The sequence below is a fragment of the Shewanella morhuae genome (assembly GCF_003028295.1).
GTDB lineage: Bacteria > Pseudomonadota > Gammaproteobacteria > Enterobacterales > Shewanellaceae > Shewanella > Shewanella morhuae.
The window spans coordinates 230686-288356 of sequence record NZ_PYSG01000003.1; the positions used below are offsets into that span (position 1 = coordinate 230686).

Sequence of the window (57671 nt, forward strand, 5' to 3'; positions counted from 1 at the left end):
TTCTTTAATCTTAGCGTCCACTCTCACCATATTGCCTTCGTCCAACTGTAAAGTGCCAACGATACCGAGTTGATTCTTAGCTTCATCGGTCGCCAATTGCGCTTTGCCATCGATACAACTTAAACCGAGTTCAATATTACCGAGCGGATAATTGCCAAACTGGTTTTTAACATTGGTTTGATTCAAGAATAGTTTACCAGATAGCTGTTCGCACCAAGGTTTACCTTGCTCTAACGTCTCAACTAATAGACTGACTTCACCAGATATTTCAGTTCTAAAGGGTAGTTTTGCATTACCCAGCAAAAAGCTATCTGGCGCTTCAAAACGTAATCCCTGCGCACTCAAGCCACCCAAAGACCAAGACACTAATCCCTTTGCACTAACAGGGGTTGCGCGGCTACCAACTTGGAAATCAATTTTCACTTTACCTAAAAATAATGCCCAAGGACTCAGTTCCCAACGAATTTGCTCTAACTGGCGCTGCGGCATACTTAAGGTTTCTATGCTGCCAGACCAAATACTGCCATTCACCCCTGAAACACTGGTGTTACTCGGTAAAGGGGCTAATGCTATCGCAATCTTAGCGGGAAATAACACCACTAAAAATACTAAATAAATCAGTACACCTATAATGATTTTTTTTATCAAACTCACTGCTACACCTTAACCTATTGCGCTAATTGAATACGTCTTACTTTGACATAGCCAGGCGCATCGGCCTCTGCTAAATCAACACTTTCAAGTGATAAACCTTTTTTCTGCACTAACTCACCCAAATAACCTAACAAGGCATCAAAAGGCACATCGTCCATCCATACTTGGATTTTATCGCCTTGGGGCTGCATACGCGTGATCACTAGCCCATAGTCACCTGCGGTTTGGTTAACCACAGAGCTTAAACTGCCTGATACTGTCGGTTTTGCGCCGCTCTGCTTGAGGCTAGCGATTTTATTCGCTGCTTGTTTTACATAACTTAAGGTTTGTTGTTGGGCATTGAGGTTACGTAGTGCATCGGCTTCAGCATTAGCAATGGGTGTCCAAATACCCCAATAAAAAATACCAATAACTAAAAATACTGAACCAAAACCCACTAACTGCTGCTCGCGCGATGCGAGCCCTTGCCACCAAGTTCGCAAATTATCCATTTATTTGCTCCTCAAGGTTAAGGTGCTGGTGACTTGATTTTCGCCGCTATTCATAGTGCCACCTTCCATTTGAAAACGACGGCCGACGATGTCTTTAAACTTCTCAATTTGAGCGTAGTCCTTAGCCGTCACTTGCATGCGGATCTCGTTACGCGCGCTTTCAAATCTTAAGCTATTGGGTTTAAGTTCAGGCACTTGCTTAAAGGCATCCTGTAAACCCTCGAGCATAGTAAAAAACTCGGCACCGCTACCTTGGCCTTGCAATGCACGTAACTGACTGTCCATTTGTGAGCGAAGATTAACAATCCGCGAATTTCCCGGCACTACTTGTTGATAAATGGATTCGCTCTGCGCTTTAAGTTCAGCAACTTGTGCATTTATTTGGTGAATATTTAAACCTTTATTCACTAGCGCCAGTACACAGGCAATGGCGATGACGATGGCGGCACTTTTCCACATCACCAGCTGTTTACTATATTCACGCTTAGGTGTGTAAATGCCATTCAACAAGTTAATCGGCGCATGTAGAATACCGCGAGCGAGCACTAACATAGGTAGCTCAAGTGGCTGCGGCTTAAGCTCGACACCCTCGAGTTGCATGTCGGTATAACTGGCGGCAGAGACTTCGCCCTGTACTGGTTTTAGCTGTTGCAGCGCTATCGGTAACCAAGGTAGCGGTAAACTTTGCCCCGTGGCTAATCCGGTACGTAGTAATAACTCATTGCCCATTCTCATTGCTGCCCATTGGCATTCTTGCAATGGTAAGGCTAAGCAATCGGGTACGATACGTTTTACTTTTAAACCGGCTTCAGTTAAACAACTTAGCCAGATTTGCATTTGCTCATGGGCCACAGCAACCACACTTAAAGCATCACCATCACGCGGGCCGACGGTAAAATGCATCGCATCAACATCTTCGGCTAAGGCTTCTTCGAGCATAAAGGGTAAGGCTTTTAAGGCTTGGCGTTGGCCTTTTTCGGGCAAATGCACACTCGTGAGCGTCATTGCCGCAGCGGGCACTAACACATCGACTGGGCGATTACCCGCGCGCTCAGTTAAGGTCGATAAACCTTGGGCATTGGCAAGTTCGCCAGAGGCAATAATTTCTTGTTCTTGCTCAGACCAAACTAGCCAAGAGCACGCTTGCTCTGCTGTTCTGCCTAAGCGAATAAATAGCCGTTCACTCACAGTTTTTCTCCACCAGTCCCAGTCAAGAAAGCGTGACTGAGCTCGTTGCTATTATTTTTGTCCACCAGATTCTGCCGGGTGAGCACTTCCATTATTGTTGACCACCAACATCAACCCCTGACGGGTGAGCACCGCCATTATTTTTGCCCACCAACATCAAACCCTGCCGGGTGAGCGCTTCCATTATTTTTGCCCACCAACATCAAACCCTGCCGGGTGAGCACTGCCATTATTTTTGGCCACCAAACTGACGGGTGAGCACTTCCATTTTATTGCCGCCGCTCTTTTTGAGCACGCTTTCCATTCTAAATACGGCGTTATCAACTTTCGCCCCCGAGGCCAACAGAAAATATTGGCTATCGATGACAAAGCTCGATTTCATGGCGCCTTCCCATTTGATCGATCCCATAGATGAGCTTTCATAAAAATCCTCTATCTTGGCAAAGCCATCACCGGGACGCTGGTTGATAATACTTTCTGCTTCGCCGACTGAAATCTGATTATCGAGCATGCCAGCGAGCAGTGCCGCTTGTTCAACTTCCAAAGTGTTGACGTTAAGTAATTGCCTGTCGTTGCCTGGGATCACACAAACATAGGGCAGTAATTTCACATAAACACTTTGGGTGTACCCCATAACGGCTCGTAATTCACTACGATGGTTCATCAGTGTATTAGCCGCTCTATAAGGTACATTACGCGCTTCGTATTCTGCATCTTCGGCGCCGTAAGGACTGGCCGTGGTATCGTCGTCGATATAGTCTTTCAAAGTTTGCGTCAGGCGCTCTGCGCTAAAGTCATCTACCCCTAAACTCACTAACAAGGCCTTATATTGTTTTGCGGCCAGCGGGAGTTTAGGTTGGCCATTTTCAACCTCTTTGGTGGTAGCGGATAAAGCGTTCAAGTTAAAACAAGCGCGCATATCGGTGATCTTACCAGCGATTTCACCGTATTCTGCCGGAAACACCACATCGGCCATCGCCCAATATTGTTGCCTATGGACTCGGCCTTCTGAATCTTCTAAATCTTGTTTTAAAGTTTTTTTCGCCAATTCTTCAGCAGAAATCGCATACCAATAGGCTTGATCGTATTGAGCCAAATTCAAGGTTCGGCGCATCGATAACTGATTACGGCCAGTAATGTTAGTTGCGATAATGACCACCATAGCCACAATCAACAACACTACGATTAGTGCAACGCCGCGTTGCTTAGAACGAGGCTGAATGCCGGTTATCATTCGCGGCCCTCATCTTCAGGATTACCGTCACCGGGTTCGCCAGTATCGTTCCCAGAACCATCATCGGCATCTTTATCTTTGTCGCTATTATCCTGATGATCATCTTTATTATCGTCATCTTTAGACTTTTCAGGTGCTACAGCACCTAACGGTAATAAAAACTTACGTTGGATTTTACCTAAGCCTTCAATCTCAATCTCAATAGCGATAGCCTTAGGCAACTTAGTCGCCTCTACTTTGCGCTCCCACTTGTCATCCATGAAGAAGGAATACTCCACCGACAACACTTTATCTATCACTACCGTCTTAATCGGTTCGGCGCCAAATTCAGGCTCAGGATAAGGAAAATACCAACGCTCTAACCGCCCTTCGCGCACCACATACGCCACAGACTGTAAGCTGCCTCGCGGCAATAACCCGTCGGGATTTAACCAACCTAAACGGTAAAACACTAAGGCTTCTGATTCTGACTCTAAGATATCATTGCCCGTTTGGAAGACGGTCGAACCACGGCCACCTTCGAGTAATCTGGGTGCGCGCGCCACCATTTGTGCGAGATCACGCTCAATCGCGCCAAAACCTTGTTGCAATGCTTTAAGCCGAGTCGAGAAAGTACGCGTCACTTCGTCATTAGTCAGCACAGTGCTGAGCACGGCATTAGAAGCCAAGCCTATCATGGCAAAAATCGCGATGGCGATCAGCATTTCTAACAGGGTAAACCCGCGCTGCACACTAATCCGTTTTAAGGACATAACTGCTCACTTGTGCTGCAATACGCTGATATCGCTCGTCTTCACTTACGCTAATACGGATCATACGAAAATTATCGTCGGTGGTTTTCACCACTTCTTTACGCCAGTACCAATCTTTTCCTGCCAGCTCAACTTGGCCTTCTTTTTTACCGACGTCAGGAAACTGCGGCTCAAGTCTGGCATCAACCATCTGATTATCAGCTACCCATTGGGCCAAAGTGCGTGACTCCAGAATCGGCATATTAGCCATCTGCTCGCCTAAACTTTTAGTGATCGACACAGCCGCAATCGAAAATACGGCAAGGGCCACAATCACTTCGAGCAACGTCATGCCCTTAGCGCGTTTCATCGGGACGCCCTAGGGTTAATCTGCCCAATGCATCGCCAGCCACTAGCGCTTCGGCCTGTTGACGCTTGTCAGTTTTAGCGATAAATGTCAGTTCAAAAGCGCTCATTTCACCACTTGGGAATAACATGATCTGTGGTTCAGGATGTTTTTTCTTATCGTCAGATGAAGGTTCTATCAATGGTTCTTCGAACCAAGAATCGTCTTCTTCATCCTCTTGTACTAAAGGCAAGCCATCGAGCACTAAATTCATCACCACGCCTTGCTCCATTTCCTTTTCAGACAAGAGCCGGTCTTCATCCAAAGGTAGCCACTTACCGTCTTTATAAAAAACAAACTGATAACTGGTTTTTTCAATCACAATGCCCATAAATTGACCACTTAAAACGGTCTCATCGAGCACCATTTCAGTGGCTGCGATAAACTGCTGCGCTGTTCTATCTAGGGACTGTTGTGGCCCCGAATTGCCGATAGACATAGTCACTGCCGCGGCTGTGAGCCCCATTAGCAAAATCACTAGCATCACCTCCATTAAGGTGAAACCAGCGTGGCGCAGCTTTAACATCTTATTGGAAATTCTGTAAATTCCAGTTACCGATGTCATCTTCGGTACCTGGTTGACTATCTTGGCCTGCACTGAATATATCTAGCTTGCCGTTTTCGCCAGGGCTTAACAGCAAGTACTTATTGCGCCATGGATCTTCCGGCAGACGTTTTACATAACCATCTTCACGGTAGTTACGTGGTTCAGGCGAGATCGTTGGCTTTTGCACTAAGGCTTCTAAACCTTGTTCAGTCGTTGGGTAGATGCCGTTATCTAACTTGTACATGTCTAAGGCATTTTCGAGCGCGACTATGTCGGATACCGCTTTTTGTTGATCAGCTTTATCTTTGTTACCCATTAAATTAGGTACGACCATCGAGGCTAGAATGCCTAAAATCACGATAACTACCATCACTTCGAGTAAGGTAAAACCTTGATGTTTTTTGTTCATTTGCATTGACTACTTCTCCTAAAAAATCCTATGCCAATCGACTTGGTCATAATCCATAAATTCAAAAATTAACCGCTAATCAAGTTATTCAAAGCTAAGATGGGCTGCAAAATCGCCATCACGATAAATAGCACCACACACGCCATGCTGACCACCAGCATAGGCTCAAATACACCGAGTGCTATATTGACGTTACCTTCAAATTCACGGTCTTGGTTATCGGCGGCACGCTCTAACATTTGCTCAAGCTGACCGCTCTTTTCACCCGAGGCAATCATGTATAACATCATTGCCGGAAACAACTTAGTATTAGTCAACGCCGTGCCTAGGCTAGTTCCTTCACGTACGCGCGCAGTTGCATCATCCACCGCCGCTCGCACTCGCATATTCTGCAATACTTCACTGGCGATACGCATACCGTCGAGCAAAGGCACTGAACTGGCGGACAAAATGCTTAAGGTTCTGGCAAAACGCGCTGTATTTAAGCCTTTGCTTACGCGGCCAACCACTGGCATGTTCAATAAAAAATTATCGTACTTCATCCGAAACGCTGGCGACTTTAGCATGCGCCGAAAGAGTGTAAACAGCAGCACTAAGGCAATCACCACAAACACACCATAGTTTTGCACAAAGTCAGAGGCCGAAATCAAAAATCGTGTTGAGGCAGGAAGCTCGGCGCCCATATGTTCAAACTGCCCAACCACTTTTGGCACCACCGCCGCTAAGAGGATGGAGATAACGCCTATCGCGACTGTGGTCAAAACCGCAGGATAAATCATCGCTTGCGTCAGTTTAGATTTAAGCTGCTGGCGCCTCTCGGTGTAATCGGCCAGTCGATTAAGCACCACTTCTAAGTGACCGGATTTTTCACCCGAGGCCACCATTGCGCGGTATAAATCATCAAAAATATGCGGAAACTCAGCCAAGGAATCGGCCAAACTGTAACCTTCAACCACCCGCGAGCGCACCGCCATTATCATACTTGCAAGGCGATCTTTCTCGCATTGCTGACCAACAGCCTTAAGGGATTCTTCAATCGGCAAACCCGCCGCCACTAACGTCGCAATTTGACGGGTGATCAAGGCTAATTCAGCGACCGAGATACCGCGTTTAAAAAACGAGAAACTACCGCTCTTGGCTTTGGCTTCTTTTTCAGAAACGGGCAGAATCTCTAGCGGCATCATACGTTGGTCGCGCAGCTGGCTACGGGCATGTCTGGCGGTATCCGCCTCAATTACGCCCTTAAGCTGTTTTCCCTTGGTATCGAGCGCCTTATATTCAAATGCTGGCATAAATTACTCCTCGCGAGTCACACGCAATACTTCTTCGAGTGTGGTGATGCCCGCGAGCACTTTGCTCATGCCGTCGTGACGGATGCTGGGTATGGATTGACGAATATACTTTTCGATGGCTAATTCGCCGCGACCGCCGTGGATTAATTCACGCACGCTATCATCAACTTGTAATAACTCATGGATACCTGTTCGGCCACGATAGCCATTATTACCACAGGATTTACAGCCATTGGCACGGAAAATATGTCTATCATCACTGGCGACTATGCCCAGTAACTCACGTTCACGTGCATCAGGCACGTGTTCGATTTTACATTTTGGGCAAAGAGTACGGATCAAGCGTTGGGCTAATACACCGAGCAAACTCGATGATACCAAAAACGGCTCAACGCCCATGTCTTGCAAACGCGTTATCGCGCCTGACGCTGTGTTGGTATGCAATGTTGAAATCACCATGTGGCCTGTGAGTGACGCTTGCACCGCAATTTGCGCGGTTTCTAAGTCACGAATTTCACCAATCATCACCACATCAGGGTCTTGACGCAAAATCGCCCGTAGACCACGGGCGAAGGTCATATCCGCCTTAACATTAACTTGGGTTTGACCAATACCATCTAACTCGTACTCGATGGGATCTTCGACTGTCAGTATGTTGGTATCTTTTGAGTTAATCTCGGTCAGGCCCGCATACAAGGTGGTACTTTTACCCGAACCCGTCGGGCCAGTCACTAGAATAATACCGTGGGGGCGACGGATAAGATCTTCAAACTTAACTCGAATACTGTCGGTCATGCCCAATTGTTCTAAATCAAGGTTACCAGTATTTTTATCCAGCAAACGCAGCACCACACGCTCGCCATGGCTCGATGGCATGGTTGATACCCGCACATCTACCGCACGGCCGGCGATACGCAGCGAAATGCGGCCATCCTGTGGCACGCGTTTTTCAGCGATATCCAGACGCGCCATCACCTTAATCCGCGACACTAACAGCGACGACAGCTTACGGTTTGGCTTGAGGACCTCCTTGAGCACACCATCGATGCGGAAACGCACCACCAGCTGTTTCTCATAGGTTTCGATGTGGATATCTGAGGCTTCTTCTTTAATGGCTTCAGATAATAGGGCATTGATGAGCTTAATGATCGGCGCATCATCATCACCTTCGAGCAAGTCTTCGGTTTGTGGCAGCTCTTCGGCAAGGGTGAATAAATCCATCTCGTTGCCAATATCTTCCATCAACTGCTGCGCTTCAGACGAGTTAGCCTGATACGCTTGAGTAAGTTTGGCCTCAAACTTCGCCACTTCGAGCTTAACCAAAGGCAAATCGACACCCGAATAACGCCGCGCTTCAAGCATGGCCGTTAACGGTGTTTTACTGGTGTAAAACAAGCTCAATTCACCCGTGTCACCCAGCGAGAGCACCACGTCGTGGCGATGCGCAAAGGCAAAAGGTAAACGCTCTTTACTGCTTGAACGAAATACCTCATCACCTTCGGTTTCAAGACCTAGCTCATTAGAAATTTGGCTGAGATCGTCGACTGGGGATAATAGTATTTCACTCATTAGGTTTATCTTTATTTTCGTCCAGCGTTTTAAGGGTTGAGTCAGTTTTGCGCATTTGAGTATCTAAACCTTTACCTTCTTTGTAACGCTCTAAAATGTCGTTAACTTCTGGCGGTAAATACTCTGATTGATTCCACTCATCTAACACGGGCACCTGAGTATTCGGCATTAAGTTCACGCCGCGCTCTTGTTGCTCAAGCTGTAATGCTCTGAAATAGTTATATTTACGCCCAGCAATACCTTCCATTGTAATGCCATCACGAATAATGGTCGGTTTGATAAAAATCATTAGGTTTTTCTTCGTCTTTTTACTTGAGGAAGATTTAAACAAATGACCTATCACGGGGATATCACCCAAGAAAGGCACTTTCTGTACGCTTTCCTGCACTTCTTCATTAATCAAACCACCAAGCACAATGATTTGACCTGAGTCGGCCATCACTGTAGTCGTCAAGCGACGAGTGGCAAAAGAAATATCCACACCTGTATTACCGTTAACGCCAGACACTTCTTGCTCAATCGTTAGCTTAACTGAGTGACCTTCGTTGATCTGCGGCACGACTTTTAGTTTAACCCCAACCTCTTTACGTTCAACGGTTTGAAAAGGATTACTGTTATTAGAACTGGCAGTAGAACCCGTCAGAATAGGGACTTCGTCACCCACAATAAACGAGGCTTCTTGGTTATCTAAGGTGGTAATTGACGGTGTTGCCAACACGTTAGAATTGGTGTCACTCGATACGGCTTGAATAAGTGCACCAAAGTCACCCATGGCCACACCCCAAGCCATACCATTTACTTTACCTAGCGCTTGAGCCAATAGCGTTACGTCACCTTTAGTATCTGGGTTTTTACCAATTACTTCACCGGTACTCGGGTTAGTGATGTAAGTGCCTTCTTTATCTTGCGCCTGCCATACACCGGCACCAATCTCACCGATAGTTGGGCCCAAGTTATTAAACTGTGTACCACCACCCGCTTTAGCCGCCCATTGCACGCCAAAGCCGACACTATCACCCTCAGCAACTTCGACGATAATGGCTTCAACTAATACTTGCGCACGGCGAATATCAAGCTGGTTAATCACGCTCTCAATAGTTCGCATTTGGTCTGGTTCGGCACTGATAACTAAAGCGTTAGTCTCTGCATGGGCCATGATATTGATTTCGTTGCGGCGTTTGCCACCAGCAGCCTGAGCACTTGGATCTTTATCACCCTCTAACTTTTGAGCAAAACCTGTCAGTACTTCAACTAAATCTTCGGCCTTGGCATAACGTAAGTAACGCACCTTAGTGTTGCCTGTGCTGGCTTGTTCGGCGTCAAGACGGTGAATTAACTCGATTACCCGTTGACGGCTTTTCTCATCACCACTCACCACTACGGCATTGATACGTTCATCTGCGACCACTTTAGGCGCTTGACCCGGAAGTTGTGATTGGTTGGCGGTGGCACGATAAAGCGTATCGATAATTCGCACCATTTCACCGGCGGAGGCAAATTCTAACGGTACAACCTGTACAGAGGTATCACCTTGCTTATCTACGCGGCGAACAATTTCAACTAGCTTATTCACCACCGCTGCACGGCCCGACAACATTAATACGTTAGAAGGGTCGTAGTTAACTACGTTGCCGCCGCCCGCGTTATCATTAAGCTGGCGTAATAGTGGGGCTAATTGCTTGGCCTCAGTGTTATACAAGGCCACAATACGCGTGACCATTTCATCACCCATACCAGGATCAGTATCATTAGCGACACGAATGGCAGCAGTTTTAGCGTCTTTGTCTTTAATGACTTTAATAACGTTATTTTCCATCTCGACAATGGCATAACCGTAAACTTGTAAGACGTTGAGGAAGAACTGATAATATTGTTCATCGTTCAGTAAATCATAACTGCGCACGTTGATTTTGCCGCGAATCGTTGGGTCAACTATGATGGTCTTATTCAAGTTTTTACCAACTATATTGATAAACTCTTGAATATCCGTGCCTTTAAAGTTAGCCGCATACTGTTCTGACCATGCAAATTGCGATGAGAACATAGCTGCACCCGCAACAATCCCAGCAATAAGCTTGCGTCGAATCCTTTTGTTTTTCATTCTTTTTCTTTCCTCTAACGCGTGTTATTGCGGCAAACTAAACATGATTTCAACCAATTGTCCTTCCCGCTCAACCATAATAGACACTTCGGTTAACTCGGAAAGTTGGCTCATCATTTCTAACGCCTGACTCATAACGGTCAAGTCGTATCCATTAATCGATTTAGCTAAATCATTGGCTTTAAAACCCGCCTGTTTAAACAAATTGGCGTCTTTACCCGGATTCAAACGATAGCCCGCCACAGCGTCACCCTGTCTCACGGGAGAGATAGCAATGTAATCGGTGATCTTACTGGGGTCGGCTAACAATTCAGTGCGAGATTCAGCGAGCTCTTGGGAAACTTCGGCGTTTTTCCGTTGGTCGATACGGTTAACCGTTGTATTACTCTTGGCCTGTTGTAGCTGCTGGTTGGCAGGGCTTTGGCTAGTGTAAACAAGGCCATCAAGCATTAGCGTCTCGTAACGGCCCGCATTAGTGATGATAATACGGTCAGCGTAGACTTCTTTAAGTGATGCTGATGTGCCTTTGATTTTATCGCCTAGGCTGTAGGTTTCTTGGCTACCATTTGACTCAATAACGGCTAAGCCCTTCTGCTCTGCGGTCGATGCGACAACCCCAGTCAGTTGAATAGAAAGTGAAGTTTTAGGTGCATCAGTTATCGTTTCGACCGCAGCGACTTTAGGTCTATCAGATTGAGTATCTGCCTTACCAAAAAGTCCAAGCTGCTGCAAACTGGCAAGATCAACCTGCCCAGCACTTTTGCCGCTAGCATTAACGGGCGTGGGTGACCAAGCACTGACAGATGCAGTCGTTGGCACTAATTTCCAAGTAATTTGTGCGGCCAATAGCATGATAACAATAAACCCTAACCAGAAAACAATCCGACTGAGGGGTTTATGGGGCATACCAATAGCTTTGGCGATAATTTTATCTAATAAATCCATATTTTATGTGGACCCTCGATACAGGTCTCTGTTCTGATTATAATAATTAGGTAATAAGCGCTTAATGCTAACCTAGGCGGCATTTGGCAACAACCCCATAACAGTATTCAAATTGGCGAAAATAGGCCATTTATGCTAACTTTGCCCACCTTTAAAGGGTGTGAAGCATGCCACCCTTTAACATAATAGAAATACGCATCTGACACTTTATTGCTCGGCATGTGAACTCATCGATCTTTTAGCTGGAGACACTATGACTCAAGGTCAAAGCGAAAAAACAGACATTCGACTCGATAAGTGGCTTTGGGCCGCACGTTTCTATAAAACTCGTGCCATTGCCAAAGACATGATCAACGGCGGCAAAGTACATTACAACGGTCAGCGTGCCAAATCCAGTAGGAATGCTGAGATAGGCGCCGTCCTTAAGATACGCCAGGGATATGACGATAAAGAGATCGTCATAAAAAAATTATCACAAATACGTCAATCGGGTGCGATTGCACAAGAATTGTACGATGAAACTGAAACAAGTCTGATTAAACGGGCGGTTAATGCTGAGCAAAGACGCCTCAACATGCTTAACAACCCCATACCAGATCAGAAACCAGACAAAAAGCAACGACGCCAGCTCATGCGCTTTAAAGACCTTTAATAGTGAGAGACACCATGACTCAAGATATTTTACACCGCTATTTGTTTGACAATGCCGATGTCCGTGGCGAAATGGTACAACTACAAGACAGCTACCAACAAGTGATCAGCGCCCAAGAGTACCCTCCCGTTTTACAAACTCTGCTGGGTGAACTCATGGCAGCCACATCACTGCTAACCGCAACGTTAAAATTTAGCGGCGATATCAGCGTGCAGTTACAGGGTAATGGCCCGGTTTCTTTAGCAGTGATCAACGGTAACAATCGACAAGAATTACGCGGTGTAGCACGTTGGAATAACGAACTGGCTGACGATGCTAGCTTGGCTGATTTATTCGGTCAGGGTTATATGGTCATCACCTTAACCCCAGAAGAAGGGGAACGCTACCAAGGCGTAGTTGCACTAGACAAGCCAACCTTAGCGGCATGTGTTGAAGAATACTTTAATCAATCCGAACAGTTACCAACTGGCATTTGGTTATTTGCCGATGGCAAACAAGCGGCAGGCATGTTTTTACAAATTCTACCTAGCCAAAAAGAAGATAACATCGAGTTTGAGCACTTAAGCCAGTTAACCTCAACCGTTAAGGCTGAGGAGCTATTCACTCTGGATGCAGAAAGCGTATTACACCGCCTTTATCATCAAGAAGAAGTGCACCTATTCGAGCCTATCAATGTCAGCTTTAAGTGCACCTGTTCTTTGGAGCGCAGTGCGGGCGCGATTAAGACGTTAGCTCAAGCAGAAATCGAAGCCATACTCGCCGAAGACGGCAAGATAGAAATGGGCTGTGAATATTGCCACGCTAAATACACCTTTGATGCCATAGATATCGCCACCTTATTTGCTAACGGTCAAACGTCAACCACACAGCAATAACCTGACTACTGTAGAGATAATGGGCACCTTTTCGGTGCCCATTTTTTATCCTGCCTATAATCCCTCACACATTACACTGGGCTTAAGCTACAATCGGCTCACTTTATCCTCTGGCTCAACGCGGTTGATAAATAAAACTAAATCGGCAGACGATCGATAATAAAAATAACCTTACAAACCAATGGAGACCTCATTATGGCGGATGGATTAAACCGCGTTTACTTTAACCCCACAACAGCACAACTTGTCGAACTTGCCCTGCTACGCGGCGAAGGCGAATTGACAGCTAATGGCGCATTAGTCGCTAAAACAGGCGCTCGCAGTGGTCGCTCACCTGGCGATCGTTTCATCGTTAGAGAACCTAGCTCAGAAGCCGATATCGAATGGGGCCCTGTTAACCAAGCTTTTGAACCCGGTGCTTTTGAAAGTCTATGGGCGCGGGTTGAAGCTTACCTCGCCGATAAAGAACTGTTTGTCTCTGATCTTGAAGTCGGTGCCGATAGCGAACATTACCAACCCGTACGAGTGACCACTCAATACGCTTGGCATCAACTATTTGCCCGTAATCTGTTTATCATCCCTGAAGCATTTAACCGTAAAGACAAACCCGTGTGGCAAATTATTAATGCCCCAGACTTTGTTTGCGATCCCGCGCGCGATGGCACTAACTCTGATGCAGCAGTCATTTTAAACTTTGCTGAGCGTAAAGTGCTGCTCGCTGGCCTTAAATACGCCGGCGAAATGAAGAAATCGATGTTCTCAGTGCAAAATTTCTTACTGCCAGCCAAAGGCGTGCTACCAATGCATTGCTCGGCCAACGTCGGTAAAGATGGCGACACTACGCTATTTTTCGGTTTATCTGGCACAGGTAAAACGACGCTATCGGCTGATCCAAAACGCTTCCTTATTGGTGACGATGAACACGGCTGGGCACCGGGCGGCGTATTTAACATTGAAGGCGGTTGCTACGCTAAATGTATCGATTTGAGCCAAAAGAATGAGCCTGTTATTTGGGATGCGATCCGTTTTGGTACTGTGCTCGAAAACGTGGTGATGGACGAGCGCCGTGTGCCCGATTACACAGACAGTAGCCTAACCGAAAACACCCGTGCAGCTTATCCGCTAGAACATATTGCCCAACGTAAAGAAGACAACTGCGGCGCCGAACCACGAGCGGTAGTATTTTTAACCTGTGACGTATCTGGCGTATTACCACCAGTTTCGATTCTGACCAAAGAACAAGCTGCATATCACTTCTTATCGGGTTATACAGCTAAAGTGGGTTCGACTGAAATAGGCTCAACCTCAGCGATTCAATCTACTTTCTCAACTTGCTTTGGCGCACCTTTCTTCCCTCGCCCTGCGGGCGTGTATGCTGAACTATTAATGAAGCGCATTGAGTCATTTGGTAGCCAAGTATATTTAGTGAACACCGGCTGGACTGGTGGCCCACATGGTGTAGGTAAGCGTTTTGACATCCCAACCACGCGCGCTATTGTCGATGCGATTGTGAGCGGTGAGTTGAAAGACGTTGAAACCGTCCACTTAGACACACTGAATCTCGCCGTTCCCGTGGCGGTAACAGGCGTAGACCGCAATTTACTCAACCCAGTCAATACTTGGGGCGATAAAGCACTATACGCTGAATATGCCCAGAAACTGGCCGAAGCCTTTACTAAAAACTTCGCTAAATACCAAGTGTCAGACGCGATCCGTAAAGCAGGCCCAAAGGCATAAGCGTTTAATTTTATTTATTAAGCTCGAATGTTACCTGTGAAAAAAGCGCCGATTCTGCAATGAATCGGCACTTTTTTTGGTTATTTTTTTATGCTTAACTTTCAAACTTAACGCCTAGCATAGTGAATTATCGCAAATGAGAGCGTGGCGAGAGTAGCTCAATGCAGAAAACGATCAACATAACCACTCAACCACGCTACTTATCCCCAAAATTACTGATTTAACTGCCATCGCATTGTGATTTACCCGCTTGATAACAGCTTGGTTGGCGCGGACATACGGCGCCGCGGGAGCATATTAAGCGGGCATCATTTTTAATTCCACGCTCTACCCAGTTGATATTGAGGATTTTAGCAACACTCACCAGATCGCTTTTAATGTGCTTAGGGATCGTCACTGAGCCGCCACCAGCAACACAGGCCTCTTTTAAATCCTGGGCAATAGACAAGGCATCTTTACCTTGCGCTTCAATCGCCGGATTTAAATCAATGCCAGCACAGAGCACATGGGGATTACCCGCCGAATCTTCGACTTTAATCGATTCACAGCAGTAAATTCGGGGTTCGTTACCGACATTTAAAATTGAAATTTGTGCCGACGTGCCCACTGTTGGCTCGCTGATCATCCTGAATACGGCCCAGTGCTGACAAGGATCTTCCACTAACCGCATATTACCCCAAGGTAGTGGAATCCCGTTGCCGCGATAAACCGCTTTAAGTTTACCCGGTGCGTAAGCATCAAAATAATGCCAGTGGGGATACGGCGATACCACAGTCATACGCCGCATGGCTACCGACGCTGATACTTGCAGTTGTTTATGCACTGCAATCTCGTAGCCATGACGATCGAGTAATTGCCGATACGGTACTTTAGGGCATAACAAGGCGCCAGCAAAAAAGCTCGACTCAAAGTCACGCCATGCGTGCAAAATATCCTGTGCGTTTAATGTGTTAGATTGCAGCGTAACTTCTTCGTCCATCTCCAACTTTCGGCCTGAAATCATTACACTCTTCAAACCGTCTTTGTTGTGCAGAACACAATGCCCTATGTGTGCGGCTAAATCGTACTTCAATCTACTCGGACGATTTTTAAGCATTTTATTCATATAAATAGTATTGGGTGGCTCAAAAAAAGACGTCACCAGTTGACGAGAGCTACCGCCCATTTCATCGATAACTTCCTGCGGTGTGTTATCTACCCATTTGATTTTAAGCCCTATTCCCTTGGCAATATCCAGTATATCTTCGAGGGATAATGGCATACGTTTAAGGCCAACCTCTTCGGCAGCACGCTCAAGATCGGGAAAGTGGTTTTGGTGATGCTCTTGATGGGCGCGGATCAGTAAATGGGCAAACTGCCTGCCAGAAATTCCAGTCTGCGATAACATTTCAGGTATCGCTATTTGTAAAATGTCATTAGAAAACAAAAAGCTGGGTTCGAGCGCCATGCCGCTAATACCACCACGGCGACCCTTGTCCGGTGTAATAGCACTTTCTTCAGGGATATCGTCCAAGAACCAATCGATATCTTTTTGAAAAACCGTCGCGATCACCGCCAGCATAGCCGCACTCGGCACACGCTTTCCATGTTCAATCATCGACAAATATGACACAGAGGGCGCACTTCCTGAATCGACGCGAATACAACGCGCCGACAAATCTTCCATCGTTAAATTATTACGTTTCCGTAGGTTACGTATTTTTGTCCCTAGGAAGTGTGATTTTCTCATCAAGCTCTGGTCATTACGCATTTTGTAAAATTCACAGTGTAAAATTTCTATTGTGAAATTGTAAACAAAAAAAGACTAGACTACAAATCAAGCAATCGAGAAGCGATTCAAGCAAACAACTTGAGTCAGCCAAATTCAAGAAATGCTTAAGTATGAATATTGAAAGCACTTAAAACGAAAGCACTTAAAACGGACACGCCAAGTTGGAAAAAACTGTGAAACTCCACCCGTTAAATCGAAACCCTGAACCGTATTTTTTAAATTGAAAGAGTAGAGGAACGAGCGATGACTATGTCAATAATCAGCAATAACCAGATCCAAACAAATTTAAACAGCCTCATCGCAGAAGAAGTGCTAGCCGTAGTCCATGTTGGGATTGCCGAGCACGAAAAAATCGCCAAGGCGAAACTTTTCATCGACCGACTCTTTCCACTTAGCTCTGGTTCACATCAAGATGTGAGCAGCTACGTCGTTTACTACCAGCATTTGTTAGCCTTTTTTGCCGACGGTAGTCACAGCGGTTTACGCCAACCAAAACAGTTTGTGGCCTTTAATGGCACCAAAGATGCTCCTAGCGCTATCGTGTTACAAGATAAGGACTATCACGTTGAGTTGAGCTTCGACCGTTGCGGCATGATAGGGGCTAAAGACGTGGCAAATTTGGAAGATATCCAAATCGAAGCGTCTTCAAGCATGTTAATGGATACCACCGAGGTGCACTCAGCAGCCTCACGCCATTGGCTTAGCCTGCTACATGTCGGTATGCCTAGCGCTAACGATACTCAAGATAAGTTATTTACAGCGAAAGATGGCAGTGATTACGATTTGAAAAGCATCGTAAATTTATAAATTCTCATGGGGAGATTAACTGCGCCGCAGTTGATCTCCAACGCTTTACCGTTGTACAAATGTATCCCGCCAAACAATAAATAAAATTGATGATAAAAATAAGTTTAATTGATTTTATTGAAGCTAACACTCACAGCTATAATGTCCCTAGCATCGTTTTCCAATATCAGTCCTTATTGATGGCCATTTTTCATTAGCGGTATTTAATGTAAATAATGGCATTGGAGCGATAATATTTAATCGCTAGTGCATAGGTAGATATGAAACTTTCATCAAAATTACAAGACGTCAGCAAACGTCAGCGCATTATTTTTATCTGTGCGGGTTTATTATGCCTCACACCTTTTATCTCATCTCCTATGGCGTTAGTGCTAGGTTTTACCTTGGCAAGCTTAGGTTGGGTACCGGTGGACTGGAATATCACTGCACTGACAAAAAAACTCCTATCCTATTCAATCATTGGTTTAGGCTTTGGCATTAATGTCACCACCGCCATAGAGGCCAGCACTCACAACTTTGGTTTGATTGTAGGGTCAATTTTTTTCACTCTTGGCCTTGGTTTTGTACTCACCCGCGCCCTCAAGTTTGATCACGTGACAGGCCATTTAATAGCCTCTGGCACTGCTATTTGTGGTGGTAGCGCTATCGCCGCTGTCGCCCCTGCGATTAATGCCAAAAATGATCAAACAGCTACGGCATTAGCTTGTGTGTTTGTGCTCAATTCAGTTGCACTATTTTTATTTCCCGCAGTTGGCCATTTACTCAATATGAGCCAATACGATTTTGGTGTGTGGAGTGCCATTGCAATCCACGACACCTCATCGGTTGTCGGTGCAGCATCAGCCTATGGTGACGAAGCCTTAAAAATCGCCACAACCATAAAACTCGCTCGTGCACTGTGGATTATCCCTATCGCCCTAGTCAGCGCTATGGTATTTGGTGGCGATAAACGCAAAATTAATCTGCCATATTTTATTGGTTTTTATTGCTTAGCGATTGCTATCGCACATTGGTTACCACAATTTAATACCGTTTATGACACCCTGTTTATGCTCTCAAAACGCGCACTCGTAGTGTGTTTATTTTTGATTGGTGCAGGAATTACTGTGCAGAAAATGCGCGCGAGTGGCCCAAAACCTTTACTACTTGGGGTAATGTTATGGGCAGCAATTGGTGTGACGTCTTTAGTATATATTCTTTATTTTCAGTAGTTAATATTTATGATGGCAGAGCTTTACTCTGCCATCGACTTCATTCGCCAAGCCAAACAAAGTACGCCTAAAAAAGCGAATAATTCAATCAATGAGCGTATTAGCCCAAAGGTTTGCGTTGAAGCGATTAAGGCTATCAGGCAAAACACGAGTATCAGCCAGTTTTTCAATTGCATCTTCCTGCAAACATAGGGGATGCTTATTATTGTTTAGAACTTAAAACCTCACAAATATCATTTATTAATAACAAATAGCTATAACAGCTAAGTCAAACCTGCGCTTATTGTGCAGCCTTATCGTGTGATGCCGTTTTGTTAGCGGCACTAACTTGATAATCTTAAGTACAGCCCTGCATCAAGCACATACACAAAACTAGCATTAATATCACTACAAAATTGGCGTTGGGCGAGGCACCAAATAACCACTTAGAATCGATAAAATGCAGTAAGCGGTAAAGAAGTAAAAACCGTTTTCAAATAGCGCCTGGGTTTTCAGCATTTCCCCCATACCGCCTGAGGCGTTTCCCGCCATAAAGGTGATAATCAACGCCACCACAAACACATCTGCCATCGACCACTTAGCAAGCGCGTTGACCAAGACGTTAATCCTAAATTTTAGGCCAATTGAGCTAACACATTGCTGTACTAACATTAAGCTCAATTTTAAGGCGGGAACAACCACACTGAATAACATAACTAAGCCCGCAACGAGTCCATTACCAGAGTGATAAAGCTCGGTTACTGTCCCCCAAATACTGCGAGTTTTCTGCAGTACTTCGACTTCGCCCTTAAGGCTATTGAGCCCAAGCAAACCACTGACCATACCTAGCATGCCGCGAGCACGATCGCGCTCCGAGTCTGCATCAAAGCTTTGGGCAACTTGCGCTATACCTTGTTCAGCAAGCTGAGCCTTATCGATACTGCCGCTAATACTCATAATAGGCTGAGTCACTCCGGGGATTAATAATGCTAAGGATAAAAGAATGATAAATATAGAAAATGATGATTTCATAGTACGGTTCATTACGCAGCCCATTACATTGTTTGAACAGATAAATTCATTTTATAGTTTTTAGCACAGGCGCTGCAATCGTTCACACCAGCCACTCACATCACCGGCGCGAAGAATAGAATATGAAAATCAGTAGAAAGGTGTTGGGTCAATATCAAGTGAACTCGGCGATACGCCACGCTCAACATAAAGTTCAGATTGTAATAGGTCTACCATAGTGACCTCTGTATAACGCTTAAATTTTATAGAGTAAAAACACTTCACTACCGGATGTAATGCATCTCTATCCTTTGAGGTCCAAACAATCCCAATCTGACCATCGGATAACTCCACCAGAGAGCCTACTGGGTAAATACCGACACAACGAATAAAGTCATAGACCAACTCTTGGTCTAAATGGAATGGCGTTAAACTGAGCAGAATTTTAAACGCCGCTGCAGGGCTCATGGCTTCTTTATAACAGCGCGTTGCTGTTAATGCATCAAAGATATCGACGATACAGCTCATGCGACCATGAAGAGGGATTTCATCACCTTTTAAACCCCTTGGGTAACCACGCCCATCGAGTTTTTCATGATGCATCAAACAGATATCTTTACTTAGTTGCGATAATCCTTTCGCTTCGTTCATGATCGCTAACGCATACACTTGATGCAACTTCATATGCTCAAATTCTTCAGGCGTCAGTTTTCCCGGTTTATGCAGCACTTTATTGTCGACTTTAATCTTACCGATATCATGTAAAATCCCGCCGACGGCCATCTCCCGCAACTTATCACGATCAAATTGTAAATACTTGCCAAAGGTTACCAATAAAAAAGCCACATTTACTGAATGTTCAAGTAGATAAGCATCTTTTGAGCGCAGCGCTGACATACATTTAAGCGCATCAGCATCTAACATAACAGACTCTATCATGTTGTCTGCTAAAGCCTCGAATGGTCCAACCTCGATTGCCTTGCCCTCAAAGGTCTCGGATAATACTTTACGAATGAGATCTTTAGCCTCAATCAGCATCACCTTTGCTTGATCTTGTTGCTTTTCACGACTGATGGGTACTTTTTGACTTTCTGTTTCACTCGCAATAGGAGTTACAGGGACTACATGAGGATGGGGATGAGTAATCGTTTCCTTACTTAAACCGCAATGTTCAGCAGAGCGCTGCGCATCAACCCAAACAAACTTAATACCATTTTTTGTTAGCTGAGCAATGGTATCTTTATGCTTAATTTGTCCAGCATTAGTAATGGCAAGCTGGCCCTTATCCGGTTTGTCGATCGCACAGACAAACATACCTAATGTCAATTGCGACACAGGTAATTTGATTAGGTCAACTAATCCTGCTGACTCATTCATATCTACAACCCCAAGGATGATTGCCTGCATAATATATCAATTTTAAAGATACGATACTAAAGCGACCTACACTCGCATATTCTGTTGCAGTTATTATCTTAATTCTGGTTTATTCATAATATAACGTAGATGCGAGGCGCATTCTAAGCTGAATATTAGATAATCACTATAGACTTTGTTGCTAAACGACATACGCCAAACTTTAGTAGATGGAATAAGGCCTGCAATGTTGCTTATGTGAGTAAGACTTTACCCTTACTCAATAACGCCCTCTGCCAATAATCCATTGTGTAGGCTGAGTTGCCGAGACACAGCACTATGTGTAATGCATCTATGACTACTGAGCAAGATAGCGCAACCTTGAGAGCTTAAGTACTGCAGCAAATACCACGCTTTATCATAGTAATGCTTATCCATTCCTGCTAATGGGTCGTCCAATAACAACACCTTAGGCTGTAAGCAAGCTAATGAGGCTAAAGCAATTAAATGCTGTTGCCCGTGGGATAGTTTATAAGGTGGTAATTCAGCTAAATCCGATAAACCCAACTCCTCCAACATTTGCGCAGCCCGTTCTTTAGGGAGCTTAAAACGTGTTAAGCTAAACTGCATTTCGGCTAACACGCTAATCTCAAACAATTGTCGACTCGGTCTTTGGATCAGCAGCCCTAGATCAGCACCGTAAACGCCCAGCTTAGGCCTTCGTCCTAGCACCTTAATCGGCAGTCGCTGCTTTAAGTTGAGCACACCCGCTAAGCCCTTTAATAAGCCGGTTTTACCTGAGCCGTTCTCTCCCACTAAGGTCACTATCTCACCCGCTTTAAGCTTAAACCCCTGCGGACACGTGAATAGCACAGGGCAACCATCAAACCCAAATTCAAAAGATTCCGCGTTGATCAAGACTTTGCCTATATGCTCAAACTTAGCCTGATCTCGCCACGTAGGCGTTTCAATTTGCGCCGCCTCGCTCACCGTATAGATGCCTTCCGATAATTTGCCCGCCCCTAGCTGCCAGTAATGCTGAATAATCCCAGCGAAGGCCAAAGAGTTATGCTCAACCAACACTAGCGCCATGCCCTCTTGGAGAAGATTGCCAAGCACCACCAGCAGTTCACTCACGCCGTGATCATCAAGTTGTGCCCACGGCTCATCAAGCAGCAGTAAATGTGGCTCGCACGCTAACTGAGCAGCAATCATTAAGCGGTATGTTTGACCAACGGAAAGCGTATTGAGCTGCGTATCGAGACGTAAGTACAAGCCGGCACGCCGCAGTGCCAATTGCACTTTAGAGAGTATTTGTTCAGCGGGAATACCGAAGGCTTCTAAAGCGAAGCTGATTTCTGCGCCGACGGTTTTTCGCAATAGCTGTTTCTGCGGGTCTTGTGTGACTAAACCCGTCATTAACTTGGGGAAACGCCAGATCTCGCCTTCATGCGGGCGATTTAACACGCCCGCAAGTAGATTGAGTAAACTCGATTTTCCAGAGCCCGTAGGACCGCTCACACAATGACACTGACCAACGCCAATCGTTAAGTTAATGTCCAGCAATACCGCTGACAACTGACTACCATAGTTAAAGCTAACGCCTTCAAGCGTGATGAGTTTCATGCTCGCCCTGCTGCTATCAGAGGGTCATACAAGCCATCGTTTTCATCTTGTGAGCTCGTCGTAATCATATTTGCAGGTCGCGTATAAAATGTAAGCTGTACTCGCTATTGTGAGTCGCTGCGATTCAGTCTCAATTTAAAAACTATTAAAAACCAACTTAGATCAACTAATTAAACTAAAGAGAAAACGATTCCACAACAAACAGACAGAATGTCCATTAAGGATGATTTTACCGACAAAAAGACCCGCTTAAGTCACGGTTTTTATCGTCATAAAATGAGACCATAGCTAAAGTCACATACTAGAAGCTTACATCTTGACACTCTTGATTGTGGCCTTTAATTTGAGCGAAAGTTTCTTATTTATAAACAACAGCTAATAAAGGTAAATGACTTGAAAAATAGTTCATAAGCCTGAGTCGTGTTTATTGATGCTGGTGACTGATAATGTGACCTTCAGCCCCGCCTTCATTCTTAATTTTGGGAGTTTTATTTGCCTGTTCATGCCCTGTCTGAAGACCTTAAGTCTCTCATCGACAAACTCATCCAATTAAAGCTAACCCCAGTGGCAGAAGGGCTCGTACAGCTATCTGTTAGCACAGTCGCGCTGCCTTTAATTCCATGGCTGGCATCACAGACCCTATTTCCACGTATTTACTGGCATGGGCGCGATAGAATTGAAGAGGTCGCAGCGATAGGGGCGTGTAAGGATATTAAGTTTGAAACGGCAATGAGCGATCAGCAACTGGCCACTGTCTATCAAGAGCAGCGAGCCTTATCTACCAATCAGAATATCCGTTACTACGGTGGTGTCGCTTTTGATCGCACCATAGACTCTTGGCCCGAGTTTGGTAACAGTCGTTTTATCCTGCCACGCATTGAGTTTAGGCGCAGCGGGAACCAATTTAGCCTATTAGTGAATCTTAACTTTGCCGATAATGATCATCATAGCGAAATAGATAACGCCATTGCTGCCATTGAAGCAATTATGCCAGCCAAACCACTTTCGCCACCAAAAAAAATCGGCTTACGGGGCCGCACAGATACACCCAATTTTACACGCTGGAAAACCCTTGTTGAACAGGTTATCGAGCCTAAGTTTAATCAAGACACACCAAAAGTAGTGCTGTCTCGGTTAACTCAGCTTGACGTTAACGAACCCGTTGATCCTTGGATGGTACTCGCCTGCTGGCAAGGACGTAACCCTAATAGCTTCCAATTTGGTTTTCAGTTTAGCCCAGAGCGCACTTTTATCTCTTGCTCACCAGAGCGTTTATTTCGCCGTAATCAACAAGAATTATTTACCGAAGCGCTTGCCGGTACAACGATTCGCGGCTTAAGCCAAGAAGAGGATATCGCACTGGCAAACGCCTTATTAGAGGACAATAAAAATAGCGTTGAAAACCAACTTGTTCGCAGCCACATAGTCAATATGCTTACGCCATTGAGTCGTTATGTTGGCGCCGATGAACTCGCCACTATTTTTAAACTCAACCATATTCAGCACTTACACCGTGCAATTCATGCCGAGCTAAAAATAGGTGTCAATGATTTTCAACTGTTACAAGCCCTGCATCCAACGCCTGCCGTAGGTGGGTTGCCCAGACACTCGGCAATGAGTTTTATTCGCCAGCAAGAAGGCTATATGCGTGGTTGGTACGCCGGTGCCTGTGGCTATTTCAATCAGTACGAAAGTGAGTTTTCGGTCGCAATCCGTAGCGCACTTATCGAACCCGGTCGAATTAATTTATTTGCAGGCGCGGGGATTATTGCAGGTTCTGATCCACAAGCAGAATGGCAAGAATTAGAGAATAAACTCGCAACCATTATGTCGATTCTTTTCGAGCTGTAGAGCTATAGAATTGCCAAACTATCAGCAGTTAGCACTCACCTCCTGAAACGGTCACTAACTATTAGTCGCGTTACCAACGCTCGCCTTAAAGATATCCAAACAGTCAAAGGCATTACCGTCGATAAGCACTTTTAAACAGCGGGCTTGCATCTTAAGACTCGCCCACTATAATGACGACCCCGATTTCAGTGCGCTGTTATCGATGATTTCGTCGTGAACATAATAAAATAAATATTAGCGGGTTCCCTCACCCCGCCCTACACAACTAAAAAGGCCACCTATGTTAATGTTAACTACAGCACAGCTTCGCCGTGCTTTATTCCTATTAGTAGGATTCCATATACTGATTATTTGCGTCAGCAACTACTTGGTACAATTGCCATTTCAACTATTTGGTTACCACACTACTTGGGGCGCATTCAGCTTTCCATTCGTGTATTTAGCCACAGATCTCACAGTGCGTATTTTTGGCCAACAAGCCGCGCGTAACATCATACTTAAAGCCATGATCCCCGCGTTGCTGATTTCTTACGTGATAGGCGTCATGTTCCATCAGGGTAGTTTTCAAGGGGCTGATTCATTGGCACAGTGGAATACCTTTGTATTTCGTATCGCCTTTGCCAGTTTCGCTGCCTATTTAATCGGTCAGCTGATGGATATTACGGTTTTTGCCCGTATTAGAAAAAATCGCTCTTGGTGGGTTGCGCCCGCTGCATCAACTTTAGTGGGCAATCTTGTCGATACCTTAGTCTTCTTTAGTATCGCCTTTTATGCCTCTTCTGATGACTTCATGGCAGCAAACTGGCCCGAGATTGCTACGGTAGATTACGGTTTTAAACTGATCGTGAGTTTAGGGCTGTTTCTACCAGCCTATGGCGTTTTGCTAAAAGTCTTACAAGATAGGATTTTGCGAACCGAACCACAGGGATCTGTTTCCTGAGCCGCTCAAACTCATTATATCGATTATAATTTAATCGCGTTATCGCCAGCCCGACTCAGTTAACACAACGGTTTTGTTAACAAAAGAGTTGGGCTGATTGTTATGAAAAAATGCCAAGATTTGTAAAGATGTATACTTTTTTAAATAAATAGCTTGCAAACACAAATGAGAATGATTATTGTTAACTCGCGTTCCAAAACTCATCTTTAATCATGATGACTGGTAATCAAAGTGATTAAAGTGCTTCTGAGTTTGCAAGCACGACATTGCTCACACACTCTTTGTGGCCGGACTCATCATCCGGCTTTTTTTTGTCTATTTTTCCTCATTACACCTCCTCGAATAACTAACCTAAACTCGGGATAGTGGCTGTGGTAACTGATTAATCTTATTAGCTTACTTCGCAAAATTAACTCTACAGAGGTCGTTTTTCCGTTATCAAGGCAAGTTTGCGTACCTAATAGTGGGCTATTAGTAGCAAAGTTAACGCAGATAAAGGGAAAAATAACCTATAGAGACGCAGAGCTTATCCCGAGTTCAAGTTAACTAGCTTCATAGTGGTATTACTTTTGAATAAATAGCTTGCAAACACAAATGAGAATGATTATTATTAATTGCGTTCCAAAACTCATCTTTAACCATGATGACTGGTAATCAAAGTGGTTAAAACGCTCCTGAGTTTGCAAGCACGACATTGCTAACACACTCTTTGTGGCCGGACTCATCATCCGGCTTTTTTTTGCCTATTGTTGCGCATTACAACCACTCGCTTCATAGTGATATCACAATACCCACGACAACCAATAATGTACCAATACCCAAACACGGTATCTTGTCAGGCATACTTTATTCACCCGACATCTCGTTATAATTGCCAGCAAAGTGTAATCCCTCATAGGGGTTGTTCTGTCGCTCCTCTTTAGCTTCGCGATATAGACCCATAGTAAACAAACTCCCTTTTCCTAAGATTGAACTCACTTCTATGGTGCCGCCAATCCGCTTGATAATACCGTAGCTGAGTGAAAGCCCTAAACCAGTGCCGTCTTTACGTGTGGTATAAAAAGGGTCAAAAATGCGCCCTAGCTGCTCTGGGGATATACCAGTGCCTTCATCTTCTACTTCAATTTTGACGCCAATCAACACACCCTGTTGTAGCCAGTCATAGGTTCGTATCCAAATTCGACCTTTACCGTCCATCGCATGGGCAGCGTTTACTACCAGATTGATCAACACTTGTAATAACTGTGGTTTGTTAACTTGCACTGGGCAAGTTGCGTTTAGCTCAGTAATTAACACCACTTCTTGTTTTTGAATCGAATGCCGCACTAACACCAGCATTTCTTCTATGATAGCGGTCATATTGTGCATTTCTAGCGGCGCATTAAATTCACCAGGACGACTGTACTGTAATAAGCTGCGAATTATGGTCGTGATCCGCCCGACTTGTTGAATAACGAGATCAATTTCTTCTTTTACCACATCGGCATTATCGCCCAGCTCATAGCGTAGTAGTTCCATATTACCGAGAATAACCGCCGTGGGATTATTGATTTCATGGGCGATACCTGCAGTCAACTCACCGAGTGCGGTGAGCTTTTCATTGGTGACGAGCTGTTGGCGTGTTTCATTGAGTAATGCGACGTTACTTTGTAACTCTAAAGTTTTGTCATGTAATCTACGGGTACGCTCGGCAACTTTTACCTCTAGTTGTTCTGCAGCCGCTTGAATTTGAGCATTTCGACTCTGTAATAGGTCGAGCATACTGTCGAATTGTTCCGCCAAATTCGACAACTCGCTATCCCTATCTAAGTCTAAAGCGCCAATACGAATATTTCGCCCCGATTGAACCGCCTGCACCACTTGGTGAATACGTTCAATTGGCAACAATAAACTATAGGCCCCGCGATAAACTAATAATCCAGACACCAAGAGCACTAACATTAAAATAGTGCCCAATTCGATAATGTTTAATAGGTAATTATGGATAAAGGGTGCTTCAGAAAAACCGGTATAAATCATGCCAACACGTTGACCGCGAACATCCTCTAAGGGTGCGTAGGCAGAAATAAACCAATCATTAAAAACAAAGGCGCGGTTTATCCACTGCTCACCATTAATTAATACTTTTTCCTTCACCTCCTCCGACACTATGCTACCCAGTGCTCGCCCCGGCATTTCATCATGGGAAGAAAGTTGTAACGGTACGTTAGTCGAAACGCGAATATCATCTAAAAAGATAGTCACTGTACCAATAGAGCGTTCAGGCAGAGTCCCTTTGTCGTACACCAAATCACGAATGTGATCGACAATCCACGTATTGCGGTTAAACAAGATCCCACCATCGAGATACCAAGCCACTTTACCTTCCATATCAGGCACAGGTAGTAGACTACGGCTCAATAAACCACGCCCTTCAACAGTTTGAGTCGTACTCTGTGCCCGCAGGGTTGTCACTATTGGAATGCGCGCAGTCACTGCTAACTCTGGGTCAATACGCGCTAACCGCTCATGCGGCAACACCATTAAGCCAGAATATGGCAGTAAGCCGTTTAATTTAGGCAATATTTGCCGTAAATCCGGATCGTCAGCGGCATCTGCAACACTGATCAAACGTAAATAATCGAGATGAAATTGTTTTTTTTGCTGCAGGAGAAACGCATCGAGACTAGCTCGATGATTAATAGAAGTTTCTTTTAAATTGGATTGTTTGTTGCTAAATTTTTCGGCGGTTAATATCGGCCTAAAATCATTCTGAAAAGCCCAAGAGGTTATCACTCGTTCGAGTTGATTCTCTTGGCGCACCTGTACCTGCTGCAGGGTATTTTCAGCAACAGACAAGTCAGCTTTAACCATCATAAACAGCTGCTTACCTGTATAACTAATATTCCAGTAAATAGTGATAAACACTAAACTCACCAGTGTCAGTAAAATCGGTAATAATGTCAGAATCAATATGCGATAACGCACCTTGGCCTGCATTTGTTGCCAACTCACACCAAAAAAATGAGTGAAGAATGACACCCTACAACTCCTGCTCACTGCTAAAGTCAAACCACTCTTTATATTTACGATCTAAGGTCTTACGCGATACACCTAAATCCCTTGCTGCGGCGGACTTATTACCAGAGTGCAAGTCCACCACACTGGTGACATGGTGTTTTTCGACTTCTTTTAATGTCCAATCCTGCGGATAACCCGATGTAGATAAAACGTCACTTTTTAGCTGTTGCTTCCAGTATTCTGCTGGCGGTTTACCCAGTAAAATACAGCGTTCAATCATATTACGCAGTTCACGGATATTACCTGGCCATTCATGTTGTTGTAGTTTCACCATGTCTTCATGGCTCCACACTACTTCCCTGACGCCCAGCTCAGTGGCCAGTTGGCGGGTGAAATGATGGGTTAATTCCACCACATCTTCAGGTCTATCACGTAATGGTGGAATTAAAATATCGAGTACATTGAGTCGATAATATAAATCTCGACGGAAATTTCCCGCCTCGACTTCATCAATCAGAGTACGGTTAGTGGCCGCGATTACGCGTACATCAATATTAACTTCTTTTTCACTGCCCACAGGACGAATCGATTTTTGCTCTAACACTCTGAGCAAAGCAGTTTGCATTTTCAGTGGCATCTCACCGATTTCATCAAGAAAAATCGTCCCACCCGAGGCAAAGCTAAATAAGCCTTCACGATTGCCTTTTGCCCCCGTAAATGCCCCCGCAATATGACCAAATAGCTCACTTTCCAATAGTTCAGAGGCGATAGAACCACAGTTAACCGGGACAAAAGACCCTTGACGTCCACTGAGTAAATGCAATTGCCGCGCAACTAACTCTTTACCCGTACCAGATTCACCCTGAATAAGTACTACGGCATTGGTCGGTGCGACACGTTCAATAATATATTTCACCGACTTCATCGCTTCGCTGCCACCAATAATGGTCGACGAATAACCAATTGACACCTCACGGCGCAGCATTAAATTCTCGCGTTTAAGCAAGCGGCGTTCAATACAGCGATCGACTGCCGCCATCATCTGCTCAAGGTGGAAAGGTTTCATGATAAAGTCAGAAGCACCCGCGCGCAGTGCAGTAATGGCCACTTCCATATCGGCGTAACCCGTCATGAAAATAATATCAGAGCGACGGCCTTGCTCGTCGAGCGCTTCATGCCACTCAATACCTGAGCGACCAGGCAAGCGAATATCAACAATAAGCAAATCAAAATGGCAACGACTACGTAGTTGCTCCGCATCTTCGATGCTGCCAGCGGTTTCAACTAAGGCGAATTTTTTCGACAAAGCTTTATTTAAAAAGCTGCGCATGCCGGGTTCATCATCAACAATCAGTACCGATACTGCCGATGGAAGGGGCTTGAGGTTATTATCTGTCTGGTTCATATTGTCTGCTTCTGGACATTTTGACTCATTTACAGCCAATTCTATCATTGAAAATAGATAAACAGGCCACGATGAACCACAAGAAGTGTGCTCTGGGACAATTTGTCTGTGGAGTATTTGCTGGGCTTGGGATCAAGCTCACAAATTAGCTTAAGCTGTGAAGAAAATAGTCGCATTATCAGCTTGGCATCTAACTTGCTTTCAATCGAACGTATTACAATTTATAAGATGTTCCACTCGATAGGTATTTGAGTTGGAATCCTATTTTCTGCCAAGGAGTACCCATGCTAAATATGAAATCACTACTGAGTTTGGTTGTTGCAGCCAGCTTTCTTACTGTTTTACCCGCTCACTCGACTGAAATTATCAAATTAGCCACGACCACCAGCACAGAAAACTCTGGTCTACTAAAAGAACTATTACCTAAGTTTGAAAGTGAATCAGGCTATAAAGTTCAAGTCATCGCGACTGGCACAGGTAAAGCCCTGAAACTAGGTGAACAAGGTGACGTAGATTTAGTCATGACTCACGCACCTAGCGCCGAAGCAAAATTCGTTGCCGATGGTTTTGGTGTTGAGCCACGTGGCATCATGGAAAATGATTTCGTGGTACTTGGTCCTAAAAATGACCCTGCAAAAATTCGTGACAGCAAAACTGCCGAAGAAGCCTTTGGTAAAATTGCAAAATCAGGTGTACATTTTATCTCTCGTGGTGACAATTCAGGCACTCACATCAAAGAGTTAGAAGTATGGAAAGCAGCAAGTGTGACACCAGACTTCAAAGGTTACACTTCAGTAGGCCAAGGCATGGGTAAAACTCTGCTAATGGCAAACGAAATGCAAGGTTATACGCTGTCTGACCGTGGTACTTTCGTCGCTTACAAAACTAAGCTAGATCTTGGTGTTGATTTTGATGGCGGCAAAACCTTAGCCAACCCATACCAAGTCATTTTAATCAACTCAGCGAAATATCCAGATCTGAACCACAAAGGTGCTAAAGCGTTCAGCGACTGGTTGATCAGCAAAGAAGGCCAAAGCATGATCAATAACTTCAAAGTTGAAGGCGAGCAATTGTTCAAGGCAACTTATAGCGAATGAACGACGGCTGGCTAGCACTATTACAGCAGGCGTTAAGCCTGCTGTTTTCATTGGATCCCGATGTTTGGTCCATTATTTCGATCTCGTTTTCGGTTTCTTTCGCAGCCCTACTGATCACTTTGGTTCCTTCTATGGTGCTCGGTTTCGTGCTGGCGTTTGCCCCCTTTTATGGCCGATGGGTCATTACTAACTTAGTCCAAACCCTGCAATCGATTCCTACAGTCGTTATTGGCTTACTGGTCTATCTATTACTCACACGTAATGGCCCACTGGGTGATTTGAAGTGGTTATTTACCCAAGAAGGCATGATCCTCGGACAAATGTTGATCTGCGCGCCCGTATTAATCGCACTGAGCCAAGCCGCATTTACCAGTGTAGACCGCAGAGCCTGGGAAACGTCACGCACCTTAGGTGCCTCTTGGTTTAGTGCGGTTTGGACAGTATGCCGCGAATTGCGTATGCCGTTACTGCTGGCGATAGTTGCCGCTTTTAGTCGAATTTTGACCGAGGTAGGCTGCTCTATGATGGTTGGCGGTAATATTTTAAACGTAACGCGTAATATCCCCACCGCCATTGCACTCGAAACCAGTAAAGGCGACTTCGCTCAAGCGATTGCCCTCGGACTTGTGCTACTCATCTTAGCCTTAATCCTTAACTTTGCTTTAGGTAGTTTACGCGGCAAAGCGATGCCAAGGAGCCATTAAACAATGACTAAGGTGAAACTTATCGCCCGTGACTTAGAAATGTCCTTTGGCACACGGCTGTTATTCAAAGCCGATGCGTTAGCATTCAGCCAAGGAGATGTGATTTATCTGCAAGGCGATAATGGCACCGGTAAATCGACCTTGATGAAGATTCTCGCAGGCCTAATACCGCCCACAAAAGGCAATATCGAGACAGTGGGTTTTGCCAAAAATACCTGGTGGCGACGCAACCCTTTATTAGGCAAAGCGGTTTATCTGCACCAACATCCTTATTTATTCGATGGCACAGTAGAATATAATCTTACCTATGGGCTAAATTTCAGCTCAGAAACCAAAGCCAAGGCGAAACAACGGATTACTCAAGCGATTGAGATGGCGCAGCTAGGCTCGCTATTACACGCCAGAGCCAGTAACCTCTCAGGCGGTGAAAGACAGCGTCTCGCTATTGCGCGCGCTTGGATCCTCCAACCTAAACTACTAATGCTTGATGAACCAACGTCTAATATGGATAAGGATTCCCAAGAGCTAGTATTAAAAATGATCCAACAACTCAAACACGAAGGCACAGGTATGTTACTGAGTAGCCATCAAAATTGTGCGTTAACCGCTATCTGCGAGCAACAGTGGCACATAGAGGGCGAACAGGTGATGACCGCTTATCCACATTCTCAATCTCTGCCAGTACAGGAATCCTTATATGTCATCACAAATTGATGCCGTTATTCTCGCCGGTGGTATGGCACGTCGCATGGGTGGCGACGATAAAGGTCTCGTCGAATTAAACGGCGAAGCCATGATTAAACATACAATTGATAGAATAAAACCTCAGGTTAAGGAGATCCTGATCAACGCAAATCGTAACCAGACACGTTATGCTGAGTTTGGTTTTAAAGTGATAAGCGATGAACACAGTGGTTTTCTCGGCCCCTTAGCGGGTATGATCGCTGCTATGGGTAATACTGATGCCGAATACTTATTAGTCGTACCCTGCGACTGTCCGTTACTACCGCTTGATCTTGTACCGCGTATGTTAGCTGCAATTGAAGCCGAAGGTGCTGAGTTAGCCGTTGCTAGTGACGGTGAATATGAACAACCCGTAGTTATGCTGTTAAAACCTAGCTTACGTGATTCGATGAAAGCCTTTCTTGAGGCGGGTGAGCGTAAAGTAGACTTTTGGTATGCCAAGCATCACTTCGTAGTCGCGTCGTTCGCCGACCAGCCTAACGCCTTTGTAAATGTGAATACGCCTGAACAAAAACAACGATTGGCCATAGAAATAACCAAAAGCTAGGTTCCAACAACTCAAATTAGAGGTGCAAATGAGTAACCCCTTCGTCAATCCGCTCGCTATTCCCGTTCTCGGATTTTGTGCCTACAGTGGCACGGGGAAAACCACTTTACTCAAGCAGTTAATCCCTGAATTAAATCAGCGTGGTTTACGCTTAGCCGTGATTAAACATGCGCACCATAATTTCGATGTGGATATTCCCGGCAAAGATAGCTATGAAATGCGTAAAGCCGGCGCACGGCAAATGCTAGTCGCCTCCCATGTTCGCTGGGCGTTGATGACAGAAGATGTCCGTGATGGCGATCCTGAGCTAGTCCATTTGCTTAAGCAAATCGAAGCCGACAAAGTAGATATCGTGTTAGTCGAAGGCTTTAAAAAGCTCGCATTACCTAAAATTGAATTACACCGCGCAGCCCACGGCAAACCTTTTATTTATACCCAAGATGAAAATATCCTCGCTATCGCCTGTTGCGATGACACCCAGTTGCCGAGTAACGAGCTTCCCAGTGAACTACGCCGCCTCGACCTTAATAACATCGGCCAGATTGCTGACTTTGTGATGGAATATGCCCAACATTGGCAAATACCGCGCGTATGTTTACCTATAACCACAGTAGAAGCCTGCACCATTGGTGATAACAAAAACCTCAGCGTGAGCCAAGGCCTAGCGCAGATATTATCTAATGTCTCATCCGTAACAGAGGTTGAAGAAATAGGTTTAGATGCCCTAGATAACCGCGTTCTTGCCTTCGATAGTATTTCGCCCATCGACGTCCCGCAGCAAACTAATTCAGCGATGGATGGCTACGCCTTTGTTTACCAAGATCCCATGCCCACCACCTTAAAGCGGGTAGGTGAAGTCCTTGCTGGTCATCAATACTCAAACACGCTTAACGTTGGCGAAACCGTGCGTATTATGACTGGAGCCACAGTGCCAGCTGGCGCAGATACTGTGCAGCCCCGTGAGCTAGCCACTGACATCGACGGTATAGTTACCTTTGAAGGCCACATTCAAGCGGGTCAACATGTTCGACTCGCTGGCGAAGACATTGCAAAAGACCAAGTGGCATTAACAAAAGCCACTCGGCTAAGCGCCGCCGAACAAGGTCTACTGGCTTCACTTGGGCTCAATCGCGTCAGTGTATATCGTCGTCCAACCGTTGCAGTATTCTCCACTGGCGATGAAGTGAGCCAGCCAGGTGAAACGCTCAAAGCCAACTGCATTTATGACTCAAATCGCTTTACCATTAAAGCCATGGCAACACGCCTAGGTTGTGAGGTTATCGATTTAGGCATTATTGAAGATTCAGAAACCGCCCTCGAAGCAACACTCGCCAAAGCAGCAACTCTAGCCGATGTCGTCATCAGCTCGGGTGGTGTATCTGTCGGGGATGCAGATTACATTAAAACGGTGCTTGCTCGCCTCGGTAATATTGATTTCTGGCGTATTAATATGCGCCCAGGTCGACCACTCGCTTTTGGCAAGGTGGGTGATTGCCTGTTCTTCGGTTTGCCGGGTAACCCTGTCGCGGTCATGGTGTCTTTCCTGCAATTTGTACAACCTGCCCTGCGAAAATTAGCCGGTGAAGCAAACTGGCAAGCGCCATTATTCCCTGCCATTAGTGATGAAACGCTGCGAAGCCGCCAAGGCCGCACCGAGTTTATTCGCGGCATTTATCAACTTGGCAAAGATGGACGCCTGCACGTGAGCAGCACTGGCAGCCAAGGCTCTGGCATGTTGAGCTCTATGGTCAAAGGGAATTGCCTCATCATCATAGGTGATGATGCAGAAGCCGTTAATGCCGGCGAAACTGTTTTTATTCAACCATTTGCAGATTTACTCTAACATCGGGCGAGTTTTTTATAAGCCTCACGATGGATCCCGTTGGCCGTAAGGTTGGATACTTACGGCTGTCGATTATTGAGCGCAGAGATGTTTGCTGCATAGATTACATGCGCACGAACTTGGCTTAATGAGGGACAAATCCCGCATTCTATGAACGCGATTGGCGGTTAAACACCACCATTCGATAGCTTGCAGGGCTAGCATCTCAATTTTGCCGTGATAGACTCAAGTTATCGTTCCATATTTAGCAGCGCACATCCCTATGGCTTTAACTCGTAAACAATGGAATAACATTGTCATTATCGCCTGTATCTTTATGGTCGCAGTGCTGACTTTTATTGATAAAAAAACCAATAATGTTCCGAGTGATGCTCAGTTATTATTTGACGATAATGCGCCGCTCGCACAACTGCAACTCGATGGACTATGGCTACATAAACAAGCATCGAAATGGAGTTGCGACACTAAAGTACTTAATTGCGATGAATGGGCCAATGCCTGGCAAAGCATACGAGTATCGCCCTTAACGGCCGCACCTGAAACCACGGATACTCCTCAAGAATTAGTGATACAGATTGCTGATATCAGTGATTTTCAACTGTGGATCTATTTCCCCAAGGAAGGCGCCCTTAAATCTCCTGCAGGCAATTGGTACTTAGTACCACCGAGCTTACGAGCTAAGCTGCAACCTATTCTCGATGCGAAACCCGCAGCATAATATCGCTTCCTTTTACTTAAAATAAGACAGAACCCATGCCGGAATTACCAGAAGTTGAAGTTACCCGTCAAGGTATTGCGCCATTCCTTGTTGAGCAAACCGTGGTTGATCTTGTGATCCGTAATGGTTCACTGCGTTGGCCTGTACCTGAAATCGCCAAGCAGATTATTGGTCAAGTCATACGCCAAGTGCGCCGCCGCGCTAAGTATCTGTTAATTGATACCGATGCAGGCACCAGCATAGTACATTTAGGCATGTCGGGAAGTTTACGAATTTTGCCCCACGACACCCCAGTAGAAAAGCATGATCATATCGACTTAGTGCTAGCTAACGGTCGCCTATTACGCTTTAACGATCCAAGACGATTCGGCGCTTGGTTATGGTGTGAACTCCCAGAAGAAGCTCATCCATTACTCGCTAAATTAGGGCCTGAGCCACTAACTGATGCCTTTAATATTGCCCAATTAGCGGCCGCTTTAGCGGGCAAGAAAAAGGCCATCAAACTTTGCCTAATGGACAATCATATCGTGGTGGGTGTTGGTAATATTTACGCTAATGAAGCTCTGTTTGCGGCGGGTATTCACCCAGAAGCCGAAGCGGGTAAAATTGATATTGAACGTTTAAGTGTATTAGTCGCCGAAGTGAAGCAAATCTTAGCCCACGCCATTAAACAGGGGGGCACAACACTGAAAGATTTTACCAATGCCGATGGTAAACCGGGCTACTTTGCCCAAAAACTGCATGTCTATGGTCGCGGCGGTGAAACCTGCACCAGTTGCGGTAATCTGTTAAGTGAAATCCGCTTAGGCCAACGCAGCACAGTATTTTGCGGCATTTGCCAAACACGCTAACGCTACTCAAGGCAAAGCGGATAAAAAAGCCTGCGATAATGCAGGCTTCTTTAATCATGAATGCTAGAACCGATACTCAAAACTGCTAAAGAGTGTGGCATTGGTATCACTGTCTTCAACCTCAAATTCTGATTTAGATACAGTACCACCTAAGCTCCACATGCCTTTCCACAGCGGCATCCGATAGGAAAGCTCAAGCATTAACAAATCTTCTTTAGGTGGTTGTGGTGCCCAAGTTGTCGCTACGTTTGAACCATCTTTATTCAGCTGCGCATAACGTAATAATGAGGTAAACCCACGGCTATTGGTCAGTTGCCCCACCAATCCGACAACAAATACTTGCGCATCACTGTCATAGGTTGAACCCAAAGCGCGGCCATAGTAACGAGAGCCACTGAGATAGACAGGATCTTCATAGAAGCAATTGGCACTATCACCATCACACTTGATATAAGTATCTGAGTACTCGATAAAAAACTTAAACTGTTTAGCCGTTGTGCCGAAGTGTGTATCGATACCCCAAAGTGAACCGCAGTCACTGCCATTTTCACAACTACGTTCTAGGTATAAGCCAACAGGAATATTGCCCAATGTGTCGGCATAGCGCATATCGATACTTTGGCTTCTGCGGCCTGCATCTCGTCGCTGATCTGGCGCGCAATTACTAGCGCCATCAATACACACAGAACTACTCGTCACCGAGTCCCACCAAGAGTCAAAGTTACAATCTTGGCCTTCACCACAAAACAGCGTTGACCAAGATAGACCGATTTCCAGTTGTTTAATCGGTCTGGCGCTTAAACGCATATCCCACTCAGCCGTTTTAGGCACGGCGCGATCAGCCTCCATCAGGCTAAACCCGGTTTTAAATGTCCAAGGGCCAATCCAAGATAACCATGGCGTTTCAAAAGCAGATGCATTATTGCGACTCAAGGTCAGCGACGGCATAGAGCGCGCATTGTTAGAGCGGTGCAACGCAGAATCAAATCCGGGTCCCCACCATTGCTCAACCGAACCTAGGGTTGCAATCCAGTTACCAAAAATGATCGCAAAATAGGATTCATCAAGACGAAACTCTTCACTATCCTGAGGATCATAGGTTTCTGCCACGGTCGTTTTATAAGCAATACGTGAACCTAAGTACTCATACGAGCCCAGCACTTCGCCTTTTTCACGATAGTCAGAGCCATAATGTCGAAAGCGAGCAGGATCAGACGCGGCCGTCACTTTTATACGTGCATTAGCGTGATTATCAACGGCATTTTGATAATAAAAATTCACTCGCGCAAAGGCTTGCACTAAAGAGGCAGAAAGTAACTCTGGTTCAACTTTAGCTAAATCACCACCGATACCTGACCACATCAAAGGATACGTATTTACAGGCACTGTAATGACGCCCGCATCAGCCAGAGCTTGAATATCCGTTCTAAGATAGATATCAGAAGCATCGACCCAAGGCGCGGCGGTAAGTACAGAAGAAAAAAGCAATCCCGTGGCCACGCTAGTCGCGAGCAGTGTTGGAGTGAAAACAGCCTTCATAACATCCTTTTAGGTATCATCGCGAGGTAAAACTCGCCTCAAAGTTAACACGAAATACTGACAAAACATGGACTAATTTAAGGTTGTGCCAGTTTAAGCTTTGCGTTTAGTGCCATCGCCACTTCAGGGTGAACAAACTGCCTTACATCGCCACCATGTAAAGCGACTTCCTTTACTAGGGTTGATGAAATAAAGGAATTTTCTTCAGCGGGAGTTAAAAATACACTTTCCAGATTAGGGCTCAGCCTACGATTCATATTCGCTAATTGAAATTCATATTCAAAATCAGAGACAGCACGTAGACCACGTACCAGCACACTCGCATTTTGTTTTTTAGCAAAATCGACTAGCAGGCCAGAAAAACCAACCACTTCAACATTATCCAAGTGAGCAGTGACACGATTAACCAATTCAACCCGTTCTTCTAGGGTAAATCTTGGCTGCTTAGAAGGATTGGCTGCAATACCAATAATCACATGCTTGAATAACTTAGCTGCCCGCTCGATTAAATCGGCATGGCCATTAGTGATTGGGTCAAACGTCCCTGGATAAATCGCTCTTGTGTGCATAGTAAAAGTATATTCCCACTTTTATCAATTCAATAAGGGTATAAAGCATCCCGTTACTACATCATAAAACGGCTTTACGACTACAGAAAACCAGCCTTTCAAAAGATTAATTAACTTTAAAAATCAAACAAGTAAGCAATAAAGCTAACAATGATACTGGCGCGTATTATATACTAGATCCAATTTAGATATCTGACGATCATAATTCAAAGCGCAATAATTGAAAAATGGCTTTCGACAGAATCAGTAACTGGATGTCAGTCACACCCAACAAGAAAAATAAATTTAACTTGAAGATTAATGTCTTATGTGTTTTTTGCTATATGTAAAATAGATTCATCTTCAAAAGCAGAGTCAATTATTAAAAATGCTAGCCAAACATCACGCGAACACGATAAACACTATAAATCAATTTCTTATAGCTAAACCGATCCTGTTTCAAGGTTAACGCTTAGCATCATGAACCATTAAGTGTTTGCTATAATTTTTAGTATAAAGGTATTCCAATGATAGACAGTTCTCTTAAAGTAAAACTTCACACTCATGGGTGGTTAATACTTTTTAATTCACTCATTGCGATGATGATTGCTAGCCGCTATTTTACTTTTCTACCTGAACTACCAAGCGATAGTCTGGGGATTTTTTTCATATTTGCCAGTACTTTTTCACAAATGAGTCTACTCGCGGGGATTGCGGGATTAGTCACACTGCCACTCATTTTCTTACCAACGGCATTAAGACGATTCCTTCAATCAGGCACGGCCGCGTTAGGCATTAGCATATTAATCATTGATACTTTTGTCTTTGCTCAATATCGCTTTCATATTAATGCAGTGGTACTCGATTTAATTCTTTCTGGCCAAATCGTTAGCTTTCCATGGCTAACTTGGTTAATGGTCGTGATTGGAGTGAGCGCTCTTTGGTTGGGCGAATGGCTAATTATTCGTCGCTTAGACGCAACTCCTCTACAGCAAAAAACATTGAGTCGCTATTTTTTAGCATTAGCGATTATGACGCTGCTATCAACCCACATTGTACATATTTGGGCGGCAGCGAATGCATACCAGCCTGTCACTCAGTTAAAACGCTATTTGCCACTCTTCTATCCAGCAACGGCAAACAGCTTGATGCGTAAATATGGATATATTAACGAATCAGCAATAGCTCAACAAAAAGCTCTTACCTTAAAAAGTAAAAGTGATCTGCGCTACCCAATCGAACCGCTGAATATGGTACCTATATCAAAACCCACTAACATATTATTACTGGTGATTGATTCTTGGCGTGCAGATACCTTTAATGCGGATAATACGCCCAACCTATGGGAAATAGCACAATCTGGAGTCGTATTTAACCAGCATATTGCCTCAGGAAACTCAACAAGGGCAGGTATTTTTGGTCTTTTTTATGGCATGCCGGGTACTTATTGGCATGCCATGCTAGCAAACCAACAAAGCCCGTTAATAATAGATAGACTACAGCAACTCAATTACCAGATGGGGATTTTTACTTCGGCACAGTTACATAAGCCAGAGTTTGACCAAACTGTGTTTGTTAATATTGATAACTTACGCATTAGTTCATCTGGTGAGAGTCCATCATCGCGAGATGCAAATCTCGTTGCAGATTGGACAACATGGTTTACGCAACGCGATACTCAGAGGCCAGTCTTTTCATTTTTGTTTTTTGACTCACCTCACGGTTATGATTTCCCTAGTGATTACCCTCACCGCTATGAACCAATGCTAAGTGAAATTAACTATTTACAGTTAGATGATGACTCAGATCCACAACCGTTCTTAAATCGCTACAAAACCAGTGTTCATTATGTTGATAGTTTAGCTAAACAGGTATTACAAACGCTGAAGTCATCTGGTGAGCTTGATAACACGCTAGTGATTATCACCGGGGATCATGGCCAAGAAATAAATGACAATAAATTAAATTATTGGGGTCACAACAGTAATTATACTGACGCTCAAGTAAAAGTGCCGTTTGCGATAGTGGCACCTAACATGAATGTTGAAATGGTATCAAAAAACAGCAATAAGCTTACAAGCCACCAAGATTTAGTCCCCACGTTAATGGAAAATTATCTGGGTGTAAAAAGTCCGATTAACCATTACTCAGTAGGCGAAAATCTTTTATCTGAAATACCAGAACGCCCTTGGACCATTTCCTCGGATTATAACGGCTTTGCCATAATCACTAACGAATCAATTTTAGAGGTGGGTGCCGGAGGCCAATATGAGCTGCTGGATAAAACGAATCGACCACTAAAAGATCAACAACCAAATTTTGACTACTTACAACAAGCGCTGGAACAATTAAGTCGCTTCAATCGATAGAAATACAGAGCCATGAATTAGCTTAAAAAGCGTTGTTGACCTATCATCGAAAAATGATAGGTCAACAACGGGCTAATATGGTTGAAACTTGCGTGAATTTATTAATTTCAAGCGCTTACAGATGCCGATTACGCTTTGGAAGCGAGTATAGACTTAATGAATATTAACGATTATTTTCAAGCAACCATAAGCCTACGTATTTGTTAAAGCTCACCTGTGCATAGGTCATAGCAACAATAAAGCCAACACTGCCATCTAGAAAGCCACGCCGTAAAAAGTAAATATGAAAAAATGTCCACACTCCCCTGAGTAAAGCTAGGGTTAGTCCGTGGGATTTTTTACCTTTACGAAAATATTTCTGCGAGCCAAGCCAAGCATATTGCGCCGCTTTATTCAGTCCATGACCGTAATCACGATGGGTATAATGCAATAACAGTCCTTTTAGCTTACCGATATTGCCGGCCGCTGGGATTACGGTCTCATGGACTTCATCAAGGGTATAGCGTGCGCCATCACGTTTAAATAAACGTAAAACCGCCCGAGCGCTGCGCCCATGCTTTAGGGTTTTACCATACAGGGTAACACCCCATGGTAAACAAAAAGCGGATTCTTTAATCTCTTCCTGCGACAACAGCGCAATAAGAGCATTTCGCATCGTCTCATCCAGCGCTTCGTCAGCATCAATGGACAGCACCCAATCACCACTCGTTTGCTCTAAAGCTCTCTGCTTTTGTTTACCAAAACCAGGCCAATCAGTAACTGTGACTTTATCGGTATATTTCTGGCATATCGCCAGAGTATTGTCTGTCGAACCGCTGTCGAGCACGATAATTTCATCGGCAATATCCGTAACCGACATCAGGCAGCGCTCTACACGATCCTCTTCATTTTTGGTAATTAACATGACAGACAACGAGTGTTTTTTCACTTTTTTACTCCAATAATATTAGCAAGTTGCTCGATTACTACCGCCAGCACTTTAATTTCCAATAGCCTAATTTTCGGCGTAACTTAAACATCCGTACCAAATTATAAGGCTTACGCACTCTTTCCCTATCAGGGTTATCAATAAGCGCATTAGTTGCAGCTAAGACTCTCTCACTGGATTTACCATCATTATATGGATGCATTTGTTGGCAAAATGCTTCAATACTTGCCATCAGCTTTGGTGGGTAAGTTAATGCATGCTCGATGGTTGATTCAACTTGATCTTCAGTATCTACATTTAATAAATAAGCGGCATTGGTTCGATTTCTAAAAGTCACAACGGGTTTCTTCAATAAGAGAAATATATTTAAAATTGAAGAAGTATCACACAACATAACGTCCGCAGCTTGAAGCAAAGGGATCACATTATCAGTTTCAACAAATGTTAAGTTATCACTGACAATGCCTTTGTATTGATTAACTATTTCACTCGGCATTTTAGGGTGAAATTGAACGAGGATACGCCAATTCCCTTTTGCGGCAAGACGACTCATAAGGGTAAATAAGTGAGGTGCACAGCTTAACTTTTGTGAAAAAGTCGAACACATCAGTACCGTTTTACGCGTATCAGATGGAACGATATAAGGGTTATCGACTACCGGCATAAACAGCGGATCGAGCATAGGCCAGCCCGTTTCTTTCACCACAAAATATTTATGCTGCGCCGCTAGAGCTTCAAATCTTTGAGTGGTATTAGGACCTTGAGTACAGTACAAATCAAAGCAGTCACGGATTTCGAAATGATCTTCACGACCTTTACGATTAATTTTACCCGCATTAAAGCCATGAAATACTGCAACTTTAATACCTGGAATAAAGTTTGGCACCACGTTACCAGGAACAAACACCGCATCTGGCTGCCACGAATTTACCGCATCAATACTGAACAAACGCTGCTCATCCGCTTTTAAGAATGCAGAGTTAACCTCATTACCCTCTAAAAACCAACTAACCTCACCACCCTGAGCCAGGATTACAGCTTGAAGTGGCCGTAAAATCGCATAAGAATAGTTTTGTGAAATGTACATCAAATAGCGTTTTGCGATCATATCGTATATTTTATCCTTGATGTAAATAAACTAGCTAATATATCAAGAGTTCAGTAGCAAGCACTGAGATAATAGTAATGATAGTTCATCGAAGTCTTCTTATTGACTCATATAGCCTGAATAGCTCGGCATATATCTTCCTATAAAAGCTTATATTATTTTTGTTTTTTCGGTTATAACCGATTGTTGATGGAATTTTTGCGCGATAGCAAATAAATGGGTTTAAACTGAATGTTTTTATACCATGCAGCCATGGTTTTTCCATAAAATCATCTACTGGCTCAATAAATTTTTCACTTGCATTAATAAATTTTTTTGCTGCACAGGGAGTAAGCATATATCCAGTATTATAACAAACAGGTTTGATATAGCGCCCAATAACATGATTCTCATCCACAACCTTTTTTTTAATGAACTTTGAAAGCTTAAATGGTATCGATAATTTGATATAGTTAAGTTCTGATATATGTGTAAATGTATTCTGTAGAGTTATTTTAAAATCATCGGTAAGATCAGCATGATCTTCAAATATAACAATAGGCTCATCGATCTCGACACATTTTTCCCAAAGTAAAAAATGACTGGCATAACATCCAATTTCACTATCAAGTAACTTGTAGCCCTTTCTTTTTATAGTGATGTCATTAGCAGCTCTTTCTGATAATTTAAAACCTAATAAAGAAGAATCAACGGCATTAAAGAATTCGAATTCAACATCAGCTTTATTAAATTTAGCTATCATTTGGGCTCGTCGTTCTGTTGAGCGCTCTAAACTGATTACAAATATCTTCATACAAATCTCAATACTAATTATATACGGTCATGTATTTAAATTAACTACGCACTTTCACACAAAGTTAAATATGTCTTAAGTGAGTGTCTGCTGAACTACAAGATCAAACTTCTCAATGACGGCTTCAACACTAATCAAAGCCATCAGCTGTCCACCTTTAGCGCGAGTTCCCCACTTCACCTGGTTGCTGTGCGAAGACGCGATTGCCGCGTCATAGACACTCACCACATATTGCTGCGATAAATAAGGCCCTGTACGCCCAGGGTTTGAATGGGCATATAAACCGATCACTGGCGTACCTTGGGTAACGGCCATATGAGCAGGTCCAGTATCAGGTGCAAGCACTAGGCTTGCGCGTTTTAGCAACGCTAATAATTGAGTTAAACTCGTCTTACCCACTAAGTTATCAATTTTAGAGGGGCAAGCTTGCAAGATTTGCTCGGCCAAATTCTTTTCAAGTGCCGTTGGCCCACCACACAGTATCACCCTAAATCCTTTGGAAATCGCATGACTCGCGACAGCAGCATAACGCTCTGATAACCAGTTTCGTTCCGCCTTGCTAGCTGCAGCACATATGATCAAGACTTTTTCATTATCTTTAATCTGCGTTTGGGCAAACTCAGTGTCAGCAATCGGAACTGGAATATGCCATTGAGGAGTAAGATCCTTAACACCAATCGCTTTAGCAAACCCCATAAAACCTTCAAGCACATGGGGTTTCGTTAAAGGTTCAACCCTGTGATTTGTCACTAACCACTGGCCTTCTTTAGCGCGAGCGCGATCAAAACCTATGCGTGTTTTAGCTGAAATAGCTAATGATGCTAGCGTTGCACGCAGCGCAACCTGCATGTGCAGCAATACATCAAAATGCCGCCCCTTTAAGGTTTTACGTAAATTAAAATAGCTACGCCAGCCTTGAGACTTATCAAAGATAACAAACTCGATATGGGGTAAATGCTTCAATAATTGATATTCAAGTTTACCGATCACCCAAGTGATTTTTAGCTCGGGATATTGTCGCTGTATTGCCTGCACCATCGCCACGGCGTGGCATACATCGCCGATAGCTGAGAGCCGGAGCAAACAAAGTGAATTCATAGTATTAGGATTTAAACTCATTGGGATTAAAGCTAATCGCTCTTAAGGTTATTTGTCGCAAGCTAAGGATCTTAATGTAGAATGGCCCGAGGTGCCACGCTTAAGTCAACAAATCTCCGATGAATGCTGATATAAAGATCATAAAAACGCCGCAAGGCCACATGGCTCTTTGCCAAGATACGCCTAACGATATCGTTCCGACTTGGTTCTCGGTGGACTTTTGGCGCGCGAAAAATGCGGTTGTCGGCTCATCTAAAGGCCGTTATACCACTTGGTTTGTGGCATTAGAGCACAACCATTGGGTGTTACGTCATTATTGGCGCGGCGGCTTAATGGCCAAATTCAGTAAAGATGCTTACGTTTATACGGGTTTGGAAAACACCCGTGCGATGGCTGAGCTACGTTTATTAGATATTTTGTATCGCGAAGATTTTACAGTGCCTAAACCGATTGCAGCGAACATAGTGCGTACTGGATTATTTTACCGTGCCGATATCATTATCGAACGAGTTGAGGGGGCCGAAGACTTAGTTGCTAAACTTAGCAAAGGGATGATGAGCACAGAGCAATGGCAGGCTTTAGGCGCCACTATCGCCCAATTCCACCAGCGCGGTGTGTACCATGCCGATCTCAATGCTAAGAATATTTTATTCCAACCAATGCAGACTGAACCCATAGCACCGGAGCGCTTTTATCTTATCGATTTTGACCGTGGCGAATTAAAAACACCGAGCCCGCAATGGCAAAAATCGAATCTAGATAGACTGTTACGTTCCTTCAATAAAGAACAAGGTAAACTCCCCCACTTAGCCTTTACCGCGAATAACTGGGCATCTCTGATAGAGGGATATCAAACGGCAATGCTCAGTATGTAAACTCTCTCATCTTATCCATACAGTAAGGTTACCGCTTAATTCACTCGTATTATTAAGTGGTTAATAAAGATTGCACGAGAGTAAATTGCCGCTGTAACGTACCGCGATTAGCCTCAACCACAGCCAGTCCAGCATTAGCCGCTTGCTGGCAAAGCTCAGGTTTAGCAAAATATTCAATTAAGTTATTGCCTAGCGCTTGTGCTGAATCAACCACTCTAAGCGCACCTGCACCTTCAAGCATTTGGGTAATTTGAGCAAAATCTCTATGATTGGGCCCCACCATCACGGGGACACCCATAGCAACGGGTTCCAAGGGGTTATGCCCGCCGTGATAAATCAATGATCCCCCCACAAAAGCTTGATCCGCAGTGCCATAAAAGGTCAATAATTCACCCATGGTATCGCCCACCAGCACTTGTGTCGTAGCTGTTACGGGAAGATTATCGCTACGGCGAACGGACTCAAAACCTTGGTTGGCCACAACGTCAGCAACGGCAGCAAACTGTTCAGGATGACGCGGCGCAATAATCAGTAAAGCATCGGGCCATTGCGTGAGTAGTTGCCTATGGGCTGCCAGCATGGCGTCAAATTCACCGGGATGCACACTGCCAGCAACCCAAACGGGTGATGATTCGCGCCCCCAAGCTTGGCGTAACTGTTTTGCCTTGGCTAACTGCTCAGGCTTAATACTGAGATCAAACTTCAAACTGCCGCAGACTGTCACTCTATTTGGTAATGCACCTAAGTCGATAAAACGCTGCGCTTCCACCTGAGTCTGCACTGCAATCACATCTAAGCGTTGCAACATAGGTCGACTAATTTTAGGATACTTAACATATTGCGCTGCCGATTTTGCCGATAGGCGTGCATTAGCCAACATCAAACGTACACCTTGTTTTGCTGCAGTAGCGACTAGGTTAGGCCACAGCTCAGTCTCCATGATAATGCACCACGTAGGCGAGACTTGGCGTAAAAAGCGCCGTACACACCAAGGTAAATCAAAGGGCAAATAGCAATGTTGTACGGTATTACCAAAGGCTTTACGTACCTCGGCAGAACCCGTTGGGCTAGTTGTAGTGACAGTAATACTTAACTCAGGGTGTGATTGCATAATCAAGCGGATCAAAGGAATTGCCGCGAGCGTTTCCCCCATAGAGACGGAATGGATCAATAAATCTGTCGATTGGAGCTTTGTTAAGCCAAAACGCTCAGCCCAACGGCCGCGGTAATCAGCACTTTTAATCGCACGAAAGGCGAGATAAACGATTAGCAACGGGGATAATAAATATAATATCGTGGAATAAAGGAAACGATTCATTAAAAACGTGCTTATGAGTTTTGCCTGATGAATAGCGGCAATGTTAGCATAATACCCATAGTATTGAATGGTTGTTCGTTCGGCCCGGAATACGAAGATTTAATGTGGTAGAAAATTAAATTAGGGATAATTCACCAGCAGTATTGTGGTCGTTGGTTAGCTTTCTCAATTATGTGGCGTTCACTCGCAATTTGGATGACTTATGAAAACCCGCGACAAAATAATCTATGCCAGTCTAGAACTGTTCAATGAGCATGGCGAAAGAAACATCACCACCAATCACATTGCTGCTCACCTGAATATGAGTCCCGGGAATCTTTATTATCATTTTCGCAATAAAGAAGACATTATTCGCTGCATTTTTAGCTTATATGAGAATCATCTCGAATCGGGTTTTCAACCCTATGAAGATAAACAAGTGGATGTGGAATTATTAATCGGCTATTTCGATGCGATGTTCTATACCCTATGGCAATTCCGTTTTATGTACGCCAATCTTGCGGATATTCTTGCCCGCGACGAAGTGCTAAAAAAGCGCTATTTGCACGCCCAGCAGCAAGTATTAACGCGTTCGAGTCACGTGTTACATAAACTGAAACAAGATGGTTTTTTAAACTTAGATACCGATAAAATTACGCCACTTGCCGATACCATCAAGATGATTGTCAGCTTTTGGATTGGTTATCAACTCACGCAATCCAGCACTTCAACGATTACTAAAGCGACGCTTTATGAAGGTGTTTTAAGAGTACTGATGATTTTTAAAGCCTATGCCACGCCGACTTCCGTCGCGACGTTTACTCGCCTAGAGCAGCATTATCAAGTCTTAGCCACCCCAGAATCGCACTAGAGTTACCCAAAAAATCTATATTAAGGCTCTCGCACTTAACACTAAAACCAAAGCCATCATAGTGTTGAGTGCGAGCTATTTTTCGTTATAAATACACAAAACTATCTGCACTCTTGTTATAGAAACTCATGTTATTCATTAGTTTTGATAATGTAACAATCACTTTATCCCTGAACACATTTACCTTACGAACCTGCATTAAAAAAAGGCTGTAGACCAATTAGCTTTAGAGTTAGAATGCCGTCACTCCCAAAATCAGAATAAAGTTAACTAAGGAGATATCAGATGGCCTCTACCTCTTTCTACACACAGATTAATCAACAACTTGCAGATATAAAAGCTGAAGGCTTATATAAAAGCGAGCGCGTTATTGCCTCACCACAACAAACAGCTATTCAAGTTAATCAGCAAGAAGTTGTTAACTTCTGTGCAAATAATTATTTAGGCCTAGCCAATCATCCTGAACTTATCAAAGCCGCCCAACAAGGCTTAGAAAGCCACGGCTTTGGCATGGCGTCGGTGCGCTTTATTTGCGGCACTCAAGATATCCATAAAAAGCTAGAAACGAGCCTCAGTGAATTCCTCGGTACAGAAGATACGATTCTTTATTCTTCATGCTTTGATGCCAACACAGGTCTGTTTGAAACCTTGTTAGATGCAGAAGATGCCATTATCTCCGATGCGCTAAACCATGCCTCTATCATCGATGGTGTGCGTTTATGTAAAGCGAAGCGTTTTCGCTATGCCAACAACGACATGGCCGATTTAGAAGTCCAGTTGATTGCCGCTAAAGCCGCTGGCGTACGTAACATCTTGATCGCCACTGACGGCGTATTCTCGATGGACGGCGTGATTGCAAACCTGCAAGGCGTATGTGATTTAGCCGATAAGTACGGCGCACTGGTAATGGTCGATGATTCACACGCGGTGGGCTTTATCGGCGCCAACGGCCGTGGCACCCACGAATATTGCAATGTGATGGACAGAGTCGACATCATCACCGGCACCTTAGGCAAAGCCTTAGGCGGCGCATCGGGTGGTTTTACGTCAGGTAAAAAAGAAGTCATCGATTGGTTACGCCAGCGTTCACGCCCTTATCTTTTCTCTAACTCATTAGCGCCGTCAATCGTCAGTGCGTCTATCCATGTGTTAGAAATGCTCAAATCAGGCCAAGCACTGCGCGAAGCCGTATGGGAAAACAGCCGTTATTTCCGCGAGCAAATGTCAGCCGCAGGTTTTACCTTGGGCGGCGCTGACCACGCGATTATCCCCGTAATGATTGGCGATGCTAAATTAGCGGGCGACTTTGCTAACCGCTTATTAGCAGAGCATATTTATGTTATTGGCTTCTCTTTCCCTGTGGTTCCTAAGGGGCAAGCCCGTATCCGTACACAAATGTCAGCCGCGCATACGCGTGATCAAATTGACAAAGCCATCGCCGCCTTTACCCGTATTGCCAAAGAAATGGGCATTATTTAGGACTCAAAACAATGAAAGCACTAAGCAAGTTAAAAGCTGAAAAAGGCATTTGGTTAGTCGATGCGCCTAAGCCAGTTATGGGCCATAACGATTTACTAATTAAAATTAAAAAAACCGCGATTTGTGGTACCGATATGCATATCTACAACTGGGACGAATGGTCGCAAAAAACCATTCCAATCCCAATGGTAGTTGGCCACGAATATGTGGGTGAAGTGGTTGATATCGGCCAAGAGGTTCGTGGTTTTAACATTGGCGACCGTGTTTCTGGCGAAGGCCATATTACCTGCGGCTATTGTCGTAACTGCCGCGCGGGCCGCACGCATTTATGCCGTAACACCTCGGGTGTGGGTGTAAACCGTGAAGGGTCATTTGCGGAATACTTAGTCATCCCTGCTTTTAACGCCTTTAAAATCCCTGATGACATCAGCGATGACTTAGCATCAATCTTCGACCCGTTTGGTAATGCTGTGCACACAGCACTGTCATTCGACTTAGTCGGTGAAGACGTATTGATCACCGGCGCAGGCCCGATTGGCATTATGGCTGCGGCCGTGTGTCGTCACGTTGGTGCTCGCCATGTAGTAATCACCGACGTTAACGAATATCGCCTAGAGCTGGCGCGCAAAATGGGCGCAACTCGCGCGGTGAACGTATCGAAAGAAAACCTGAAAGACGTAATGAAAGAACTGGGCATGACCGAAGGTTTCGACGTCGGTTTAGAAATGTCTGGTGTACCATCAGCCTTCCACGCCATGTTAGATACCATGAACCATGGCGGTAAAGTTGCTATGCTCGGTATTCCAAGTGGTGAAATGGCCATCGACTGGAGCAAAGTGATCTTCAAAGGCTTGGTGATTAAAGGTATCTACGGCCGTGAAATGTTCGAAACCTGGTACAAAATGGCCAGTCTTATTCAATCAGGTTTAGATATTTCACCGATCATCACTCACCACTTCAAGATTGATGATTTTCAACAAGGTTTCGATGCTATGGGCTCGGGCCAATCGGGTAAAGTGATCCTCAGCTGGGATTAATCCTGCCGAGCATTACTTATACCCAAACGACCTGAAGATGCAGGATTCAGCGGGAATTTAACGCACTTTAGGCAAGGCGGTTATTTGCAGACCTAGTGGACTAAGTTAAAAATAACCAACACAGCATAAAGTGCATTAAAACCCGCCGGAACGGAGTGCCTAGGGCACCTCACTTCCGTGTTGCATCAATTCAAAAGGTAGCCGACATTCTGTTATTGATGCGCCTTGAATTGATGTACCCTAGGCGCTCTGAAACTCGTATCTTCAGATAGCTTGGGTATAGATAGGGGCTGTACACTCGCAGCCCCTTGTTGCACACTTATCCTATATTGCTTTCCACCCCTTAGTTTTGTCAGGTTTTATTATGTCTTCCTTTAAACACTTAAGCGTTAATCAATTACTGCAAATGACCGAAGCACAAACAGTGCAAATCGTTGATATCCGTGATGGCAATAGCTTTACCAATGGCCATATTGAAAGTGCAACCAATCTGAATAACGAAAACCTAGCGCAATTTATTAGCCAAGCCGATATGGATGCCCCACTCGTCGTTGTTTGTTACCACGGTATGAGCAGTCAAAATGCGGCGCAGTATTTATGCGAGCAAGGGTTTGATGACGTTTATAGTCTAGATGGCGGCTACAGTGCTTGGCATGAGGCAAATGCATGATAGAAATTGGTAGACTCCCCAACAGTAGAGCCGCGCAAGCATTTGTTGATTACCTCAAGGGTGAACATATCGACTGCCACATCGAACCGCTGGAACAAGGGGTCGCCATTATTGTTATCCATGACAAAGATGTGGAGCAAGCGCGTAAAGAGTTTGCCCATTTCATCGCCCACCCCTACGACAGTAAATATCTACAAGCCTCGTGGGAATATGGCGATACACATACCAAGCTAGATTACGGCGCACCTTCACTACAACTGTTCAGCCAATTTATTACCGGCGCAGGTCCCGTCACACTGATTGTATTTGCGGTTTGCGTAGTTATTTTTGCTGCAATGAACTTAGGGTTTACCAACCAAACCTATGGCGCATTAGCCTATTTTGGCGCGGTACCTAATACTGAACTCAGCCAGTTTTGGCGTGTTTTTACGCCGAGTTTGCTACATTTTTCCGCCATGCACGTTATCTTTAACTTACTCTGGTGGTGGTATTTAGGCGGTAAAATTGAAACCCGTATCGGCACTGCGCCCTTGCTAATTTTGCTATTCGTGGCGGGAACACTGCCGAACGTTATCCAATATTATGTCAGTGGACCTAATTTCGGCGGCTTATCGGGCGTTGTATATGCCGTGGTGGGATACACTTGGATTATGGGAGTACGCAAACCCGCTGCTGGCATAGGCTTACCACCGTCATACATGGGATTTATGATGATTTGGCTGGCATTAGGATTTACGGATATTCTAGGCGTATCCGTTGCTAACGGTGCCCACATTGGCGGCTTACTGATAGGCTTAGCTCAAGGTTTATTCGATAGCCGTAAGACTGCGGCAGCTATCTAGCCAAGTTATCAGGCAAATAAGTACCAAGATAAACCATTAATAACCAACCGATTTATCTTGGTACACTAGCTCATAATCACACGGCTATCACACAGTTAAAAATCGCTACAAACCACTTAAATTAAACGGGCTCGCCAACCATCTCTAGCACTTTAGTGACTAACTTCTCGATGCCTGAATGCGCCTCAGCGATACTTCCCGCCAACATATAAGCGGGAGTGGTTACTATTCGGTTGGCATCATCTACGACGATCTCATGCACAGTAGCAACTTGATGCACACCACCCATCAAATTAAAGGCAGCAGCGGTATCGCTATCATTACCGATAGTGCCTTTTACACCGTGGGGATATAAACGCGGGATCATCATTGGGGCGATACAGATAAAGCCAACAGGTTTTTTCGCTACAATAAACTCATCGATAAAATCTGCCACCAGCGGATTCACTTCACACTCACTGCCATTAGTCGCAAAGTTACATAGATTTTTCGCCGCGCCAAAACCACCGGGAATGATCAAAGCATCAAATTCAGCGATATCTAATTCAATAGTCGATTTAACTTCGCCACGGGCAATACGCGCCGACTCCACCAGCACATTACGACTTGCCGCAGCATCGACCTCACCCGTTAAATGATCAACTACATGCATCTGTTTGATATCAGGTGCAAAGCATTGGTAGTGAGCCCCCGCTCGAGATAAACATAAAAGCGTTAAAACCGATTCATGGATTTCTGTGCCGTCAAAAACACCGCATCCACTGAGTAACACAGCGACTTTTTTCATTAAAAATACCCCTCTTATATTATTAAGTTTTAACAAAATACAAACAAATTGGTTGATCTGATTAAAAATCATGCTAACTTAATTCGTCGATTCTGACAGGTGCCGAAAATTAAGCCAATTCTTAGATGTATTTTACGGAGTCAATAAAAAATCCACAAATTAGGAAGATTTTTTAAGAAACAGTATTGAACTCACACAATTCTTTTATAAGCATAAAAAACAACAACTTAAAAATATCGCATTAAGCCGTAATCATCGCCATAATTCGTAGTTGACTTTTTCACTCACAGACTTATCCACAGGCTGAGCGTCATTTTGCCGTGGCTGAAATAGTGCATCTGTGGCATGCTTACCGCCATCTACGTCATCGATAAACGAAAATACTTATGCCGACCGTCGCTAAAAACCCACTTGTGCTTGTGGATGGATCTTCTTATTTATACCGCGCTTATTATGCGCCTCCTCACCTAACAAACTCAAAGGGCGAAGCCACCGGTGCCGTTTATGGCGTAGTGAATATGTTACGTAGCTTATTGACTCGCTATCAGCCGAGTCATATCGCTGTGATATTCGATGCCAAAGGTAAAACTTTTCGCAATGACATGTATAGCGAGTACAAAGCTCAGCGTCCACCCATGCCAGATGATCTACGCTCACAAATCGAACCGCTACACCGCATCATTCGCGCACTGGGTTTACCGCTGATTTCCATTTCAGGCGTCGAAGCCGATGACGTAATTGGCACTATTGCCCGCCAAGCCAGTTTAGAAAACCGTGCCGTGCTCATCAGCACAGGTGATAAGGATATGGCGCAATTAGTAGATGAAAACGTCACGCTCATCAACACCATGACCGACACAATCATGGGCCCAGAAGAGGTTGCGCTTAAGTTTGGTGTTGGTCCAGAGCGTATTATAGATTTACTGGCACTGATGGGTGACAAGGCAGATAACATTCCTGGTTTACCTGGCGTCGGGGAGAAAACAGCGCTCGCTATGCTTACTGGTGCAGGTAGCGTGAGCAACCTATTAGCAGAACCCGAGAAAGTGGCCGAGCTTGGTTTTAGGGGCTCTAAAACTATGGCGGCGAAGATCATTGAAAATGCCGACATGCTTAAGCTTTCTTATGAACTGGCCACCATCAAGACCGATGTCGAACTCGAACAAGATTGGCACGAATTGACCATTAAGCCTGCTGACAAAGATGAACTAATCAAGTGCTACGGTGAAATGGAGTTCAAGCGTTGGTTAGCTGAAGTTTTAGATAATAAAATCACGGCTAATTCTTCAGTGAATACGGAGTCAACAGAAACACAAGAAGACGCATCTGCCGTCGAGGCGATAGCAACACAGTACGACTGTATTCTCACCGAAGCAGAATTAGACGCTTGGATTGCTAAACTTAAGCAAGCCGACTTGATGGCATTGGATACCGAGACCACCAGCTTGGATTACATGGTGGCTGAATTAGTTGGCATTTCGTTTGCCATTGAAGCAGGAAAAGCGGCTTATCTTCCTTTAGCCCATGATTATGTTGGCGCGCCGACTCAAATCGATAAAACAGTGGCGCTAGAAAAGCTACGGCCGTTACTCGAAGATCCAAAGATCAAAAAAGTCGGTCAAAACCTTAAATACGATATCAGCATCTTAGCCAATGCAGGGCTCAAACTGCAGGGCGTCGCTTTTGATACTATGCTCGAATCCTATGTATTCAACTCAGTGGCTTCGCGCCATGATATGGATGGCTTAGCGCTCAAATACTTAGGCCATAAAACTATCAGTTTTGAAGAAATCGCCGGCAAAGGCGCAAAACAGCTGACCTTTAACCAGATCCCACTGGAAACTGCTGCGCCTTATGCTGCAGAGGATGCTGACATCACACTGCGGTTACACCAACATTTATGGCCAAGGCTTGAGAAAGAAGCAGAACTTGCTGCAATGTTTACTGAAATCGAATTGCCGTTAATTCAAGTATTATCAGATATCGAACGCCAAGGTGTATTAATTGACAGCATGTTACTTGGTCAACAAAGTGATGAGCTAGCGCGTAAAATAGATACCTTAGAAGAAAAAGCCTATGATATTGCAGGTGAAAAATTTAATCTTGCTTCGCCTAAGCAACTGCAAGTTCTATTTTTTGAAAAGCTCGGTTATCCGATCACCAAAAAGACCCCCAAAGGCGCCCCATCGACAGCAGAAGAAGTGCTAGTTGAATTAGCCTTAGATTTCCCACTGCCAAAGGTGATCCTCGAACACCGCAGCCTATCTAAACTAAAGAGCACTTACACCGATAAACTGCCACTAATGGTCAACGCTAAAACGGGTCGCGTGCACACTAGCTACCACCAAGCCAATGCGGCAACAGGACGCTTATCATCGAGCGAGCCTAATCTACAGAATATTCCTATCCGCACCGAGGAAGGGCGCCGTATTCGCCAAGCCTTTGTCGCCCCTGCGGGCCGTAAAATTTTGGCTGCCGACTACTCGCAAATCGAACTACGGATCATGGCGCATTTATCCCAAGATGATGGCTTGTTGACTGCATTTGCCGCAGGTAAAGATATCCATAGAGCCACAGCAGCTGAAGTTTTTGGTACCGACTTTGATGAGGTGACCACAGAACAACGTCGTCGTGCTAAGGCGGTTAACTTCGGCTTAATTTATGGCATGTCAGCTTTTGGTTTAGCCCGTCAGCTTGATATCCCACGCCATGAAGCACAAACCTATATTGATACTTACTTTGCCCGTTACCCTGGTGTATTACGTTATATGGAAGAAACACGCGCGGGTGCTGCTGACTTAGGTTATGTATCGACTCTGTTTGGTCGTCGCCTCTATTTACCCGAAATCCGTGATCGTAATGCGATGCGCCGCCAAGGTGCTGAACGTGCTGCAATTAACGCCCCAATGCAGGGTACGGCCGCCGATATTATCAAAAAGGCCATGATCAATATCGCCCAGTGGATCAAAACGGAAACCAAAGGCGAGATCACTATGATCATGCAGGTTCACGATGAATTGGTGTTTGAGGTCGATGCTGATAAAGCTGAGGAGCTTAAAAAGACAGTTTGCTGCTTGATGGCACAAGCCGCCAATCTTGATGTTGAGCTGCTTGCTGAAGCGGGCATTGGTGATAACTGGGATGAAGCGCACTAATCTATAAACATCCAAATTAGCACTATTAATATGATTTAAAAGTAAATAAAGCTAACCTGAATTCAATATTTTTAGCTCAGGTTAGCTCTCTCCCGTCTTCATCATCTCTAAGCACATCAATATTGAGCCCCTTTTATCACTGTGCGCAAATTATCTTTTCACAATACAAATTAGACCATTTAGTTAATAAAAACTGAATCGGCAGCACAATGTATGACTCACAGCCAAACAATCTGTATTCCGAACACGCTAGTTCGTTAAGCGCAGCGCAACTTAACAGACGACACAAACCATGACTCACTACCAAACAATCTTTACCTGATTCATTTAGTAGTAGAGCTCATCGATACACTGCAGCAGCAGATGGAGACTCAAGGGTGTGACTACACGAATCGAAATGACGTTAAAGCCAGCCATATCTGTTTAAAAATGTCATAACGGTTGTTCTCTTACGCGTACACTAAAACGTTAGGCTAGATTTAGAGTAAAAACATTAAATTTCAAATATTGATCTATTTTGTATTAAATTTTCTAATTACATCGCTAAATCAGCTGATTGAGCATTTTTAATGAAATTTCAAGATCAATTACAGGTGCTTTTTTACTCTAGACTTGAGATCAAACGCACATAATTAGCTCTTTTTTGGAAAAACTGTTTCTCATTTAAAGATAAATAGCGTATTATTCTCTGCGTAGGGTACAGAGGTTAAGATGTTCTATCTTTCAGACCTTTATTTCACTTATAGTGATGAGCCAAATTCTGGCGCCTCAGCAACTTGTTTGCTGAGGCTTTTTTTTGCTCTTTTTTCAAGATTAAAGTAAATTTTAGAGTATTTACTTTAATAAAGACTTAATAGACTGTATGCTAAAGATATTAAGAGCCATTGAAGATAATTTAGTGGTGCTTGAGTCTTGTTGAATTTAGCTTCTCCCCAAAAGAGCTAATATTTTGGCCGTTGACACTGTCATCGGCTATTTTTTTGCCTGAAATTGACGAAAAGTAATGGGGATAAAGCTTAAAAAGAGGGAAATATAAAAAATAGCAAAAAACAGAGGAGCGACATACACAGTCAAACTCGACCATGTATGCCAAAGCAGGTGATATTTATTCGGCGTTATTCATTGCAGCGAGCTCATCTGTCAACCATTGTGGGTGACACCATTCATTTAGAATCGCTAACACTTTAGGCTTTCCTGTTCCTTTCAGTGATGAGAAAGGTTCAACTTGTACCCAGTCACCAAACTCACTCAACGTAAGACGTACTTCATTGACGGTTTTCATCTTAGCACTTTGAGCTAATTTGTCTGATTTTGTCAGCAAAGCTAACACTGGAATCTCACTCGCTACCGCCCACTTGATCATCTGCATATCTAAATCTTTCAGCGGATGACGTATATCCATTAGAACCACTACACCACTTAAGCAAGCACGCTTTTGCAAATATTCACCCAATGCTTGCTGCCATTTATTTTTCAATGCAAGTGGAACTTGTGCAAAACCATAGCCCGGCAAATCAACTAAACGGCGCTGAGCATCTAACTCAAATACGTTAATCAATTGGGTTCGACCAGGCGTTTTACTCGTTCTAGCCAAACTTTTTTGTTCCGTTAATGCATTGAGCGCACTAGACTTTCCAGCATTAGAGCGGCCAGCAAATGCAATCTCAACACCAACATCGCCGGGCAGATATTGATCCAAATGTGCAATGTCAGGTGCACTGATTAAAAACTTCGCCCTACGAAAATCTATACGAGATTCAGTCACTATTTACTCCAAAATTTTTTACGCAATACCATAATTTATGAAGAATTACTTACTTTCCCACGTTTTCGTGTAAAATATTACTCCGATCACATTAATCATATTTTACCACGCTTGCGGGTCACCCTAGTAAGCTCAGGATAATAATCTTAACCAGAAGTTGGAACGCCATGAAAAAGCTAGCTCTTGCGCTGTCTGTTGTAATTGCCGCCATATCTTCA

Annotated in this window: 51 protein-coding genes (2 of these 51 only partly in view); 24 read left to right on the forward strand and 27 right to left on the reverse strand. The window is 44.4% G+C overall.

Annotated elements, in window-relative coordinates; genetic code table 11:
- From C9I43_RS15675 to gspC, 12 genes are all read right to left on the reverse strand, one after another.
- A protein-coding gene (locus tag C9I43_RS15675; protein WP_107884386.1) for a type II secretion system protein N crosses the window boundary here: on the reverse strand, nt 1-654 show its 5' portion. It extends 108 nt beyond the left edge of the window; only the first 654 of its 762 coding nucleotides appear in the window; the start codon lies at nt 652-654; its stop codon lies beyond the left edge, outside the window.
- 14 nt (nt 655-668) lie between these two features.
- Complete coding sequence (locus C9I43_RS15680) at nt 669-1145, reverse strand: type II secretion system protein M (protein ID WP_107884388.1); 477 nt, start codon at nt 1143-1145, stop codon at nt 669-671.
- Nucleotides 1146-2333 (reverse strand): type II secretion system protein GspL, encoded by a 1188-nt coding sequence (gene gspL / locus C9I43_RS15685; protein WP_107884390.1) that lies wholly within the window; start codon nt 2331-2333, stop codon nt 1146-1148.
- A 229-nt stretch (nt 2334-2562) separates the two neighbouring features.
- Nucleotides 2563-3567 carry a type II secretion system minor pseudopilin GspK gene (gene gspK, locus C9I43_RS15690; RefSeq protein ID WP_107884391.1) on the reverse strand — a complete coding sequence of 335 codons (1005 nt, stop codon included), beginning with the start codon at nt 3565-3567 and terminating at the stop codon, nt 2563-2565.
- Complete coding sequence (gspJ, locus tag C9I43_RS15695) at nt 3564-4319, reverse strand: type II secretion system minor pseudopilin GspJ (protein ID WP_076501345.1); 756 nt, start codon at nt 4317-4319, stop codon at nt 3564-3566. Before gspJ ends, gspK begins: the two co-directional genes overlap by 4 nt.
- Nucleotides 4300-4668: a type II secretion system minor pseudopilin GspI gene (gene gspI / locus C9I43_RS15700; RefSeq protein ID WP_107884393.1), complete on the reverse strand. Its 369-nt coding sequence runs from the start codon at nt 4666-4668 to the stop codon at nt 4300-4302. The genes gspJ and gspI overlap by 20 nt, the downstream gene beginning before the upstream one ends.
- Complete coding sequence (gspH, locus tag C9I43_RS15705; RefSeq protein WP_107884395.1) at nt 4655-5230, reverse strand: type II secretion system minor pseudopilin GspH; 576 nt, start codon at nt 5228-5230, stop codon at nt 4655-4657. The genes gspI and gspH overlap by 14 nt, the downstream gene beginning before the upstream one ends.
- A 1-nt stretch (nt 5231) precedes the next feature.
- Nucleotides 5232-5666 (reverse strand): type II secretion system major pseudopilin GspG, encoded by a 435-nt coding sequence (gspG, locus tag C9I43_RS15710; RefSeq protein ID WP_076501348.1) that lies wholly within the window; start codon nt 5664-5666, stop codon nt 5232-5234.
- 62 nt (nt 5667-5728) lie between these two features.
- Nucleotides 5729-6952 carry a type II secretion system inner membrane protein GspF gene (gene gspF, locus C9I43_RS15715; RefSeq protein WP_107884397.1) on the reverse strand — a complete coding sequence of 408 codons (1224 nt, stop codon included), beginning with the start codon at nt 6950-6952 and terminating at the stop codon, nt 5729-5731.
- A 3-nt stretch (nt 6953-6955) separates the two neighbouring features.
- Nucleotides 6956-8521 carry a type II secretion system ATPase GspE gene (gene gspE / locus C9I43_RS15720; protein WP_107884399.1) on the reverse strand — a complete coding sequence of 522 codons (1566 nt, stop codon included), beginning with the start codon at nt 8519-8521 and terminating at the stop codon, nt 6956-6958.
- Nucleotides 8514-10622: a type II secretion system secretin GspD gene (gene gspD / locus C9I43_RS15725; protein WP_076501351.1), complete on the reverse strand. Its 2109-nt coding sequence runs from the start codon at nt 10620-10622 to the stop codon at nt 8514-8516. The genes gspE and gspD overlap by 8 nt, the downstream gene beginning before the upstream one ends.
- A 24-nt stretch (nt 10623-10646) precedes the next feature.
- Entirely contained in the window at nt 10647-11567 is a 921-nt protein-coding gene (gene gspC, locus C9I43_RS15730) for a type II secretion system protein GspC (RefSeq protein ID WP_107884401.1), read from the reverse strand.
- A 253-nt stretch (nt 11568-11820) separates the two neighbouring features.
- Here gspC and hslR point away from each other — a divergent pair, with 253 nt between their 5' ends.
- From hslR to C9I43_RS15745, 3 genes are all read left to right on the forward strand, one after another.
- On the forward strand, nt 11821-12219 hold the full coding sequence (gene hslR / locus C9I43_RS15735) for a ribosome-associated heat shock protein Hsp15 (RefSeq protein WP_076501353.1): 399 nt from the start codon (nt 11821-11823) through the stop codon (nt 12217-12219).
- Nucleotides 12220-12233: 14 nt separating this feature from the next.
- Nucleotides 12234-13094, forward strand: a complete 861-nt coding sequence (hslO, locus tag C9I43_RS15740) for an Hsp33 family molecular chaperone HslO (protein ID WP_076501354.1) — start codon at nt 12234-12236, stop codon at nt 13092-13094.
- Between the two features lie 195 nt (nt 13095-13289).
- Nucleotides 13290-14831, forward strand: coding sequence for a phosphoenolpyruvate carboxykinase (locus C9I43_RS15745; RefSeq protein WP_107884403.1), 1542 nt, complete (start codon nt 13290-13292; stop codon nt 14829-14831).
- Nucleotides 14832-15051: 220 nt separating this feature from the next.
- Here C9I43_RS15745 and C9I43_RS15750 read toward each other — a convergent pair whose 3' ends face one another.
- The gene (locus tag C9I43_RS15750; RefSeq protein WP_107884405.1) at nt 15052-16581 is read right to left on the reverse strand and encodes a DUF3612 domain-containing protein; all 1530 of its coding nucleotides are present in this window, start codon (nt 16579-16581) and stop codon (nt 15052-15054) included.
- Between the two features lie 264 nt (nt 16582-16845).
- On the opposite strand from C9I43_RS15750, the gene C9I43_RS15755 reads away from it, so the two are divergent.
- The 3 genes from C9I43_RS15755 to C9I43_RS18935 all read left to right on the forward strand — a co-directional run bounded on the left by C9I43_RS15755 (nt 16846) and on the right by C9I43_RS18935 (nt 18812).
- A complete protein-coding gene (locus tag C9I43_RS15755) occupies nt 16846-17409 on the forward strand; it encodes an aldolase/citrate lyase/malate synthase family protein (RefSeq protein ID WP_107884407.1) in 564 nt (187 codons plus the stop codon).
- Between the two features lie 260 nt (nt 17410-17669).
- Nucleotides 17670-18620, forward strand: a complete 951-nt coding sequence (locus tag C9I43_RS15760) for a YeiH family protein (protein ID WP_076501361.1) — start codon at nt 17670-17672, stop codon at nt 18618-18620.
- A gap of 9 nt (nt 18621-18629) precedes the next feature.
- Nucleotides 18630-18812: a hypothetical protein gene (locus tag C9I43_RS18935; RefSeq protein WP_181317922.1), complete on the forward strand. Its 183-nt coding sequence runs from the start codon at nt 18630-18632 to the stop codon at nt 18810-18812.
- Between the two features lie 195 nt (nt 18813-19007).
- Here the strand turns inward: C9I43_RS18935 and C9I43_RS15765 are convergent, their stop codons facing one another.
- From C9I43_RS15765 to C9I43_RS15775, 3 genes are all read right to left on the reverse strand, one after another.
- Nucleotides 19008-19631, reverse strand: a complete 624-nt coding sequence (locus tag C9I43_RS15765; protein WP_181317923.1) for a paraquat-inducible protein A — start codon at nt 19629-19631, stop codon at nt 19008-19010.
- A gap of 129 nt (nt 19632-19760) precedes the next feature.
- A complete protein-coding gene (locus tag C9I43_RS15770) occupies nt 19761-20987 on the reverse strand; it encodes a cyclic di-GMP phosphodiesterase (RefSeq protein ID WP_107885177.1) in 1227 nt (408 codons plus the stop codon).
- Nucleotides 20988-21242: 255 nt separating this feature from the next.
- Nucleotides 21243-22592, reverse strand: a complete 1350-nt coding sequence (locus C9I43_RS15775; protein WP_107884411.1) for an ATP-binding cassette domain-containing protein — start codon at nt 22590-22592, stop codon at nt 21243-21245.
- A gap of 492 nt (nt 22593-23084) precedes the next feature.
- Between C9I43_RS15775 and C9I43_RS15780 the strand changes: the two genes are divergently transcribed.
- Together C9I43_RS15780 and C9I43_RS15785 are read left to right on the forward strand one after the other, a co-directional pair.
- On the forward strand, nt 23085-24443 hold the full coding sequence (locus tag C9I43_RS15780) for an isochorismate synthase (protein ID WP_107884413.1): 1359 nt from the start codon (nt 23085-23087) through the stop codon (nt 24441-24443).
- 280 nt (nt 24444-24723) lie between these two features.
- Nucleotides 24724-25383: a 7-cyano-7-deazaguanine/7-aminomethyl-7-deazaguanine transporter gene (locus tag C9I43_RS15785; RefSeq protein WP_107884415.1), complete on the forward strand. Its 660-nt coding sequence runs from the start codon at nt 24724-24726 to the stop codon at nt 25381-25383.
- A gap of 846 nt (nt 25384-26229) precedes the next feature.
- Here C9I43_RS15785 and C9I43_RS15790 read toward each other — a convergent pair.
- Together C9I43_RS15790 and C9I43_RS15795 are read right to left on the reverse strand one after the other, a co-directional pair.
- On the reverse strand, nt 26230-28404 hold the full coding sequence (locus C9I43_RS15790; RefSeq protein WP_107884417.1) for a sensor histidine kinase: 2175 nt from the start codon (nt 28402-28404) through the stop codon (nt 26230-26232).
- 1 nt (nt 28405) lies between these two features.
- Nucleotides 28406-29788, reverse strand: coding sequence for a sigma-54-dependent transcriptional regulator (locus C9I43_RS15795; RefSeq protein WP_107884419.1), 1383 nt, complete (start codon nt 29786-29788; stop codon nt 28406-28408).
- A 284-nt stretch (nt 29789-30072) separates the two neighbouring features.
- Here C9I43_RS15795 and C9I43_RS15800 point away from each other — a divergent pair, with 284 nt between their 5' ends.
- From C9I43_RS15800 to mutM, 7 genes are all read left to right on the forward strand, one after another.
- Complete coding sequence (locus C9I43_RS15800; protein ID WP_107884421.1) at nt 30073-30885, forward strand: ABC transporter substrate-binding protein; 813 nt, start codon at nt 30073-30075, stop codon at nt 30883-30885.
- A complete protein-coding gene (locus C9I43_RS15805) occupies nt 30882-31589 on the forward strand; it encodes an ABC transporter permease (RefSeq protein WP_076501377.1) in 708 nt (235 codons plus the stop codon). Before C9I43_RS15800 ends, C9I43_RS15805 begins: the two co-directional genes overlap by 4 nt.
- A gap of 3 nt (nt 31590-31592) precedes the next feature.
- A complete protein-coding gene (locus C9I43_RS15810) occupies nt 31593-32303 on the forward strand; it encodes an ABC transporter ATP-binding protein (protein WP_107884423.1) in 711 nt (236 codons plus the stop codon).
- Complete coding sequence (gene mobA / locus C9I43_RS15815) at nt 32287-32880, forward strand: molybdenum cofactor guanylyltransferase MobA (RefSeq protein ID WP_107884425.1); 594 nt, start codon at nt 32287-32289, stop codon at nt 32878-32880. The genes C9I43_RS15810 and mobA overlap by 17 nt, the downstream gene beginning before the upstream one ends.
- A gap of 28 nt (nt 32881-32908) precedes the next feature.
- Nucleotides 32909-34723, forward strand: a complete 1815-nt coding sequence (locus C9I43_RS15820; protein WP_107884427.1) for a bifunctional molybdopterin-guanine dinucleotide biosynthesis adaptor protein MobB/molybdopterin molybdotransferase MoeA — start codon at nt 32909-32911, stop codon at nt 34721-34723.
- A 262-nt stretch (nt 34724-34985) separates the two neighbouring features.
- Nucleotides 34986-35441, forward strand: a complete 456-nt coding sequence (locus C9I43_RS15825) for a hypothetical protein (RefSeq protein ID WP_107884429.1) — start codon at nt 34986-34988, stop codon at nt 35439-35441.
- 35 nt (nt 35442-35476) lie between these two features.
- Nucleotides 35477-36292 carry a bifunctional DNA-formamidopyrimidine glycosylase/DNA-(apurinic or apyrimidinic site) lyase gene (gene mutM / locus C9I43_RS15830; RefSeq protein ID WP_107884431.1) on the forward strand — a complete coding sequence of 272 codons (816 nt, stop codon included), beginning with the start codon at nt 35477-35479 and terminating at the stop codon, nt 36290-36292.
- A 63-nt stretch (nt 36293-36355) separates the two neighbouring features.
- Here mutM and C9I43_RS15835 read toward each other — a convergent pair whose 3' ends face one another.
- Nucleotides 36356-37831 carry a capsule assembly Wzi family protein gene (locus tag C9I43_RS15835; protein ID WP_107884433.1) on the reverse strand — a complete coding sequence of 492 codons (1476 nt, stop codon included), beginning with the start codon at nt 37829-37831 and terminating at the stop codon, nt 36356-36358.
- A 77-nt stretch (nt 37832-37908) separates the two neighbouring features.
- Nucleotides 37909-38400, reverse strand: a complete 492-nt coding sequence (gene coaD, locus C9I43_RS15840) for a pantetheine-phosphate adenylyltransferase (RefSeq protein WP_076501391.1) — start codon at nt 38398-38400, stop codon at nt 37909-37911.
- Nucleotides 38401-38906: 506 nt separating this feature from the next.
- Between coaD and C9I43_RS15845 the strand changes: the two genes are divergently transcribed.
- Complete coding sequence (locus C9I43_RS15845; RefSeq protein ID WP_107884435.1) at nt 38907-40748, forward strand: DUF3413 domain-containing protein; 1842 nt, start codon at nt 38907-38909, stop codon at nt 40746-40748.
- Between the two features lie 163 nt (nt 40749-40911).
- Here the strand turns inward: C9I43_RS15845 and C9I43_RS15850 are convergent, their stop codons facing one another.
- The 4 genes from C9I43_RS15850 to C9I43_RS15865 all read right to left on the reverse strand — a co-directional run bounded on the left by C9I43_RS15850 (nt 40912) and on the right by C9I43_RS15865 (nt 44696).
- On the reverse strand, nt 40912-41676 hold the full coding sequence (locus C9I43_RS15850) for a glycosyltransferase family 2 protein (protein ID WP_107884437.1): 765 nt from the start codon (nt 41674-41676) through the stop codon (nt 40912-40914).
- 37 nt (nt 41677-41713) lie between these two features.
- Nucleotides 41714-42784: a CDP-glycerol glycerophosphotransferase family protein gene (locus C9I43_RS15855; RefSeq protein ID WP_107884439.1), complete on the reverse strand. Its 1071-nt coding sequence runs from the start codon at nt 42782-42784 to the stop codon at nt 41714-41716.
- Nucleotides 42785-42869: 85 nt separating this feature from the next.
- Complete coding sequence (locus C9I43_RS15860; protein ID WP_107884441.1) at nt 42870-43577, reverse strand: glycosyltransferase family 25 protein; 708 nt, start codon at nt 43575-43577, stop codon at nt 42870-42872.
- Between the two features lie 75 nt (nt 43578-43652).
- Nucleotides 43653-44696: a glycosyltransferase family 9 protein gene (locus C9I43_RS15865; RefSeq protein ID WP_107884443.1), complete on the reverse strand. Its 1044-nt coding sequence runs from the start codon at nt 44694-44696 to the stop codon at nt 43653-43655.
- A gap of 98 nt (nt 44697-44794) precedes the next feature.
- Here C9I43_RS15865 and C9I43_RS15870 point away from each other — a divergent pair, with 98 nt between their 5' ends.
- Nucleotides 44795-45550, forward strand: a complete 756-nt coding sequence (locus tag C9I43_RS15870) for a 3-deoxy-D-manno-octulosonic acid kinase (RefSeq protein ID WP_076501405.1) — start codon at nt 44795-44797, stop codon at nt 45548-45550.
- A 52-nt stretch (nt 45551-45602) separates the two neighbouring features.
- Here C9I43_RS15870 and waaA read toward each other — a convergent pair whose 3' ends face one another.
- Nucleotides 45603-46868 carry a lipid IV(A) 3-deoxy-D-manno-octulosonic acid transferase gene (gene waaA, locus C9I43_RS15875; protein ID WP_107884445.1) on the reverse strand — a complete coding sequence of 422 codons (1266 nt, stop codon included), beginning with the start codon at nt 46866-46868 and terminating at the stop codon, nt 45603-45605.
- Between the two features lie 202 nt (nt 46869-47070).
- On the opposite strand from waaA, the gene C9I43_RS15880 reads away from it, so the two are divergent.
- The 5 genes from C9I43_RS15880 to glpG all read left to right on the forward strand — a co-directional run bounded on the left by C9I43_RS15880 (nt 47071) and on the right by glpG (nt 51746).
- Nucleotides 47071-47718 (forward strand): TetR/AcrR family transcriptional regulator, encoded by a 648-nt coding sequence (locus tag C9I43_RS15880; protein ID WP_107884447.1) that lies wholly within the window; start codon nt 47071-47073, stop codon nt 47716-47718.
- A 285-nt stretch (nt 47719-48003) separates the two neighbouring features.
- Nucleotides 48004-49197, forward strand: coding sequence for a glycine C-acetyltransferase (locus tag C9I43_RS15885; RefSeq protein WP_107884449.1), 1194 nt, complete (start codon nt 48004-48006; stop codon nt 49195-49197).
- A gap of 11 nt (nt 49198-49208) precedes the next feature.
- Nucleotides 49209-50234 (forward strand): L-threonine 3-dehydrogenase, encoded by a 1026-nt coding sequence (tdh, locus tag C9I43_RS15890; RefSeq protein WP_076501415.1) that lies wholly within the window; start codon nt 49209-49211, stop codon nt 50232-50234.
- A 364-nt stretch (nt 50235-50598) separates the two neighbouring features.
- Complete coding sequence (gene glpE / locus C9I43_RS15900) at nt 50599-50904, forward strand: thiosulfate sulfurtransferase GlpE (RefSeq protein ID WP_076501417.1); 306 nt, start codon at nt 50599-50601, stop codon at nt 50902-50904.
- Entirely contained in the window at nt 50901-51746 is an 846-nt protein-coding gene (gene glpG / locus C9I43_RS15905; protein WP_107884452.1) for a rhomboid family intramembrane serine protease GlpG, read from the forward strand. Before glpE ends, glpG begins: the two co-directional genes overlap by 4 nt.
- Nucleotides 51747-51867: 121 nt before the next feature.
- On the opposite strand, the gene elbB is transcribed toward glpG, so the two are convergent.
- Nucleotides 51868-52533, reverse strand: coding sequence for an isoprenoid biosynthesis glyoxalase ElbB (gene elbB, locus C9I43_RS15910; protein ID WP_107884454.1), 666 nt, complete (start codon nt 52531-52533; stop codon nt 51868-51870).
- A gap of 386 nt (nt 52534-52919) precedes the next feature.
- Here elbB and polA point away from each other — a divergent pair, with 386 nt between their 5' ends.
- A complete protein-coding gene (gene polA, locus C9I43_RS15915; RefSeq protein ID WP_107884456.1) occupies nt 52920-55688 on the forward strand; it encodes a DNA polymerase I in 2769 nt (922 codons plus the stop codon).
- Between the two features lie 1105 nt (nt 55689-56793).
- Here the strand turns inward: polA and yihA are convergent.
- Nucleotides 56794-57453, reverse strand: coding sequence for a ribosome biogenesis GTP-binding protein YihA/YsxC (yihA, locus tag C9I43_RS15920; protein WP_076501429.1), 660 nt, complete (start codon nt 57451-57453; stop codon nt 56794-56796).
- A gap of 167 nt (nt 57454-57620) precedes the next feature.
- On the opposite strand from yihA, the gene C9I43_RS15925 reads away from it, so the two are divergent.
- A protein-coding gene (locus tag C9I43_RS15925) for a c-type cytochrome (RefSeq protein ID WP_076501431.1) crosses the window boundary here: on the forward strand, nt 57621-57671 show its 5' end (the start). It continues 573 nt past the right edge of the window; 51 of the gene's 624 nt are visible here — the first part of the coding sequence; its start codon is at nt 57621-57623; its stop codon lies off the right edge, out of view.

What these genes read in the sequence shown, in the direction of transcription:
- C9I43_RS15870 (WP_076501405.1), top strand. Translation starts at nt 44,795, where the DNA reads ATGAATGCTGATATAAAGATCATAAAAACGCCGCAAGGCCACATGGCT.
- C9I43_RS15770 (WP_107885177.1), bottom strand. Translation starts at nt 20,987, where the DNA reads ATGAATGAGTCAGCAGGATTAGTTGACCTAATCAAATTACCTGTGTCG.
- mutM (WP_107884431.1), top strand. Translation starts at nt 35,477, where the DNA reads ATGCCGGAATTACCAGAAGTTGAAGTTACCCGTCAAGGTATTGCGCCA.
- C9I43_RS15880 (WP_107884447.1), top strand. Translation starts at nt 47,071, where the DNA reads ATGAAAACCCGCGACAAAATAATCTATGCCAGTCTAGAACTGTTCAAT.
- C9I43_RS15855 (WP_107884439.1), bottom strand. Translation starts at nt 42,784, where the DNA reads ATGATCGCAAAACGCTATTTGATGTACATTTCACAAAACTATTCTTAT.
- C9I43_RS15860 (WP_107884441.1), bottom strand. Translation starts at nt 43,577, where the DNA reads ATGAAGATATTTGTAATCAGTTTAGAGCGCTCAACAGAACGACGAGCC.
- C9I43_RS15805 (WP_076501377.1), top strand. Translation starts at nt 30,882, where the DNA reads ATGAACGACGGCTGGCTAGCACTATTACAGCAGGCGTTAAGCCTGCTG.
- gspC (WP_107884401.1), bottom strand. Translation starts at nt 11,567, where the DNA reads ATGGATTTATTAGATAAAATTATCGCCAAAGCTATTGGTATGCCCCAT.
- C9I43_RS15800 (WP_107884421.1), top strand. Translation starts at nt 30,073, where the DNA reads ATGCTAAATATGAAATCACTACTGAGTTTGGTTGTTGCAGCCAGCTTT.
- C9I43_RS15865 (WP_107884443.1), bottom strand. Translation starts at nt 44,696, where the DNA reads ATGAGTTTAAATCCTAATACTATGAATTCACTTTGTTTGCTCCGGCTC.
- C9I43_RS15760 (WP_076501361.1), top strand. Translation starts at nt 17,670, where the DNA reads ATGAAACTTTCATCAAAATTACAAGACGTCAGCAAACGTCAGCGCATT.
- gspH (WP_107884395.1), bottom strand. Translation starts at nt 5,230, where the DNA reads ATGTTAAAGCTGCGCCACGCTGGTTTCACCTTAATGGAGGTGATGCTA.
- hslR (WP_076501353.1), top strand. Translation starts at nt 11,821, where the DNA reads ATGACTCAAGGTCAAAGCGAAAAAACAGACATTCGACTCGATAAGTGG.
- gspD (WP_076501351.1), bottom strand. Translation starts at nt 10,622, where the DNA reads ATGAAAAACAAAAGGATTCGACGCAAGCTTATTGCTGGGATTGTTGCG.
- hslO (WP_076501354.1), top strand. Translation starts at nt 12,234, where the DNA reads ATGACTCAAGATATTTTACACCGCTATTTGTTTGACAATGCCGATGTC.
- C9I43_RS15755 (WP_107884407.1), top strand. Translation starts at nt 16,846, where the DNA reads ATGACTATGTCAATAATCAGCAATAACCAGATCCAAACAAATTTAAAC.
- gspE (WP_107884399.1), bottom strand. Translation starts at nt 8,521, where the DNA reads ATGAGTGAAATACTATTATCCCCAGTCGACGATCTCAGCCAAATTTCT.
- elbB (WP_107884454.1), bottom strand. Translation starts at nt 52,533, where the DNA reads ATGAAAAAAGTCGCTGTGTTACTCAGTGGATGCGGTGTTTTTGACGGC.
- C9I43_RS15835 (WP_107884433.1), bottom strand. Translation starts at nt 37,831, where the DNA reads ATGAAGGCTGTTTTCACTCCAACACTGCTCGCGACTAGCGTGGCCACG.
- gspJ (WP_076501345.1), bottom strand. Translation starts at nt 4,319, where the DNA reads ATGTCCTTAAAACGGATTAGTGTGCAGCGCGGGTTTACCCTGTTAGAA.
- gspG (WP_076501348.1), bottom strand. Translation starts at nt 5,666, where the DNA reads ATGCAAATGAACAAAAAACATCAAGGTTTTACCTTACTCGAAGTGATG.
- C9I43_RS15845 (WP_107884435.1), top strand. Translation starts at nt 38,907, where the DNA reads ATGATAGACAGTTCTCTTAAAGTAAAACTTCACACTCATGGGTGGTTA.
- C9I43_RS15825 (WP_107884429.1), top strand. Translation starts at nt 34,986, where the DNA reads ATGGCTTTAACTCGTAAACAATGGAATAACATTGTCATTATCGCCTGT.
- C9I43_RS15885 (WP_107884449.1), top strand. Translation starts at nt 48,004, where the DNA reads ATGGCCTCTACCTCTTTCTACACACAGATTAATCAACAACTTGCAGAT.
- gspI (WP_107884393.1), bottom strand. Translation starts at nt 4,668, where the DNA reads ATGAAACGCGCTAAGGGCATGACGTTGCTCGAAGTGATTGTGGCCCTT.
- C9I43_RS15795 (WP_107884419.1), bottom strand. Translation starts at nt 29,788, where the DNA reads ATGAACCAGACAGATAATAACCTCAAGCCCCTTCCATCGGCAGTATCG.
- tdh (WP_076501415.1), top strand. Translation starts at nt 49,209, where the DNA reads ATGAAAGCACTAAGCAAGTTAAAAGCTGAAAAAGGCATTTGGTTAGTC.
- C9I43_RS15680 (WP_107884388.1), bottom strand. Translation starts at nt 1,145, where the DNA reads ATGGATAATTTGCGAACTTGGTGGCAAGGGCTCGCATCGCGCGAGCAG.
- polA (WP_107884456.1), top strand. Translation starts at nt 52,920, where the DNA reads ATGCCGACCGTCGCTAAAAACCCACTTGTGCTTGTGGATGGATCTTCT.
- waaA (WP_107884445.1), bottom strand. Translation starts at nt 46,868, where the DNA reads ATGAATCGTTTCCTTTATTCCACGATATTATATTTATTATCCCCGTTG.
- glpG (WP_107884452.1), top strand. Translation starts at nt 50,901, where the DNA reads ATGATAGAAATTGGTAGACTCCCCAACAGTAGAGCCGCGCAAGCATTT.
- C9I43_RS15810 (WP_107884423.1), top strand. Translation starts at nt 31,593, where the DNA reads ATGACTAAGGTGAAACTTATCGCCCGTGACTTAGAAATGTCCTTTGGC.
- mobA (WP_107884425.1), top strand. Translation starts at nt 32,287, where the DNA reads ATGTCATCACAAATTGATGCCGTTATTCTCGCCGGTGGTATGGCACGT.
- C9I43_RS15785 (WP_107884415.1), top strand. Translation starts at nt 24,724, where the DNA reads ATGTTAATGTTAACTACAGCACAGCTTCGCCGTGCTTTATTCCTATTA.
- C9I43_RS15750 (WP_107884405.1), bottom strand. Translation starts at nt 16,581, where the DNA reads ATGCGTAATGACCAGAGCTTGATGAGAAAATCACACTTCCTAGGGACA.
- gspF (WP_107884397.1), bottom strand. Translation starts at nt 6,952, where the DNA reads ATGCCAGCATTTGAATATAAGGCGCTCGATACCAAGGGAAAACAGCTT.
- C9I43_RS15745 (WP_107884403.1), top strand. Translation starts at nt 13,290, where the DNA reads ATGGCGGATGGATTAAACCGCGTTTACTTTAACCCCACAACAGCACAA.
- C9I43_RS15820 (WP_107884427.1), top strand. Translation starts at nt 32,909, where the DNA reads ATGAGTAACCCCTTCGTCAATCCGCTCGCTATTCCCGTTCTCGGATTT.
- C9I43_RS18935 (WP_181317922.1), top strand. Translation starts at nt 18,630, where the DNA reads ATGATGGCAGAGCTTTACTCTGCCATCGACTTCATTCGCCAAGCCAAA.
- gspK (WP_107884391.1), bottom strand. Translation starts at nt 3,567, where the DNA reads ATGATAACCGGCATTCAGCCTCGTTCTAAGCAACGCGGCGTTGCACTA.
- coaD (WP_076501391.1), bottom strand. Translation starts at nt 38,400, where the DNA reads ATGCACACAAGAGCGATTTATCCAGGGACGTTTGACCCAATCACTAAT.
- glpE (WP_076501417.1), top strand. Translation starts at nt 50,599, where the DNA reads ATGTCTTCCTTTAAACACTTAAGCGTTAATCAATTACTGCAAATGACC.
- C9I43_RS15765 (WP_181317923.1), bottom strand. Translation starts at nt 19,631, where the DNA reads ATGAAATCATCATTTTCTATATTTATCATTCTTTTATCCTTAGCATTA.
- C9I43_RS15775 (WP_107884411.1), bottom strand. Translation starts at nt 22,592, where the DNA reads ATGAAACTCATCACGCTTGAAGGCGTTAGCTTTAACTATGGTAGTCAG.